The organism is Clostridium sp. 19966 (genome assembly GCF_032335695.1).
Lineage (GTDB): Bacteria > Bacillota > Clostridia > Clostridiales > Clostridiaceae > JACTOJ01.
Genome location: NZ_JACTOJ010000022.1, coordinates 1 through 57,671, shown reverse-complemented (window position 1 = coordinate 57,671; position 57,671 = coordinate 1). Strand labels below are relative to the sequence as shown.

Below are 57,671 nucleotides of genomic sequence, written 5' to 3'. Positions count from 1 at the left end.
TATAACAAACTGCGATTTGCTAATAGCTATTGGGGCTAGGTTTAGCGATAGGGTAGCTAGCCATGTTGATAGTTTTGCTCCTAAAGCTAAAATAATACACATAGATGTGGATCCTAAAGAAATAGGAAAAAATGTTAGAGTAGATGTACCTATAGTTGGTGACGTAAAAGCTGTTTTAAAAGAATTGCTTTTAATTATTGATAAAAAAGAGCATGATAATTGGATTGAACAAATGGAAAAATGGAAAAATCAATATCCTATGGATTTTGATTATAGGGGGCTAAATCCTAAATATATAATGAATAGATTAAGCGAAGTAACTAAAGGAGATGCTATAATAACTACAGAGGTAGGGCAGCATCAGATGTGGGCATGCCAATATTATTCCTATAGGCAGCCAAGAAGTTTTATAACTTCAGGAGGGCTTGGCACTATGGGCTTTGGATTGGGAGCTGCTATAGGGGCATCTTTTGGAAATCCTCATAAGAAAGTAATTAATGTAGCAGGTGACGGAAGCTTTAAAATGAATTGTAATGAGCTTTCGACCTTGGCCAGATATAAGTGTCCTGTGATTCAGCTTATATTTAATAATCATGCTCTAGGCATGGTAAGGCAGTGGCAGGAAATGTTCTGCAATGAAAGATTCTCCTTCACTCTATTGGGAGAAGATGTGGATTTCCTAAAGCTAGGAGAGGCTTATGGAATAAAAGGCATAAGAGTAACAAATGAAGGTGATTTGGATAAGGCATTGGACTATGCACTTTCGTTACAGGAGCCTATTATAATTGACTGCTTAATAGATGAAACCAATAAAGTGCTTCCTATGGTTGCTCCAGGTGCTCCAATAAACGAAATAATTTATAAAGAGTTAGACTGCTAAGATAAAAGGAGGTTTTCTAGTGCTAAGAAAACCCCCTTTTTATATGTAACCTCTTGAAGAACGGATTGACACTTCTCCAGACATTACAGGATATATATCATTGCCTTCCTGCACAATTAGATATCCCTCACTGTTTATGTCAATTGCTTTCACAAGTATGCTTTCGTTTCTCTTTACCAAAAGAATATCTTTACTTAAGACAGCAGAATTATTTTTACAAATATCAATGGAACTCTCTATAGATCCTGATGATATAAAAGACTCATAAAGAAGCTCAAAATTATTTAATATATCTGCCATTATCTTTTTTCTGTTAAATACTATATTTTTTTCAATGTATAGTGAAGAGGCTATAGAAATTAAGTCCTCCGGAAAGTCACAGGGCTTTGAATTTATATTTATGCCTATTCCTATAATCAAATTATTTATGATGTTTAATTCTGCACTCATTTCTGTTAAAATTCCGCAAATCTTCTTGCCGTTTAGCAATATATCATTGGGCCATTTGATAAGACTTTCTATACCGTTAGCTTTTAGTGCATTATACACAGCAGCGGCAGTAATCACTGTCAGCTTATAGGCATTAGAAGGATCTATGTCAGGTTTTAATATTATGGACATCCATACGCCTTTTCCAAAAGGGGATACCCATTTTCTACCCAACCTACCTCTCCCAGAGCTTTGTTCTTCGCTTACAACTACAGTGCCACTTTTTATGTCTTTAATATTGATTTCTTTCGCTTTTAGGTTTGTTGAATCCACAGAAGAATAATGAATAACTTCTCTTCCTATAAATTTAGTGTTTAAAAAATCTTTGATTTCTGTATAGGTTAATATTTCAGGGCGACCTATAATTTTATAGCCTTTTTTGGAAGAGGATTCTACTTCGTAACCCTCTTCCTTAATGCTTTTAATATATTTCCATACCGCAGCTCTTGTTATTCCTAATTTATCACTAATATATTCCCCGGAAATAAAATTTCCTTTATTGTCTAATAACATATTTAGAATTTCAATTTTCATATAGATAATCTCTTTTCATATACTGTTTAATTTTGTATTGATTAATATTGTAAATTTCAAAATATATTTTAGCATTTTAACATTCCATATACAAGAAGATTAGCTATAAGTAAATCTTTTATTTCTGCATTACACTAAAAATACTAAGCATAAAGATGTTTCCGTAATATAGCTTTTATTTGTTATGAGATAATTTTGATCTTTTAGTAAATTTATTGCCATTTTCCGAAGCTCCAATTTTTTTACCATTTTCAATTCCTATATCTGCACCTTCTCTGGGAAACATTTTTCTTAATTCAGCATTGCTTTTTTCACGAGTCTTTTGTAAATTTTTATTATTATCCATAAAATTTCCTCCTTTATTGATGAAAAATATAAATATTTCTTTGACTTACGATTAATTAATGATATTATAGTAAATATTAATGTTAGTATAACCTTAAAAACATATAGTATGAATATAAAATCGGTAAGAATAACGAACTAATTCCATAACTTGTCGTATTTTAAAAATATAACATAATTTAATATGAACTTAACAATTAACAACAATAACATAAATTGCTATATAGTACATGCTTATAATAGATGAGTATTAGTTATATTTTTAAAATTTTTATACTGATTTTAATTCCTACATTATAGATGAGAGTCTTTATTAATCTATGCTATTTTACTATCTAATATTGAAATTACCAAGGAGGCTATAACTAGATATGTTTAAAAAGAAGAATAAAAACTCGAAAAAAATGAGCTTAAAGAAAAAAATAGCTTTAGTGCTGGGATCTATTGTTGCAATAATTGCATTGAGCTTTGGAGGTCTTTTGCTATATGTTAGACAAATGACTCATGTAAACGCTAACGATGTGCCTAAATATGTGGATGAAAAAGGAAAGGAAATAAGCCTAGAGGACGTTCCTACACAAGACCCCATATATACTGAACAGGAAGGTATAACGAATATTTTGCTTATTGGTACTGACGGCAGAGATGAGAAAGAGGCGGCTAGGTCTGACAGTATAATAATTGCTACCATAGATGCAAATAACAAGAAAATAAGATTTACAGCCATACAAAGGGACACTTATGTAGATATACCTAAATATAAGCCTGCTAAAATAAATGAGGCATATCAGTTAGGCGGACCAGATCTTTTATTGAAAACTATAGAAACTAACTTTAGAATAAAATTGGACAACTATATAATAGTAAACTTTTGGGGATTTCAAGATATAATTGATGCTGTAGGCGGAGTAGATATAGATGTAAAAGATTCTGAAGTAAAAGAAATTAATAAGTATATTGGAGAAGTTGATAAGGTTAAGTCCCCACCCCTTACTCATGGAGGAACGCAGCATTTGGATGGTCAGCAGGCGTTGGCTTACTCAAGAATAAGATATGTTGGCAATGGAACCTATGAGAGGATGGAAAGACAGGAGCAGGTTCTTACCGTATTACTTAACAAGTTCAAAACTATGACAAGCCTTCAATATACAAATTTGGCAACAAAATTATTGAAGTGTGTAAAGACTAATATGGAACCTACTACATTGCTTAATGATGCTTATACTGTAAGTAAATTTGGAGGTATAAATGTAGAAAAACTAAGTATACCACTAGATAAGATAAGCTGGGGAGGAATGTACAAAGGTGCTTGGTATTTGCTGGTTGACAAAGATCAAAATGCTAAAGTCTTAAATGACTTTGTATATAAAGATATAACGCCGGATGATAGCAAATTGGATGTTAGTGCTTTTAAATCTGTTTTGAGAAAATATTTTAATGATGCTGGTGAAGAAATGCCTAAGCTTGATAATTAATATAAAACAGAGCCATATAAAAATATAAAAAATTTTAAAACAGCTTTTAAAGTGCGCAATTGCTTTAAAAGTTGTTTTTTTATAGAAAAATAAAAGCATAAAATTATTCTTTAAAGCAAAAATAAAAATACTGAAGAGGTGATATCATGGAAAAAATATACCAAAAGTTGAATAAAAGTTTATTGGAAGATGAAAAGCCTTCGATAGCTATCAATGAGATATCCAATATGGATGAGTTTAAAAAAGCTCCATTTTCTGTACTTAACAAATTAAAGTTTACAGAACAATCGATTAAATATCATCCGGAAGGAAGTGTATGGAATCATACTATGATGGTAGTGGATGAAGCAGCCAAAGTAAAAGACAAGAGTGAGGCTCCAAGAGCCTTCATGTGGTCGGCACTTCTTCATGATATAGGAAAAGGAGAAACTACAAAAATAAGGAAGGGCAGAATAACTTCCTATGATCATGATAAGGTTGGAGCTGAAATGGTGGTAGAATTTTTTAAACCTTTTAATGAAGAGGAAAGCTTTGTAGAAGCTGTGACTAATATGACAAGGTGGCATATGCAGCCACTTTTTGTTACAAAAAGTTTGCCTTTTGCAGATATAAAATCAATGCTGAAAGAGGTTAAGTTACAAGAAATTTCTCTGTTTTCTCTTTGCGATAGACTAGGAAGAGGGGATATGGATAAAGAAAAGGAAAGAGAAGAAAGAGCAAGTATAGATCGTTTTATTGAGACCTCAAAAGCTCATCTTAAAATATAGCTGTTTTAAATCGATGAAAAATCAACACTGCTTTAAATCGAAGTTAAAATTGAAAAACGGGCAACTTAATCTCTAAGGAAAAGTTGCTCTAATTCTTCTTTGGTTAATTTATTTAAAAGAGTGGTGCTTTTTAAATCCCCAGTTATGATGCTGTCAATTAGCTCTTTCTTTTGCTCTTGGAGAGCTACTATTTTTTCTTCGATGCTATCCTTAGCTACAAGTTTTATAACTTCTACCACATTTTTCTGCCCTATTCTGTGAGCTCTGTCAGAAGCTTGTTGTTCTACTGCAGGATTCCACCAAGGGTCAAAAAGTATCACTAAATTAGCTGATGTGAGATTAAGACCTGTTCCTCCGGCTTTCAGTGATATGAGAAACACTCCAGTAGAATCAGTGCTGTTAAATTCATTTACTAAATTAATTCTCGCTTTTGAATCAGTGGCTCCATCCAGATAAAAATAATTTATTGATTCTTTTTTGAGTTCATCTCCGATTTTTTTAAGGGCAGAAGTAAATTGAGAAAACAGTAATATCTTTTTGTTGATTTTTAAATTATTGTTTATTATATCTAATGCTGCTGTAATTTTACCGCTGCCGCCGGAATAATTATGAATTATTAATGAAGGATCCAGGCATATTTGACGAAGTTTTGTTATGTAAGCAAATAGCTCAATTTTCCCTTTGGTTAATTTTAAGGCCTTTTTTATTTCTTTTATATAGGAAGCATATATTTGCTTTTGCATAGGAGTCATTTCTACTATGACTTTACGCTGGAGTTTTTCAGGAAGTTCAGACATAACCTCAGCCTTTGTTCTTCTAAGTATAAAGGGTTTTATGAGAAGTCTTAGATTATCTAAGCTTTCAGCATCTCCGTTTACAAATTTTTCTGTGAAATTTTCTTTAGAATACAGATATTCAGGCATGATAAAATCAAAAATAGACCACAGCTCTAATAAATTGTTTTCTATAGGAGTACCTGTGAGTGCAAAACGTAAACCTGAGTTAATTTCCTTTATAAGCCTTGAGATGCTGGTGGAGGAGTTTTTTATATTTTGAGCTTCATCCACTATACAAAAATCAAAAGCGCACTTTTTGAAGGATTCAATATTATTTCTCAAAGTTCCATAGCTTGTTATAATGGCATCTACATCTTGTAATGTAGTAGTTAGTTTGTGGTAGGAATCTAATTTATGTGCAATTAAGAGCCTAAGGGAAGGAGCAAATTTTTTAAATTCTTCATTCCAATTATATATTAAAGAAGTAGGAACTATTATCAAGGCCTTTTTATTTTTTTCAGAGCTTAAAAATGCTATGGTTTGAAGAGTTTTTCCAAGCCCCATATCATCTGCCAGTATGCCTCCGAAGCCTAATGCACTGAGCCTTTTAAACCAGGTAAAGCCTTCTATTTGATATTCTTTTAGCTTTGTCTCTAGATTCTTAGGCAGAAGAACTTTTGAAGAATATATCTGCTTGATTTTATCATCTATATCTTCTAAAATATCTCTACCTCTTACTATATTGAATTTTGAATGCCCTAAGCCTTTACATAAATAGAGTTCCTTATCCTTACTTATAGTTATTGAATTTTCTTTAGCTGAAACTTCTGAAAGATTTAAGAATAGATTAAAAAAATTAGATATACTCTCATCTTCAAAATCTAAAAAATTTCCATTGCTCAATCTGTAGAAAGCTTTTTTTTCTTTGTAGGCTTGAAAAATTTCATGGAATTCCTGATTGGGAATTCCTTTCATTGCATAGCTTAATATAAAATTATTGTTGTGCTCTTCCAAAGCCATATCTATGAAAGAAGCGTCTAAAAGTTTTATGCTTTCAAGTGATTTATCCAATTTAACCTTTCCTAAATTGCTAAGGCCATTTTTGCCGCCTTTAAGCAGATAAAAAAGATCATAATCATTTCCCCAAAAAAGCATTCTGTCATTTTTTCTGGCAAATTTAAAATATTCAAGCTTCATAAGAAGTTTTTCTTCCTTTTTAAAGTCTCTTACTATATTTGGCGTAGAGCTTTCTAATAAGATATTCACTTTCTTATTGGAGCAGATGGCATAGGGGGTGCAGCATATAATATCTAATTCTTTGTATAGTAAAAACTGAAATTCTATATTTTGTGATCCGAATTTCTTTACTCCTTCAGATATATTTATGTTATTGGAAACCTTATTTAATATTCTTATAAGGTATTCATAATTGTTTGTATTCTTCTCATATTTAATTTCGTTAGCAGAGGAGAACATATTATATATTTGTTTATATACAGTAATCAAGTCTATTGACGGAATATAAAGATTACCTTTAAAGAAATAAACATCACCTAACTCATTAAGGGGTAAGGGCAGTTTGGAATGAGTGGTTAATATAAAATTATCATCCTTTTCCTTAAGAGTGAAGCTCAAAGGAAGCTTATCATAAATTATAGAGGTTTTATAGGATATACCATTATATTTAAAATATAAAGTATTGTTTGAAATACTCATCAAAAAATTTCTAAGTTTATTTTTAGGGATATATAAAGCTTTTCCGTTAATGGATAGCTCCTTGGAATATATTTCATTTTTAATAAAATCAAATAATATAAGAGCTTCCTCAGAAAGAGTGTGATATTTAGGAGAATATTTAAATTGAGAATTTAATAGAACTTCTTCATTTTTGTATGCAGCATTTATGAAAGTCTTCAAATCCCTTATTAAATATTTCTGACGATCCAATAATTTAAATTCAGCCTGATAAGCGCTGGGAGAGCTTCCTTCTCTATATTCAAGAAAAGCTTCCACGTTAAAAGTGATTTTATTAGCGATTTCCTCATTCTGGCTATTGGAGGAACTCTTTTTCCTATACATAATATTGAAAAAAGCATAGGCTAAAGCATTTAGGTGAGAACACATAAAATTGCTATCATAAACATTATTATCTTTAAAATCACTGCAGCTGCAGTTGTTTCCAGCTAAAGTTTTTTTATTTAGATTGATTTTTATATGAGGCTTGTAAGGCAAATTCCCATTAGAACTAGTTACGTCACCATATATATGATAAATACCATTAATATTTTTTCCTTTTATATTTGACACAGACTTATTTTGAAAAAGATTCATTCCTAAATCATTCATTATACTATAGGAGTTTTTGAAAATTATGACTTCTAAATCTTTTAAATTCATTTTTGCTCTCCTTTGCTTTTTTTAAATGCTTCTGTTTTAAATAAAGCAATAAATATTATACCATATGAATATAAGTTGTTGAAAAGTAAGTAAAATTATTTGCGCTGATTGCGTTCCATTATTATCAATCTAACAAAATTATCAATTTAACTTGACAAATCACACTGAATATACAACCATTATTGGGTGAAAAATCCTTGATAATAGTATGCAAAAATAGGATGCACTTCAATTTTGATAAAAATTTAATTATCATTTAGCAAAGGTTGAAATCATTTTTTTATTGTGCTTAAATTTTGTTATGATTGGGGTGAATGGAAATGGGTAGTAGGATAGTAGTGGCAGAAGATGAACCTATCACGAGAATGGATATATGTGAAATGCTTAAAACAGCTGGATATTCTGTAGTAGGAGAGGCAGCTAATGGACTGCAGGCGGTGGAGCTTTGCAGAATTCATAGACCGGAACTTGTGCTTATGGATATAAAAATGCCTAAATTAGATGGAATTCAAGCTTCGGAAATATTGATGAAGGAAGATATAGCACAATCCATCATCGTACTGACTGCTTACAGCGGAAAAGAGTTTATTGACAAGGTTAAGACCATTGGCGCTATCGGATATATTGTAAAACCTATTGATGAAGTGAGACTAATACCCCAAGTTGAAATTGCAATTTCCAAAGGACAAGAGTTAAAGGCTATGAGGAATAAATTGACAAGCATAAAAACCATATGTTCTGCTAAAGAACTGCTTATGGAGAAATTTAGATTATCAGAAAATGAAGCTTATAAAAAACTTAGAAGAATGAGCATGGATAAGCAAACTACCATATTTCAAGTTTCTCAAAATATATTAGAGCATAATGAAAGTTTGGACATATAAAAATGCTTAGGGAATTATGCAAGCTTCATACTGACTTGTCTGAAGAAGATATAGCGAAATTAGAAGAAATAGAGAAATCTATTTCTATGTTTGCAAATTTAGCTAAAGGTGATATATTTATAGATTGCCTTACTAAAGATCCTAATATAGCCGTTGTGGTAGCGGAAGCTAAACCTGCAAACTTCAAATCTTTATACAAAACCTCCGTAGTTGGTGAGCTTGCTCTTAGAAAGAATGAGCCAGCAGCTCTTAGGACTTTAGAGCTTGGTATTGAAACTTTGGATTTGAAAGCTGTTACCCAGGAAAATATGGTGGTTAAGCAGAACACTGTACCAATTAAAAACAAGCATCACAAGGTAATAGGGGTTCTCATTATGGAAAAAGATATAACGGAAGATGTAAGTCAAAGCAGAAGTGTAGAGATATTATCTCAAACCACAGAGCAGCTTTCGGAAACTCTAATGAATATAAAGGACATGGATTGTGAGGAAACCGTAGCTTACAATTTAATTAATGACGCTATTTTGGTAATAAACGAAAAGGGGCTTTGCATTTACGCTAATTATAAGGCAGAAGAGCTCTACAGAAAGATTGGTTATAAGGATTCTATAGTGGGTATAGCTTTTGATAATTTAGTATTAAATGAAATTAAGTTTAACGATATTTTATGTGATCATAAATCTTTCGTCTTTGAAACCGCAATAGGAAACTTAGAATTGCAGGTAAAATATGCTGTTACGAAAAAAGAAAATAATATATACGGCGTTATCATGCTCATAAAGGATATTACAGATATAAGACAAAAGGAAAAAGAATTGATACTAAAATCTGTAGCCATAAGGGAAATTCATCATAGAGTAAAAAATAATCTTCAGACTATAGCAAGTATACTTAGGCTTCAATCTAGAAGAATTGACAATGAAGAGGCTAGGAGAGCTTTTCATGACAGTATAAATAGGATTTTAAGCATAGCCACCACTCATGAAGTTTTATCTCAAAATGGTATAGATGATGCTGATATAAAGGAAATATTGTTAAAGATAAAAAACAACGCTTTAAGAAATTTGGAGCAGCTTAATAAAAAGATCGATGTACAGCTCTATGGAGACAGCTTGAAGGTAAATTCTGACAGAGCTACATCAATAGCTATTGTGGTAAATGAACTTATAGAAAATTGCTTGAAGCATGCTTTCACCATAAAAGAAGAAGGGGTTATTGAGATAATCATAAATAAAGGAGAAACTTATTCAAGCATAGCTATAGCTGACAGCGGAGATGGATTTAATACAGAAATTCTTAAAAACGAAAGCTTAGGCTTAAATATCGTGAAAAGCATTGTAAAAGATAAATTAAATGGAGATATAAATATTGAAACAAATCAAAATGGCACAAAAACTGTATTTTATTTCACAAATTATTAAAAATATTTAGTATAAATAGATAAACAACATGAAATTTAAGTTTACATTGATAAAATAATAATGTATAATTAGATTAAAATTAATGCAAGGGCGCATTAGTTTGGAATTTACATTGAAAAATAGAATTAAAAATTATTTTTAGGCAAAGAAGCTTAAACATTAGAAAATGTTTGGGCTTTTTTTTGATTTACTTGACAGTAAAGGAGGAATTTTAATTGGCAGAGGAGCTTTTAAGCGTGGGTATAGACATAGGAACTACCACTACTCAGCTTATTTTTAGCAGACTTACGGTATCAAATGTAGCAGGTTCATTTTCTATACCAAGAATAGAAATCATAAACAAAGAAATTATTTATAAAAGCTCAATCTATTTTACTCCTTTAACCCCACTGGGAAGGATAAATTTACAAGAAATAAAAAGAATAATTTCCATTGAATATGAAAAGGCCAATGTAAATAAAAAAGATATTTCTACAGGGGCTATCATAATAACAGGAGAAAGTGCCAGAAAAGAAAATTCAGAAGAAGTGCTGCAAAGCCTTTCGGAATTTTCCGGAGATTTTGTGGTAGAAGCAGCAGGAGCTGATTTAGAATCCTTATTGGCAGGCTTTGGAGCAGGAGCCTCTGAATTTTCAAAGAAGGTTTCAGGAACTATTATCAATTTTGATGTAGGAGGGGGGACTACTAACTCCTCAAGCTTCAAGAATGGAAACAACATAGATGCATTTGCTTTGGACATTGGCGGCAGACTTATAAAAATAGATGAGAATTTAGAAATTGAATATATATCGAATAAGATAAAGCCAATGATAAACAGCTTAAAATTAGATTTAAAAGTTGGAATAGTTCCAGAATTATATGAGGTAAAAAAGCTTACGGATGCACTTGCTGAGGTTTTATGGAAAATAGCTGCAAATAGTAAACTGGAAGAATGTGAAAAGAAATTATTTATACAGCATGAAGATAAAAAAATAAAGGCAGAAGCCTTCATGTTTTCAGGGGGAGTAGCTGAATTTGTCTATGGAGGAAACAATGTAACAAGTTTATCTCACTTGACAGAGTATGAAGATATAGGACCGCTTTTAGGTATATCCATAAGAGAAATTTTTAAGGAGAAAGGTTTAAGTCTTATAGAGCCTAAGGAAAAAATAAGAGCTACTGTGATTGGAGCAGGAAGTTATTCAGTATCCATAAGTGGAAGCACCATAGTATATGATGAAGAAATTCTGCCCATGAAAAATGTGCCTATAGTAAAGCTTTCACAAGACGAGCGAGGGATAATTCAAGATGATATAACCAGCAAATTGAATATGTACTCCGAAAAAAATATAGCCATAGCTATTAAGGGCAATAAATCTCCTTCCTATGAGGAGATTAAGCTTATAGCAAGCAAGCTTTCAGAAGCTTTAAGCTTGAGAGAGGAACCTGCAATCATAATATTAGAAAATGATTTTGCTAAAGCCCTTGGTCAGGTTCTGAAAATTTATTTAGGGAGAACAAGAAAGATACTATGCATAGATGGAATAAAGGTGGAAAGTGGTAATTATGTTGATATAGGAAAGCCTATAGCAGGAGTAATACCAGTTATCATAAAAACATTAATTTTTAATTTTTAAGGGGGAATCATATCATGTCAAACAAACTAAAAAAAACCTTGTCACCATTTCAGCTTTGGTCAATAATAGTGGGGATGGTTATATCCGGAATGTACTTTGGATGGAACAATGCTATGGCCTTCACTAGTCCTATGGGTTTTATAGTGGCTACACTTATCGTTACAGTATTTTATACAGCTTTTATGTTTAGCTATGCTGAACTTGCTACAGCTATACCAGATGCTGGTGGTTCTTCAGAATATGCAGTAAGAGCTATGGGCAGATTTGGAGGATTTTTTGCAGGAGTTTCTACAATTATGGAATTTTTATTTGCTACTCCTGCTATTGCAATATCTATAGGAGCCTATGTAAACTTTATTATTCCAGCCATACCTGTTACTGCTGCAGCACTTGTATTTTATGCTATATTTGTAGTTATAAATTGCGGAGGAGTAAAGACAGCGGCTATAATTGAAACTGTAGTTACCATAGTGGCTATAATAGGACTTATAGTATTTGCAGGGGCCACAATTGGACATGTAGATTTTTCTAAGATAGTTGGCGGAGACACTCATAAAGGCGGCATCAAAGGAGTATTTAGTGCCATCCCTTTTGCTATATGGTTTTATCTTGCTGCTGAAGGCGGAGCAATGTCGGCTGAGGAATGTAAAAACCCTAAGAAAGATGTGCCTAAAGGCTTTATATTAGCAATATTAACTTTAGTGGTATTAGCTTTGATCACTTTTGTCTGCACCGCTGGAGTGCTTGACATTAAAACTATGGGAGCTACTGACTCGCCTCTTCCGGATACCCTTGATGTCATATTTGGTAAGGGCAATGTACTTTCAAAACTCATGGGCTTTATAGGAATATTTGGACTTGTAGCTAGTCTTCATGGGATAATAATAGGATATTCAAGACAGGTATTTGCTATGTCTAGAGCAAACTATCTTCCTAAATTTCTGTCAAAGGTTAATTCTAAGGGAGCTCCAGTGGCAGCTACTATAATACCAAGCCTTATAGGAATGATATTTGTACTTACTAACAATACTGCTACAATTATAGTAATATCCAGCTTTGGTGCAATTGCACTTCATGCTGTGAGCATGATATCCTTCTACATTTTGAGAAAGAAAGCTCCTAATATGGAAAGACCTTATAAGGTTAATTCGGTTTTGCCAATGATAGCTATAGTAATTGATGCTATATTCTTAGTTACAGTTACTTACTCAAACATTAACACATTATCTTGGGTAATGCTTGCTTTTGTTCTATCCTTTGTTTATTATTTTATATATTCTTTTATTACCAGAAATTCAGTGAGCGAAGTAAGAGATGAGGAAGCTGTATAAGCTTGCTATATTTTAAGAAAATGTTGATATAGGCTTTAATTTATGCCAATATCTTAAAGTATATCCAAATAAAAAATAAATTTATACAAGTAAGACAGGTGATATTCATGAATTTAAAGACCACATTATTTAATAGAGTTTATGGGTTTAAGGATATAAAGGATTTGCTTGCAAAAGCCAATGAGGAAAAATCTGGTGATGCCTTAGCTCAGATAGCAGCTGAAAGTACTGCAGAGAGGGTTGCAGCAAAGATGGTTTTAGCAGATGTCACCTTGGAGCAGCTTATGAATAATCCTGTAGTGGATTATGATAAAGATGAGGTAACTAGAGTTATTCAAGACGGGATTAACAAGGAACAATACAATAAAATCAAAGCTTTAACCCTGGGAGGATTCAGAGACTTTATACTTTCTGCCAGTGAAGAGGATATAAAATCCATACGAGATGGATTAACTGCAGAAATGATAGCAGCTGTAACTAAGCTTATGACCAATATGGATTTGGTATATGCTTCAAAGAAGCTTTGTAATACTGCTACCTGTAACACCACCATAGGAAAAAGAGGAACCTTATCTTCAAGACTTCAGCCTAATCATCCCACTGACAATGTGGAAGGAATAATAGCTTCAGTAATGGAAGGAGTAAGCTATGGAGTGGGAGATGCGCTTATTGGACTTAACCCAGTAACTGATACTATAGACAGCATTTCAGCTGTATTGAATAAATTTAATGAATTTACATCAAAATGGAAAATACCTACCCAAAATTGTGTGCTTGCACATGTGACTACGCAGATGGAGGCCCTTAAAAATGGAGTGCCTATAGATTTGATGTTTCAAAGCTTGGCAGGTTCAGAAATTTCCAATAGAGCTTTTGGGATAAGCGTAGCCTTACTGGATGAGGCTTACGCTCTAATGAAGGAAAAGAAGAGTTCTAAAGGACCTAACTTCATGTATTTTGAGACAGGACAAGGCTCTGAGTTATCCTCGGAAGGACATAATGGCGCAGATCAATTAGTGATGGAAGCACGCTGCTATGGATTAGCTAAAAGATATAATCCGTTTTTGGTTAATACGGTAGTAGGCTTTATAGGACCGGAGTATTTATATGATGGAAGGCAAGTTATAAGAGCAGGACTTGAGGATCATTTTATGGGGAAGCTTACTGGGTTATCTATGGGTTGCGATACTTGCTATACTAACCATATGAAGGCGGACCAAAACGACTTGGAAAACCTGGCGATGCTTTTAACCATGGCAAATTGCAATTATTTCATGGGCATACCCGGTGGAGATGATGTAATGCTTATGTACCAGTCCTCCAGTTATCATGATGTGGCTTCTTTAAGAGAAATAACAGGAAAAAGAACTATAGCCGAATTTGAAAAAAGAATGGAGGAGCTTGGAATACTGGAGAATGGATTACTTACAGAAAGAGCAGGAGACCCCTCTATATTTGCATAACTATCTAAATATAAGGCTCTGTTTTAAATAAGTGTTGATTTTTACACTTATTTAAAACTTCCTTCGGTGGCTAAGGCTATGTTTTAAAACATAGTGAATTTTTAATTGTATAGGCGGTGAAGAATATGGAGGAAAACAGTACAAATATAGATAATGCAATAGATGAAGAAATGTGCAAAAGACTTAAAGACACCACTCCGGCAAGAATCTGCGTAGGAAGAGCTGGGGCAAGACTTAAGACAAACACTTTGCTAAAGTTTAGAGCAGATCATGCTGTAGCTATGGATGCGGTGTGGTCTGCTGTAGATGAAAATATAATTGATGAACTGGGTTTTATAAAAGTACAAACCTTAGTAAGAGATAAAGAAGAGTATATAACAAGACCTGATCTTGGAAAAAGGTTCTCTGAGGAAACTATTGAATATATAAAAAAGAACTGTGTTCATTCGCCTCAGGTTCAGATAATAGTAGGAGACGGTTTAAGCTCTACAGCTATCGATGCAAATACAAAGGATATATATTCTATAATTTTAGATGGACTTAGCGCAAAGGGCTATACTGTTGGAACACCTATATTTGTAAAATATTCGAGAGTGGCTACCATGGATAAAATAAGTGAAGCTTTGGACGCAGAGGTTACCATAATTCTCATAGGAGAAAGGCCTGGACTTGCTACAGGAGAGAGCATGAGCAGTTATATGGCTTATAGAGCCAGCACTAAAAAACCTGAATCACAGAGAACGGTTATATCTAATATTCACAGGAATGGAACCCCACCAGTAGAAGCAGGAGCACAGATAGTTGATGTGATAGAGATAATGATGAGAGAGAAAAAAAGCGGAGTAGATTTGAAAATATAAATATTGACTCAGAAAAAGTATATTGGAACTTTTTGGACTGAATCCTATATTAAGAAGGAATCAGTCCTTTTAATTTGTTTTTTATATTAATAAATAGTTAATTTCAGTAAAAAAATATATTGACCTCAATTACATACATTTGCATATTAAGTGTTTTTATACAAAATATTGAATTCATGCGTTTTAAATTATAAATAAATTAAAAAACAAGGAAATTATGTTATTTTTGCTTAAGTTATTTCTTTATAACAGCATTAATGTATAATAATGGATGTCGAATATGGGAAAATAGAAAAAATGAAAATTTGTCTAAAAAATATTATAATAAATTAAAACAAATTAAAACATAAGTAAAAAATATGCATGTTGCTTGAAATATTTGGATGATAAATTATAAACTATATCAAATTAGGAATTATTAGGTAAAAATAAAAGAGAAGCATGTGTTATAAAGGAGAGGAGGCAAAATTAAATGTTTGACAATGAGATATTAACTACTGGGCAAAAACTATATGAGATAAGAAAAAAACTAAATTTAACGCAGGAAGACTTAGCTGAAGGTTTTAGTCGCACTAATATATATCTCTATGAAAAAAAGAATAAAAAAATACCTCCTGATATTGGTAAAATAATAGTCAGAAAACTGAACGAGAAGATTGCTTTTAGCAATACAAATTTAAAAAAAATTACTCTTGAATGGCTGCTTGAGGATGAAGATACTCAGGCTAATAATTTAGTTATAAAATATAAAGAAAAACTTATGCAAGCTAAGGAAAACAAAGAACAGATTGATGGGATAATAAAGGATATTAACTATGTAGAGATACTAATTAAAACATATAAAATAAGAAAAGATCTCATCCTAGAGATTTATACTTGTGCTGTTGAAATGTATTATAGTTACAATAGCATCCAGGAATGTAAGATATATGCGCTTAAAACGTATAATATGGCAGCTATTAATAAATCTTGGAGCTATTTTATGAAGGCTATTTTATATATAATCAGATCATTATATAAATTGGGTCAATATATGGATATTGAGGTATATGCAGAAATTGCTATAAAAGCAGGTCAAGACTATAAAATTGAGCGTAATGAAGATTTAATGATTATATACTATAATACGGCATCAGCATTTTCCAAATTAGAAAAACCTCAAAAATGCATTGAATATCTGGAATACTTAAAGGATTTTAACTTACTTCCAGAGAAGCGTTTTGATACAATGCTATTAAAGGCTGTAAGCTACAGAAAACTAAATAGATATAAAGAAGCAGAAGCTATTTTATATAAAGTTATAAATGAAGCAAAAGAAAAAGAAAATCTAAATGCCATAGCTCTGGCATATTCCAATTTAGCAACATTAAAGGCAAAAACTAATTCATTAGAAGAAATTTTTAAATATATTGATTTTGCTATTAATATAAGATGCAGCAATAATTATAGAGTTATAATTCTACATGATTGCATAAACTCAGCTATAAAATGTGATTATAAAAAATTTATAGTTGAAAATTATTTGATGGCAATTGAAAGCGTACTGCAATTAAAAGATAAAAACATGATCAATGAAACTATAAGTCAAATTTTTAATTATTTTAAAAGAAATTCCATGATAGAAGAAATTGAATTGCTGCTAAGTACAGTAAGCAACATGATATTTCAATACCAAATAACTAATATTGAGCTAGGATATATATTTTTAGATGCTATAGAGATATTCAAGGGAACTAGTAATAAGGAAAGAGTTTTGGATCTTTGTTTGAAAGTTCAACATACTCTGCTTATAAGAAGTAAATATTAGGAGATGGCTATAATGAAATTCAAAAAGATTAAAAAGCTTTTATTTTCATTATTGATTATTATCACAATGTTGACGACTTCCGGTATAGCTGTAATCACTTCAATGGTAAGTAACGGATCTTTAGCAGCTACCAATGAAACACAAGGCGATGGAGAACCACCGATATGGTAACAGAAAAGACACTCTTTATGAGTGCCTTTTTTGTGTAAAAATTATATTGTATCTTTCTACATTTTAATTATAACATACAAACTTTGTAAAATATAGTCTTATATTTTACGGCCATTTTTGGTAATATGTGTTTACTATGCAATTAGGAGATGGTAGTTTGTATAAAGATTTATTAAAAAACAAAAACTTCACATTATTAGCTATAGGGGGCTTTATTTCTTCCATTGGGGATTATCTGTACACTATAGCTGTCACTGTATATCTTTATAGCATAACCAATTCGGTTTTATCAGTAGCATTAATGTGGCTGTCTAGAGGAGTTTTGAGGATACCTGATTTATATTTATCTGGCATAATTGCGGATTATTTTAATAAGAAAAAAGTAATTGTTTGGGTTAATTTATTAAGTGGAGTAGTAGCCTTAATTTTTATATTTGGAAACCAGCACAGATTATGGCTTATATATGTTCTGACCTTTCTCCTTCAAGCCTTAAGTGACATGGAAGTAAGCTCTGAAAATGCTATATTGCCAGAAATTGTACCTAAGGATCAATTAGCACCAGCAAATTCTGCTTTCTCTTTTCTGCAGTCTACAAGCATATTTCTATCTCCAGCTATTGGCGGAATTTTATATAAGCTCTATGGAGCAAATCTATTATTTATTATTAATTCTGTTAGCTTTATCATAGCTACCATTATGTTTATAGCTATAAGGTATAAATTTGTAAAGAATAAAGAAGTTAAAGAAAGAGAAGGGATAATTAAGCTTGGAATAGACGGGTACAAAGTTCTGTTAAACTATGCAAATGTGAAGATTATATTTGTTATTGCCAGTGTTTATGCTGTCTTAGGAAGATTTTATGAGGTGTATAAAGTAGTAATAGCGGATAAATTTTTGAATATAAAGCCTGAGGGAATAATTTATTTTGATTACGCTTTAGCTATTGGAGGATTGCTAGTTCCGATTATCATAAAGGCTCTTTCAAAGGAGGATACCGTTAAAATATTTATACTATCCACTTTGGCTATAAGCTTTTTCTATATTATATTTGGGTTCTCAAAAAGTTTTTTAATAACCTTTGCCATAATGGTGCTGTTAGGTTTTACTCAAAATATTCAAGGCATTTATTCCAGCACCATAATACAAAACAATATTCCTCAAAATTATTTGGGAAGGGTATTTTCTTTTTATAAGATAGTTCTTACTTTATTCGCTTTATTAGGTATAGCTATTGCAAGTCCTATGTATAATTGCATAGGTGTAAGTATTTCTATTTTGATAGTTTCTGTGATTTTAATTATGATGTGTATATATCAATTTAAAGGGGTTATTAATGGTTCAGGGGTAAAATAAACAAACTTCCGTTGAAGCAATATCAATATATATATAGTTATCTAGTTATATGTAATAAGTAAGAATTAAAAACTATGGTAAAATTTGCTTTAAGCAAATTTATAAATTGAAATCGTCTCTTAAAAGAGTCGATTTCTACATAAACTCTTCATTTTTGCTTTTTACTTCTTAATTTTTTCACCTTTTGAAGAATTTTATATTATGAATTGAAAATGTTTTAAATTGATATTGTAAAATATATTTTAAGTGAGTTATAATATATTCAATTGCACACGTGTGCAAATTCTTAAAGAGGAGTAATGAATATGAGTAATGAAAATTCTTGTTTTTACTGTGAAAAGGACCAGAGATTAGATGATTTAATGATTAAAATAAGTAAGCTTCAGGCTTCAACTGTTTACTTGTTTAGGGAGCAAACCTATAAGGGCAGGTGTGTAGTTGCTTATGATAAGCATGTAAAAGAGTTATATGAATTAAATGCTGAAGAACTTGCTGCGTTTATGGGAGATGTTACTAAGGTAGCTAGAGCAATCCAAAAAGCCTTTGGAGCTGACAAAATAAACTATGGAGCTTTCTCAGATAAGCTTCCTCATCTTCACTTTCATATAGTTCCAAAGTACGAAGGTGGATATAGCTGGGGAGGAACCTTTGAAATGAATCCTAGCAATAATCTTAAGCTTAGCAATGAAGAATATAATGATATAATAGCTGCAATAAAGGCTAACCTATAAAAATAAATGGTTATGTTTTAAATCAGTGTTGATTTTTATACTGATTTAAAACTTCCTTCAGTTTGGGAGGCTGTGTTTAAAAATGTTGATATTATCGTTAGAGTTCCTTCCATGGGTTCTGAAAGAAACCATGCCACTACGAAAAAAGCCATTATCAACATCCTTTTAAAACATAACCCGATAAATAAGTGCTGTCGCAAAATTAATAGAAATTAATTGGCGGCAGTTTTTAATTTGAAATCAAATATTTCATTAGCTATAATATATTTAGTGATAGTTTTTACAAATATATAGGTTTGAGGAGAAAAAATGAATAACAGTATTCAACTTTATAAACGTAAAGCATTATATTATGAGACAGATCAAATGGGAATCATACATCATTCAAATTACATACGCTGGTTCGAGGAAGCTAGAATAGATTTGATGGAGCAAATAGGTTGTGGCTATAAGGATATGGAAGAAAGCGGAATAATGAGCCCTGTAATGAGCATAAATTGCGAATATAAATCCATGGTACGCTTTGGGGATGAGATATTTATTATTCCTAAGGTAGAAGAATTTAAAAATGGGATTAAACTGGTGCTTTCCTACAAAGTAATGGATGCAGCTACAAAAGAGGTAAGAACTACTGGTAAAAGTGAACATTGCTTTTTAAATAAAAATGGACGACCTATTTCTTTGAAAAGAGAATCTAAGAAAGCCTATGAAGCTATAGAAAGTATTGTAGGTATAGATTTTCAGGATGAATAGCTAACCATATTAATAGGCATATGCGAAAAAGAATTTTTGGCTTAGATAAGCATATAAAAGTGTTTATCTAAGCCCATTAAATTATTTGATATTATATTTGGAGTTCTAGAAACTCTTAGAAATTGCAGCTTCACTGCCTCTTTGGAGAGCGGTAAGTCCCGTTCTTATAAGCTCTATGATGCCAAAAGGGCGAAGCATTTCGATTAATGCAGATATTTTTGAACTGTCACCAGTAGCTTCTACTATCATACTTTTTTCATTTATGTCTATTATGTTAGAGCGAAATATGTTAGCAACTTCTATTATAGAAGAACGGTTTTGCAAAGTTGTGGATACCTTAATCAATGCAATCTCTCTGGAAACAGCTTTGCTAAGATCTATAACCTGTACTTTTATAACATCAATGAGCTTATTAAGCTGTTTTATTATCTGTTCTATGGTAGCATCATCGCCATTGGCAGTTATAGTAATTCTTGAAGTAGTGGGATCTTCCGTAATGCTCACATTAAGGCTTTCTATGTTGTAACCACGCCTGCTGAATAGTCCAGAAACTTTGCTTAAAACACCAGGATGGTTTTCTACAATTATGGATAAAACATGCTTTTTCATATCCTTACCTCCTAAATTAACGTCTTGGTTTCAGTGCTTATTAAGCATTCTATAAGCGTACTTTTATCAGAAGCCAAGGCAGCCTTAAGAGCATCTTGAAAAGCTTCAACCTTAGTTACTTTAACGCCGTTAATGCCGTAAGCCTCTGCAAGTCTTGTGAAATTAGGATTTAAAGCCATATCAACTCCGAAAGAATTATTATACTTGGCATTTTGCAGCTCTCTTACCATACCTAAGCCATGATTATTAAATAAAATTATGATAAGTTTTACCTCACAATTTATCATAGTTGCAAGTTCCTGAAGGCTCATCTGAAAAGCTCCATCACCTACGCTCACAATTACTGTTGTATCAGGTGCTGCCAGTTTAGCACCTATGGCAGCAGGCAGTGAGTATCCCATAGTTCCGAGACCTCCTGAGGTAAAGAAAAGTCTTTCCCCAATTATTTCATAGTTTTTAAGTGCCCACATAAGATTTTGTCCTACATCGGAGACTAATATTGTGGAATTGTCACATTCCTTTGATAAGCAGCAAATTATATCCTTAGGATTGACGTAATCATCAGCAGTAGCTACTGAAGCACCATTTTCAGATAAATAGGTATCTTTTATGGCTTTTATTTCATTTTTCCAGGAGTCTATATTGGGAGCAGAGATATTTTTATTTAATTCGCTTAGAATTTCTTTAGCATCACCTACCACTGGAATAGAAGTTTTGAAAGTTTTTCCGATTTCTGCGGCATCTATATCTATATGAATTATTTCCTTATGATTATAGTTTTTTATGTTAGCTATGCTCCTGTCGCTAAATCTAGCCCCCACAGAGATAATAACATCTGACTTAGAGATTATTTCATTGGCAAAGGCGTCCCCATGCATACCTATAAAACCAATAAATTCTGAATATGTGGAATCTACAGCATCTTTACCCATGAGAGTATGGACCGCAGGAAGCTTTGATTTATTTAAAAATTCCATTATTTCAGCTCTTGCATTTGAGCAAGCTACACCTCCTCCAACTACAACGAGAGGCTTGGAACTGGAATTTATTTTATCTACTATTTTCTTTAGCTGAAGTTTGTGACCAGAGGTTTTAGGTTTATAGCCTCGTATATTAACCTCAAAGGAATAATCAAAATCTATATTTTTATTTTGTAGATCTACAGGAATGTCTACTAAAACTGGACCTGGACGTCCGCTTTTTGCTATATAAAAAGCTTCTTTAAGTATTCTAGGTATGTCTTTTTCATTTTTTACAAGATAGCTATGTTTGGTGAAAGGTTCAGTGGAACCAGTGATGTCAGCTTCCTGAAATACGTCCTTACCTATCACGGAAGTGTTTACTTGACCAGTTATTATTACAATAGGAATTGAATCCATGTAAGCAGTGGCAATTGCGGTTATAATATTAGTAGCCCCAGGACCGGAAGTTGCCATGCATACACCAACTTTGCCAGAAGCTCTGGCATAGCCATTGGCACAGTGGCCAGCAGCTTGTTCATGTCTAACTAAAATATGAGATATGTCAGTCTTTCTTAGTTCTTCATATATGGGTGCTACGGCAGCACCTGGATAGCCGAAAATCACATCCACATTTTCCTCTTGCAAGCATCTAACAATAGCTTCACAAGCTTTCATTTTTTAGCCCCCTTTATTAAATTTTGATTCTGATAAAACAGAATCTGCCCCATTATTTTTATAAATTATAATAGTAAAATATATTAAAGTCAATGAATAAATACAAGTAAAAATTAATTTTTATAACTCTGTCTGAAAAATCAATACTTTCTAAGTATAAAAAAATATTTTTTTAAATTCTTTAATTTTATCCCTTTATTATAATGAAATTTTCATAATATATTGACAATCATCTATAAATATGTTAAATTTAAAAACAATAATTATAAAAACTTTGATAAGGAAGAGTAATCTTTGAGGAGGCTTAAAAGAGAGTGGGGTAGGTGAAAGCCCACAGTTTATGCAAGGATGAAAATCGCCTTGGAGTTGTAGGCCGAAATTTAAGTAAGCTTTGCCGGAGAAAATCCGTTATTATTAAGAGATTTATAATTTGAAAATGATATTTATTTTGGAATTATAAGATTTGGGTGGTACCGCGAGCAGAATTTGCCCCATTGGGATGAGTTCTGTTTTTTTGTACTATTTTTACAAATGCATAATTAAAATTTATTGAAAATTCTCTTTTTTTACTTCTATTAAAGTTATGGGGATTATAAAAAGAAGGGGGCTTTATTATTGGATTTCAATAAACAAGTTTATATTTATGACACCACTTTGCGTGATGGGGCTCAGGCAGAGGGAATTTCTTTTACACTGGAAGATAAAATAAAAATTTGTAAACTCCTAGATGATTTTGGAGTGGATTATATAGAAGCTGGAAATCCAGGTTCAAATCCTAAGGATATAGAATTTTTTAATAGTATATATAAACTTAAGTTAAAAAATGCTAAATTAGTAGCTTTCGGCAGTACTAGGAAACCTTATTCTAAAGTAGAAGATGATAAGGGACTAAAGGCTATTTTAAATGCTAATACAGCTACAGTAGCTATCTTTGGCAAGTCTTGGGATATGCATGTGTTTGAAATATTGAGGACGGACTGTGATGAAAATTTAAAAATGATTAGAGATACTATTAAGTATCTTAAGGATAATGAAAAAGAAGTGGTTTTTGATGCAGAACATTTTTTCGATGGGTTTAAAGCTAACAAAGAGTATGCCATAAGCACGTTAAAAGCAGCCGAAGCAGCAGGTGCAGATTGGCTTGTGCTTTGCGATACTAATGGAGGCACTCAACCTGATGAACTAGTAGAAATTATAAAAGAGACAGAAAAAAAAATAAACCTTCCTTTAGGAGTTCATTGTCACGATGATATGGGAATGGCAGTAGCTAATTCAGTTATGGCAGCAAAGAACGGAGCGAGGATGCTTCAGGGAACCATTAATGGCTATGGTGAAAGATGCGGAAATGCAAATCTTGTATCCATAATACCAACTCTAAAAATCAAGGTTAAAACTGAATTTAACTGCGGAGAAAATATTCAAGGAATAACGGCTGTTTCCAGGCATGTGAGTGAGATAGCCAATATGGCTCATAGTGAAAAAGCACCTTATGTTGGTAATAGCGCTTTTGCTCACAAAGGAGGCATGCACATAGATGCGGTGTTGAAAAATCCAAAGTCTTTTGAACATATAGAACCAGCTTTGGTGGGCAATAATAGAAGAATATTAATGTCAGAGGTAAGTGGGAAAAGCACCGTGGTAAAAAAGATACAGAAAGTAGCACCTTGGATTACAAAGGATTCTGTAGAGGCCCAAGGTATAATAGATAAGCTTAAAAGCTTGGAGTATGAAGGCTATCAATTTGAAGGAGCGGATTCTTCCTTTGAACTTATGGTTAGAAAAATGCTTGGAATATATAAGAGCTTTTTCAAAGTAAAGGACTTTAGAGTAAACTGCGAAGATAAATGGCTTGAAAAAAATAGCGCTTATGCAGTAATTAAAGTTGAAGTAGATGGAAGAGAAGAGCTTACAGCAGGAGAAGGAGATGGACCTGTAAATGCCATGGATGTGGCACTGAGAAAAGCACTTTTGGTGTTCTATCCTCAGCTTAAAAAAATAAGGCTAAACGATTATAAGGTAAGAGTACTCGATACTACAGAAGCTACAGCGGCTAAAGTGCGAGTTCATATAGAGAGCACAGATGGAAATAAGGTTTGGGGAACAGTTGGGGTATCAACAAACATAATACAAGCCAGCTGGGAAGCTTTAGTGGATTCCTTAGAGTATTTCTTATATGAAGAAAGTAATAAAAATGATTAGGGGGAAAGATAAAATGAAATTAGCAGTAATACCAGGAGATGGAATTGGACCAGAGGTAATAAATCAGGCGCTTAAAGTTTTGAAGGTAGTAACAGAAAAATATGGAGTAAATCTAGAGACTGAAGAAGTGCTTATGGGAGGAATAGCCATAGACAAAACAGGAGTACCGCTGCCACAGGAGACTATTGATATATGCAAGAAAAGTGATGCAGTACTTTTAGGAGCTGTGGGAGGCGAGAAGTGGGATACACTTCCAGGGCACCTGAGACCAGAAGCAGGTCTTTTGGGCATAAGAAAAGCCCTTGACGTTTATGCAAATCTCAGACCAGCAATAGTATTTCCTCAATTAAAGTCAGCATCAATGCTGAAGGAAGAAGCTTTAAAAGATGGACTTGATGTTATGATTATAAGAGAACTTATTGGAGGCTCTTACTTTGGAGAAAAGAAAAGAGTAAAATTAGAGGATGGTACCTACAAAGCATGGGATACACAGCTGTATACTACTGCTGAAATCACTAGGATTACTCATATGGCCTTTAATATTGCTAAAAAAAGAGAAAACAAACTTACTCTAGTAGATAAAGCTAATGTATTGGAAAGCTCTAGGCTTTGGAGAGAAGTGGTTACAGATATAGCAAAGAGCTATCCGGAAGTAGAACTTAATTATATGTATGTTGATAATGCTGCAATGCAGCTTATTAGAAAGCCATCTCAGTTCAATGTTATTTTAACGGAGAATATGTTTGGTGACATACTAAGTGATGAGGCTTCCATGATAACAGGTTCCTTAGGAATGCTGCCATCTGCTTCCTTAGGGGATGGAAATGTAGGTTTATATGAACCTATACATGGTTCAGCACCGGATATAGCAGGTCAAGACAAGGCAAATCCTTTAGCCACTATTATGAGTACGGCCTTAATGCTCAAGTATTCTTTTAATATGGATGCTGCAGCAAAGGATATTGAAGAAGCTATAAATAAAGTGCTTGATATGGGATATAGAACTCTTGATATAATGTCGGAAGGAAAGCAGGCAGTAGGCTGCGAAAAAATGGGGGATTTAATAATAGAACAATTAATGTAATTTTTAAGAAAGCTGTTTTTGCAGCTTTCTTGTAATTTTAAAGGGGGATAATATGCAGCAAAATTTAAGCATAAAAAATTCTAAAATAGGTTATTATGGTGAACCTGGATCTAACACTCATGAGGCGATGTTATCCATATTTGATGACAGCAATCAAGGAATTCACAGAGATAGTTTTGAAGAGGTATTTAAGCTAGTAGTAGACAAAGAAGTAAGCTATGCGGTGCTTCCAATAGAGAATACTTCTACTGGCGGTGTAAATGATGTTTTGGATCTTTTAAATAAATATGAAGCCTACATAGTAGGAGAATCCTGTTTAAAAATAGAGCATAGACTGTTAGTTCTTCCAGAGGCTGATATAGAGGATATTAAGGAAGTGTATTCGCACCCACAAGGTCTTATGCAATGCAGGCAGTTTCTGTCGGAGCATAAAGCTTGGAAGCTCTTCAATTACTATAATACCGCCAAAAGCGCCCAATATGTTAAGGAATGCGGCTCTAAAGAAAAGGCAGCTATAGGAAATGTGAGTGCAGCTAAACTTTATGGGCTTAAGATTATTGAAGAAAATATAAGCTTAAGCAATAACAATTTTACCAGGTTCATAATAATATCTAACAAGTTAGAATATTCACAGGACTGCGATAAAATGAGTATAATACTAAAGCTTCCTCATACCTGTGGAACTCTTTATAATGTAATAAAAATAATATATGAGAGTAAATTAAATATGATGAAAATCGAATCAAGACCAATAATAGATCATCCTTGGCAGTACAGCTTTCATATAGATTTTGAGGGAAATATACAGGATAAGAATGTTATACAGGCTATAGATAAAATAAAAGAAGTCAGCAGCGATTTTAGGCTCATAGGAAATTATAGAAAATCAGTATAAAAAAATATGGCACTTAAGCCATATTTTTTAATAGAACAATCTATAGATAATAAATATTTGAGCCAATGCTATAAGAGGAATGAATATTGTAAACCTCAAATGCTTGGTTTTATGCCTGAATCTTTTCATGCCAATAAGTATGCCAAGACTTCCGAAGATAAGGGCTATTATGAATAAAGTGGATTCACGTATTCTCCAATGATGATTTTTTGCATATTGTTTATCTTTATACATCACCACAATAGCTATTATATTTATTACTAAAAGATAAAGTGAAAAATACTTCATTTCAAATCCTCTATTATTTCTTTATAAATTTTGTCCTTATATAATTTATAATTAAAGTAAGTGCATAGTCGTAAATAATAAAAGCTATCTCAGCGCCTATAATTATGAGGTATATAGGAAGCTTTGTGCTTAGGCTGTCTGTAAATAAGGAACTATAAGCAAAATACAAAATTCCCATGCTTAAATTAAAAAATACAAACTTAATTATAAATTCTATCACCATTTTATCCAATGCTTCCACGTAATATTTCACAAATCCATACAATCCGAAGAAAATCACGTAGGCAAAAGCGATGCCCTTTATTCCTAAAATTAACGAGAGCAGGGAGGCGGCAAAGTACACAACAAAGCTATTCTTTACACCAGTAGTAAGTATGGAGTAAGGGATGATAGCTGACACTATAGTCAGTAACGAGAGTTTGCTCGTTGGAATTATACCAGAGATATATATTAGAATTACGGTAAGTGCTGCATATAATCCGCCTCTAGCAATATTCTTTGTATTATTCATTTACTTTCCACCTCTCTTTATATTGAGTTAGCAGCAAGGAACTATATCTCCGCCCATGCATTCGCAAAGGCTGTCTGCGCACCAAAGCTTCACGCAGAAATCACACATTTCGTCGTTGTTTCCTCTTCTTCCATAGAAATTATCTCTATAATTTCCATTTCGTCTGCTTATATTGTCTAAAGCATTTCTATATTCAGGATTAGCCGGATTCATGTTAGTGGCAGTAGAAATATAATTTCTTGCGCTGTCATACCAGCCTTTTTTCATATGTAAAAGCCCCATTAAATAATACCATTCTGCGTCCTTATTAGTCATGGAATTCAGAGCAGTTTCGGCGTTTCTATAGTTGCCTCTCTGTATATCGTTACGAATATTTCCATAACCATATCCATTAGAATTGTTGTAACTGGAATTATCGCTATAACTTTCTTGACGCTGATAATATGAGCTGCCTTCGGAAGCATTTTTCATAAGGTACTCATAGGCTTCATTAAGTTCTCTCATTTTTTCTTCCGCTAAGTCTTTTAAAGGATTGCTATCATATTGATCAGGATGGTATTTCTTGGCTAATTCTCTATAAGCCTTTTTGATTTCTTCTTTGCTGGCGCCTTCTTTTACGCCCAATATTTCATATGGGTTTTGCATTTAACAATTCACTCCTTTTAAAAACAATATCCATTTTTTCCATAAGACCAAATTTTAATATGTTATCAAGTAGCTCTTTATTTTTCTCAATTGGCAGGGAGCTTAAAATTTCATAGGTTGCGGAAGCACAAGTGGTAAGTATAAAATCTATGTTATCTTCTATTTGTATTTTTAACTTATCACAATCTAAACCTTCCTTATTATATAGTGCAGTTAAAAGATTAAATTTACCTTTCTTCATATCTTTTTCTAAGTCATCCCAAGCATCAATTATGTATATCCATTTTCCAAGATTATACCCAAGCCAATATAAAGTTTCCTTGTATTCATAATCATCCTTAAAATAATCACTTATTATATAGCCTGTAAGGTGGGCAAAATGATGAGAAATTTCATCGATGCTATATTTATATGCTTCTTTTTCCATAGTATAAAGGGTATTTAATATATTACCAATATTATTGCTTAAATCGCTACCTGAAATATATCTTTTCAAGAATGAAGAAGATAATTTACTAGTTATAGTATTATCATCATTAATATTATCAATAAGCTTGTAATAGGTCAACATTATATTACATTCAGCAGCATATATTAAAGCAGGATTGTCATAAATTCTAATTCTTTCTTTTGTAGGGTGCACTGCACATCTAAATTTTCTATAATTTAGTTTATGATTATCTAAAGAATCTATGAGAATGGCTAAGAAGGTCATATCATAGTTTAAAGCCATTCTTGGAAGATTTCCGAAATTATCTTTTATAGCATGACATAATCCGCAATAATAAGCTTTGAATTTTTCAAAATCTTTAATTTTTAGTTCCATTCTACATGGAACCACATATCCAAACACGTAAAAAACAACTCCTTATAAAGCATTATTATTTTATTTCTGTTTTATCAATCAAAGCCTATATATTAACATTTTCTTAAAGCATAGCTTTATCTCTTAGTATATCACAGAACATTATAAATAGATAAATTATTTTATTTAAAATGTTGATATAATATGTAGAAAGTTAAATGAAAATTAAAATATTTTATATGATAATGAAATGTGGTATAATGTGTTAGTATTTGTAATAGAGTATACGGTATCTTTGAAATGGGGGATATGGAAAATGTATGAAAAAAAAGTAGTTCTTATAACTGGAGCATCTTCTGGAATTGGCAGAGCTACGGCACTTTACTTGGCTGATAAGGGAATAAAAGTTTACGGAACCAGTAGAAGTGGAAGAGGGGATGATGAATTAAAATCAAAGGATATTTCCATGGTAGCTATGGATGTAACGGATGATAATTCGGTCAAGAAGGCTGTACGAGAAATTTCAGAAAAGGCAGGGACTATAGATGTACTTATTAACAATGCAGGTTCAGGTATATCAGGTCCATTGGAAGAAACTTCAATGGATGAATTTAAAAATCTCTTTGAAATAAATTTCTTTGGAACAGTTCGAGTTATAGATAACATACTTCCGATTATGAGAGAGAGAAGAAGCGGAATCATAATAAATACATCTTCCATAGGAGGCATTATAGGCCTTCCATATCAAGGAGTTTACAGCAGTACTAAATTTGCAATAGAAGGATATACTGAAGCATTAAGTAAAGAGTTAAATGAATTTGGCATAAAGGTATGTATGATACAGCCTGGTGATTTCTGCACTGGTTTTACAAAAAACAGAATATTTACTAAAGCTACGGATAAGAATTCTCCTTACTATAAAAGTTTTGCAAAGACTTTAGTAACATTTGAGCATGATGAAAATAATGGGTGTAATCCAGAAAAAATAGGGAAACTTATATTTAATATCATAAAAAGCAAACATATCAAAGAAAGATACATTGTAGGTTATTTTTTTCAAAAGCTTTCAGTGATGCTTAAGAGAATATTGCCTGGAAGGATCTTTGAAAAAATAATAATAAGCTATTATATTAAAAAGGGTGACTTATCCGAAGCAGAGTCAAAGGATATAGAAAACAGGATAAATAAGATATATTAAACTCGGAGGGTTGAATATGAGAGAATCGAGAATAACAGTAAATGAACTTAAAAATTCATCTATGGATTTTAAGAGCATTTATAATGCCATGATGAAAAATGGTGAAAAAATAGTATGTGAATTTATAGAAGATAGCAAAATAGTTAAATGGACTTATTCAGATTATAATGAAAAAATTCTTAAGACAGCAGCAAAATTATCTCAAATGGCAGCTGAAATTCAGAGGGGATCTTACATAGGTATAAAGATGAGCAATTCACCTTATTGGCCTATAACCTTTTGGAGCATACTTATGGCTGGCTATAAACCTCTTCTTTTAGATGCTGCTATGGCAGATGAAATGACCAGCTATTTAATGAAGCAGGCTGGAGCTAAAATGTTAATAAATTCTGTAATAAAAATAGGTGAAGAAAAGGTAAACTTTGAACCTAAGTGGGAAAATGAATTTGCACTATGTACTTCTGGTACCACCAGCACTAGCAAAGTGTATTACTATGATGGTGAATCTGTAAGCCATCAAATATTAAACGCTGAATATCTATATTATGACACAGAGAGAATAAGCCCAAGAGAAAACGATAAAGTGCTTGCATTCCTGCCTATGCATCATATATTTGGCCTTGTAGCAAGTTATTTATGGTTTTCTTTTTACGGCACCACTGTGGTTTACATAAAAGATAGATCTCCAGAAACCATAATGAAAGCTTGCAGGGAGCATAAGGTTACACACATCACTACAGTTCCGCTGCTTCCTAATAATCTAGCTAAAGGTATATCAAGAAAATTATCTCAAGAGACTAAGGGAAAACAGCTGCTATTTAACAGCATGTTAAATGTAAGCTTGTTCCTACAAAAGATTAATGCTGAGATGGGAACTAAATTTGCCCAAAGCATATTTAAAAATATTTTAAATGGTCTTTTGGGGCCTCAGATAAGAGTGATGATTAGCGGAGGGAGCCATATACCTTATGAAAGCATGAGACTTTTAAATGGCATAGGATATTTCACTACCAGCGGTTTTGGAATGACGGAGGTTGGAGTATCTTCCTGTGAAACCAGTGACAGCTTTAGAAAGAGAATGATGGGCTCTACAGGTAAGCCGCTTAAGTACATAGAATACAAGGTAGTTAAGGATAGCGGAAATGAATCTGGCGATGTGCTTGTAAGAGGAAAAGCCATCCACAGCGGACGTCTTATCGATGGGGAAAAGGTTCCTGCAGAGGTGGATAAGGAAGGATGGTTTGATACTGGAGACATTGGAAGATTGGAAAGTGGAAGATTATTTATAGATGGAAGAATAAAAGACCTCATCATAAATGAATCAGGGGAAAATGTTTATCCTGACGAATTAGAGGATTATTATTCAAAGCTTTCTGTATACAATCAGCTTTCAGTGCTAGGTACTAAAAAGGATGCTAACTATGAGTATATTACTCTAGTGGTTAGCCTTGCTCCAAAGGACATGAACGAATTGATATATGATACTATAAGAAATGAAGTAAATAGGATTAACGGAACTCTTCCGGTGATGAAAAGAGTGAATAAAGTTTATATCACTTCTGAGCCTCTTCCAGTAGTAAATGGAATAAAGGTTAAGAGAGCTCAGCTTAAGAAAGATATAGAAAATAACGGTATTAGTGTAATAGACTTAGATCTTAGAAGCAAAAATTTCGATGTAAAAGAGAAGGCGGAGGAAAAAGCAGCTCCAACAGAGATAGAAGCTTCAAGAGAACTAAAAGAAATCAAAGAGAAGGTAAGAGGATTCTTTGCAGAAGTGCTGCATCTTCCTGAAGAAAGTGTTGCCTATGATGCTCACTTTATAGATGATTTAGGCGGTGACAGCCTATCAAGCATAAGCTTGCTTGTAAAGGTTGAGGAGAAATATAATGTAGTTATACCTGACTCTGAATATTATAATTGCACTAATGTTAACAATCTTTCAGCTTTAATCGTCAGAAAGCTTTACGGAATCAGTGAAGATAATGATGGAAAAGTAACCCCTGATCAGCAAAAGGAAGTGACTCCTATAACTTCCTTTGAAAGTTCAAGAGAATACAAGGCTCTAGTGGATAGATTAAAAAGTGCTGAAGAAGCGGGAAATCCGTACTTTGTATGTCATGATTCTGCTATAAGAGATGTATCTATGCTTGACGGCGAAAGAGAAGTATTGAATTTTGGATCTTATAATTACGTAGGTATGTCCGGTCATCCAGAGACTATAAAAGCAGCCCAGGATGCCGCAGAAAAATATGGAACTTCTGCCAGCGGAAGCAGAATACTGGCTGGTGAGAAACACATTTATATGGAACTGGAAAAGAAGATAGCAGAGTGGAAACATACAGAGGATTCTATAGTATTGGTGGGAGGACATTCTACAAATGTAACTTTTGTAGGAAACTTCTGTAATGAAAGAGATATAATATTGTATGATGCTTTATCTCACAATTCCATAGTGCAGGGATGTCAGCTTTCAAAGAGTGATGCTAAAGCCTTTCCTCATAATGATTTTGCAGCTCTTGAAAGTATTTTGAAGAATGTTAGACCTAGATACGAAAAGATTCTGGTAGTTGTGGAAGGCGTATATTCCATGGATGGCGATATTGCGCCTATGCCTGAATTTATAAAGCTAAAGAAAAAGTACGGATTCTTCCTTATGGTGGATGAAGCACATTCAGCTTGTGTAATAGGTGAACACGGAAGAGGAGTAGACGAATATTTCAATTTGGATCCTTATGACATAGATGTGAAGATGGGAACTCTTTCAAAGGGACTTGGAACCTGTGGAGGATACCTAGCCGGCAAGAAATGTCTGGTGGACTTTTTAAGATACACAGTGCCTGGATTCGTATTTTCTGTAGGAATCAATCCGCCCTCTGCAGCAGCTACTATGAAGGCCTTAGAGATATTGACTAGAGATAATTCTGTAGTTAAGAGGCTTCATGAAAATATAGATACTTTTGTGTCAGAAGCTCATAAGAGAGGACTTAACACCTGCCTTGCAGGTGAGACAGCTATAATACCTATAATGGTAGGTGACGATATAGATGCCTTTAAAATCAGCAATGTAATGCTTGAAAGAGGAGTATTCGTTCCCCCAGCTGTATACCCAGCAGTGCCTAAGGGGCAGGCAAGATTAAGATTCTGCGTTATAAGTGAACACAAAGAAGAACAGATAATTAAGGCTCTGGATATACTTATGGAAGTATCAAAAGAATTAAATATAGATTTAAGCGTTAAAGAGAAAATAGAAGCTTAAAACAAAACCAAATGAAAAATGCCTAGAGATGTTTAATACATTTCTAGGCATTTTTATTAATGATTAGTTTGCGCGTATAGCAGCCATATTTATGCCAGGATACATTCTTATTCTAGGTATGGTTTCAAGCCCATAACTTTTATTAGCAAAACCAGGCTTAGTGGTAAAACTCATTTTATAGCCAGCTTCAGCATCTGCTTTTATGGTGTCGTTATTGTATTTTCCTGATGGATAGCATAGATATTCCGTGCCTTTCCCAAGCAATGCGCTAAGCTTATCCCTTGAGGTAACAAGCTCTTTGAGCTGGGCAGCATAATTAAGAGTGCTGAGTTCGCTGTGGGTATCCGTATGGCTCTCAAAATCTATATTATTATTGAACATTTCTTTTATGTTTTCAGTAGTTAAACAATCTGGCTGGTCTATATATTTAGTTATTACAAATATGGTTGCTTTAAAACCATATTTTTTTAATATTGGATAGGCATTATCATAATTGTCCCTATATCCATCATCAAAGGTTATCACTACAGGTTTATCGGGACAATTTTTACCTGTGGTTAGTATGCCGTAAAGCTCATCAAGAGACAAAGGGGTATACCCCTGATCATTTAACCATTTCATTTCAGCTGCAAATTCTTCTGGCTTAATTATAAGGCTATTAGTACTATTCTCGTTTATAGAGTGATACATAAGCACGGGAATTTTTGCTTTCGCTGGGTCTATATCTGTATACTTAACTGCTTTATTTGCAGCGTTGCTGCTTCTGTGAGTATCTTTGTATTTAAATCTTATATCTGCATCTTCATCCTTAGAGGAAGATGATATTCCTTCAATAGGCTTGTCTATTTTAGGAGAATTAGAAGTAATAGTTTTATTTTCTTCCACAGGCTTGGCATAATTACAAGCTGTAAAAGAAAAGGAAAGCAATAATATAAATATAAATGTATAGAGCTTTAAAGATTTGTTCATCCAATTATCATCCCTAACTTTTGCATTATATATATCTATTACGATAAACAGTATTGATTTGTTTAATATTTTTTAAGAACTTCTCTAAATTTTTTTATATTTTCCTTCAGCTCATGATTTTTAAATATGCCTGATCCAGATACTAATATATTAGCACCAGCAGCAGCAGCTTCTTTGCAATTATCTGCTGATATTCCGCCATCTACATTTATTTCATATCTATAATTATTTTCCTGCTTTAATCTAGTAAGTTCCTTAATTTTATCTAGGCTGTAGGGAATAAAAGATTGACCTCCAAAGCCTGGGTTTACGCTCATAATTAATACCAAATCTATCTTGTGAAGAAGATGTTTAATAAAAGACACTGGAGTGGAAGGATTTAACGCTATTCCTGCTTTTACATTGAAGCCTTTTATGTAGTCTACAAGTCTATCCATATGGCGGTCGCTCTCATAATGAACAGTTATTATATCAGAGCCAGCCTCTACAAAATCCTTAATATAGTTACTAGGGTTTTCAATCATAAGATGGACATCAAATGGAAGCTTTGTATAAGGTCTTAAAGCCTTTATAATAGGCGGTCCTAAAGTTATATTAGGAACAAAATTTCCATCCATCACATCAATGTGGATTAAATCTGCCCCAGCCTCATCTAAAAGTTTGACTTCTTCTCCTAATTTTGAAAAATCAGAAGATAGTATTGATGGAGATAGTTTTATCATGTAAGTTGCCTCCTTGCAATGTTTTAAAATACACATCTATGATATAATTATGTGATTTTAACCTAAATTTAATTCTCTAGTCAAATAAAATTATATTATAGGTGAAAGGATTTTAAAAGCCATAGATAAATTAAAATCGAAGATTGTAGTAAAAACTTAGTTTTAAAATAAGTTAGAATAAGGTATAATATTACCTATGACTACTTTTTGTGGATCTAGGACGTATAAAATAATAAGGTGGGTGTTAAGATGACTCTTTATAAAAAAATATTCAAGGACTACATAATTCCTGTGTTAGTAGCACTTGTACTAACATTATTAATAAATAAGTTTTTATTGTTTAAAATATATATCCCCTCAGAATCTATGGTACCAACCTTAAAGGTAGGCGATCAGGCTTTTGCTACTAAAATATATAATTACAGTAAAATTAAAAGAGGAGATATTTTAGTGTTTAATTTTGCTCCGGAAAATCAACTTTTTATAAAGAGGGTTATAGGGCTTCCTGGTGAAACGGTTAAGGTGGATGACAATGGGGATGTTTATATAAACGGCACTAAATTAAATGAACCTTATGTGAAAAATCCTGATAAAAAGGCAGGAAACTTTGTGGTTCCTAAGGATTGCTATCTTTTCATGGGGGATAACAGAGCAAATTCAAATGATGCCAGATATTGGAGTAATCCTTACATAAATGAAAAAGATATAAGAGGTAAAGCCCAGCTTATAGTATATCCTTTTAGCAGATTTGGATTTTTGAAGTAAAACTACATATTAGATGATTTTATGAGGAGGGGTAGATGTGGACATTAATAACTATTCAAAAGAAAATGATGAGGAATTCACCTCCAGCATTAAAAAAGAGCTGGAGCTGGCTGTAGAAAAAGAAAAGCTTAAAGAGAGCATAGATATAATTAAAAATGAAATATTGCTTTATATAGGTAAAAGGAAAGAATTAACCTCCTACATACTTGAATACAGAAAAAATGCGCTGGATGAATTTAGAAATGATGAAGATAAGATAATCGATTATTTTGACCATGAGCGTTTTGTTAAGGAAGAATCTTTTAAAAGCATTGATAGAAGATTAAAAGAGCTTATCATACTTAAAAATACCCCTTATTTTGGGAAAGTAAACTTTAAAGAAGCAGATATGGAAGAGGAATATATCTATATAGGAAGATTTGGAGTTACTCCAGAAGGTTCCTATGAGCCCTTGGTGGTGGATTGGAGAGCACCGGTGGCTTCCCTATTTTACAGCGGTAAACTTGGAGAGGCTGTATATAAAGCTCCTATGGGAGATGTTACAGCAGATATAAAGTCCAAGAGGCAGTTTATAATAAAGAAAAGCGAGCTTGTTGGAATGTTTGATACCTCTGTAGATGTAAAGGATGATATACTTCAGATGGTTTTAAGCAGCAACAGCTCTGAAAAGCTTAAAGACATAGTAATGACAATCCAATCAGAGCAGGATGAGATAATAAGGCAGCCTTATGATATAACCATGGTAGTTAACGGTGTGGCAGGAAGCGGTAAAACTACTATAGCACTTCACAGGGTAGCATACCTTCTCTATAACTACAGAGAAAGATTACAGGATAAGGTGCTGATACTTGGACCTAACAGTATATTTATGGAGTATATATCCATGGTTTTGCCAAGTCTTGGTGAGGTGGGTGTAAAACAAAGCACTTTTAGCGATTATGCAATGAGCAAATTAAATATTCATGAAGTTATGCCTTTCAAAGACTATATGGATAGAATATTAAGTGATGATAAAGAATTCATAAATAAAGCTCTCTATAAGGCTTCTGAAGATTTTGAAAAAGTTATTGAAAGTAAAATTGATGAAGTAAATAAGCATTACTTTGATATAAAGGAGGTTACTCTTCTAGGTAAGCCTGTAGTAGATAAAGCTGAAATCAAAGAAATGTTTGAAAACTATTTTAAAGATATGCCTTTGTTTAGAAGAAGCAAGAAGATAAGAAGAATAATATTCAGCAAAATAAAAGATGTGAGAGATGATTTAGTTAGAGAAGTACAAAGGGAGTACAAAGAAACAATAGCAAAGATGACACCTAGAGAACTTCAGCTGGAAGGCAATCAGGTAGAATTCATGCGAAGAAATAAGATAAGAGAAATAATACGAGGAGTTCTTGACTGCAAACAAGCTCTAGCCTGGATAGAAAATCCTAATGTTTTAGAAATATATGAAACTATTAATGGCAAAGATATGCTTACTTATGATGACTTAGCACCTCTTTTATATATAGATATTAAGCTTAGAGGAAATGTGGTAAAAGAGGATATAAAGCATGTAGTCATAGATGAGGCACAGGATTACAGCTCACTTCAGTTTAAGGTGATAAAAGAAATCACGGGCTGCCTATCCATGACAATAGTAGGGGATTCCAATCAAAGAATTCTTCCTTGTGAGGGTGAAGTGCCTATGGTAAAACTTGATAAAATTCTTAATGGAGAAGATATTAAGTTTTTTGGGCTTGAAAAGAGCTATAGATCTACTAAAGAAATCATGGAATATGCTAATAATTTTATCGGAGGTAAGATTGTTCCTTTAGTCAGAAGCGGAAATAAAGTTAAAGAAATTTCAGCGGAAAAGGAACATTTTTCAGACACCATAAAAGAAATGGTAGAGGATTTAAACAAAAAAGGCTACGAAAGTATAGCATTAGTATGCAGAGATATGGAAGCTACTAAGGAAATACAATCACTGCTGAGTCCGAAGCTTAATATAAAAGTTATGGATACTGATGATATAATTTACAGCGGAGGCACTGTACTTATTCCATCCTACTATGCTAAGGGACTTGAATTTGACAGCGTAATAATTGTGAAGCATGGAGACATACAGGATTTACAGAAGGACGCAAAAATAAACTATGTTATGTGTACTAGAGCACTGCATGAGCTTAATGTCATAAATATAAAATAACGGGGCTGTGGCAAAAATATTATTTATTTTAAGATATTAAGATAAGATTAGTAAGTGATAAAGTTGAATTAAGAAGTAAGAGGTAAAAATTAATAGTTATTGAGGAAATCGTCTCTTTGTGAGACGATTTCTTACCTTCACTTTTAATTCTTAATTTTTACTTGTTAACTAAATTAGTATAAATCTATAAATCTATATAACTATATAACTAGTTATAGAAGTATCAAGGGTTCAGCTGACATTAGTTGGATTTACAAATCAGAAAAGTCTCTGTCTATTGTAATAACGCAATTATAATTTGGATGAAATTTTTTTACTTCAGTACATATATCCTTTTTTAAAGCTATCTCTCCAGTATGATTGGTTATATCCGATGAATTAACTACCGAATCAAAGATAATATTCTTAGTTTCACCTTCACCAACAATTCTGAAGTCATGTATAGATTTTATTGATTCAAATTTTTTTAAAATGGTGGATACTTGTTTTCTTGTATTCGTAACTTCCTTGTCGTCTACATTTACTGGATCCATATGTATTACAAGTATGAGATTTAGCTTTTCTGAAATTTCTCTTTCTGCTCTGTCAATGACGTTATGTATGGATACTATATTTATGTTGGAAGGAACTTCTGCATGTATGGATGCCATAGCCTTTCCTGGACCATAATTATGTATTATAAGATCGTGGACACCTATTATATTTTCATAGGAAAGCACCCGCTTCTTTATATCCTTTACCAGCTCTGCATCTGGAGCTTCTCCCAGCAAAGGATTTACAGTTTCTTTTATCAGCGTGAAACCAGAATAAAGAATTAATGCGGCTACTAAAATTCCTAAATATCCGTCTAGAGGAAAGGAAGAGAATAAAGAAAAAATAAGGGATATAGCAACAACAGCTGAAATTATTACGTCTCCTAAGGAGTCTAAGGCAGAAGCTTTTAAAGCAGCAGAATCTATAATAAATCCTATTTTCTTATTAAAAAAAGAAAGCCATACCTTCGCAGCCATAGATAGTAATATAAGCAAAAATGGAATCAATTGAAATACTACTCTGCTAGGATGAAATATCCTTTCAAAAGAAGATTTAACAAATTGAAAGCCTACAAACATAACCATGAAGGAAACTACTAATGCGGATAGATATTCAATTCTTCCATGACCAAAAGGGTGCTCTTCATCAGCAGGTAAATTTGAAAGCTTAAATCCAATTATAGTGATAAGAGAAGAAGCACTATCAGAAAGGTTATTAAAAGCATCCGCAGTGACAGCAATACTATTAGTCAAAATTCCAACTGAAATCTTTATGAAAAATAATATTAAATTAATAACTATACCTATAATTCCAGCAAAAAATCCATATTTGGTTCTTACAGTTTCATTTTTTGTATCTTCGAAGTTCTTAATGAACTTTTTAATTAAAGTATTAATAAACAAATATTATCACCCCAAAATAGTTTATTCTATTGATTAACTTCTGTACATATTATATCATAAAATATGTCGACTAATAATTAATCGAAATTTTAATTTGTTATAATTTATGATACGGAGTGATATAGATGGAAAAGGAAATTAAAAGCCTTGCTGAAAATTTATTAGATTTTATAGATGAAAGTCCCACAGCCTTTCATGCTGTTGCTGCTGCTAAAAAGGAATTATTGTCAGCAGGCTTTAGTGAGCTTAAGGAAGAAGAAGCTTGGAAGATAGAAAAGGGAGGAAAATATTTTACTACTAGAAACGACTCTTCACTTTTTGGATTTGTGGTGGGTACAGGAGAGATGGAAGCAGAAGGCTTCAGAATAGCTGGATCACACACAGATTCCCCAACTTTCAGAATAAAACCCCATGCTGAGATGTGCAATGAGGGTTTCTTAAAGCTTAATACAGAAGTATATGGGGTACCGATTTTAAATACTTGGTTTGATAGACCTCTATCTATAGCTGGAAGGGTGGCAGTAAAAAGTACTGGAATGTTTCCAGAAAGCAGATTAGTAAATATATCAAGACCAATAACTATAATACCTAATTTAGCCATACATTTAAATAGAAAAGTGAATCATGGTGTTGAATTAAATCCTCAGAAGGATACAATACCTATGGTAGGCTGTATAAATGATGAGCTTGAAAAGGATGAGTTTTTAGTTAAGCTTATAGCAGGGGAGCTAGGGGTTAAAGCCGAGGATATACTGGATTTTGATTTATTTCTATATGAATATGGAAGAGGTTGCCTACTAGGAGTAAATGAAGAATTCATATCTTCTTCAAGAATAGATAATCTTAGCATGGTGCACAGTGCTATTCATGCAATATTGGATGCAAAACCTGGGAAAGCTACCAACCTTATAGCATGCTTTGACAATGAGGAAGTGGGAAGCTCTACTAAGCAGGGAGCTAATTCCGAAATATTAGTGCATACTTTAGAGAGGATAGCTCTAAGCCTTGGCAAAGGAAGAGAGGAACTTTTAAGAGCCTATGCTAAATCCTTTATGATATCTACAGACGCGGCTCAAGGTCTTCATCCCAATAATACAGAAAAATTTGATCCAACCTGCAGGGTTATTCTAAACCAAGGACCTGCTATAAAAATCAGCGCAGCTCAAAGCTATACCTCTGACAGCATATCTATAGGTACATATGAAATGATATGCGAAAAAGCAAAGGTACCTGTGCAGAAATTTGTTAATCGTTCTGATGAACCAGGTGGAAGAACAATAGGACCGCTTTCAGCTACCCATCTTCCAATTAAATCAGTGGATATAGGAGCACCTCTTTTAGCTATGCATTCTGTAAGAGAGCTTGGAGGAGTATATGACCATTTTTATATTACTAAATCTTTGATTGAGTTTTTTTCAATGTAAATAGCTGTTGCATAAATATAATAATTGTGTTACCATAATGTAAATTAAATAATGAACTTTACCTAGGGTAGAGGTGCCTAAATTAATAGTACTTTTGCGGAGCTGGCGGGCGTAGAGGCAAGAGGAAAGGGATTTAGGCCGAAGAGAAGAAACTGCAAAAATCTTCCCTGGCTGTGCATAAAATATATGTATGGCTGTCATGGTTTTCCATGGAGAGCTACAAGGTACACGTAGTTGTATTAAAATTGTTTTTAAGCAGCAAAGGTGTTCCTTTGCTGCATTTGTTTTATGTAGTGACTATTCAAGGTGGAGGGCAGCAATCTAGAGGTGATAAATTGAATATTGTAGTACAAAAATATGGGGGGAGTTCCGTAGCTACTTCCGAAAAGATAAAGAAGGTAGCAGAAACTGTTATAGCGAGAAAAGAAAAGGGAAACAGCATGGTAGTTGTAGTATCTGCTATGGGAGATACCACGGACGAGCTCATATCCTTAGCAAAAGAAATAACAGAAAATCCCGATAAAAGGGAGATGGATGCTTTGCTATCCACAGGAGAGATGGTATCAAGTGCAATGCTAGCTATGGCTGTCAATGCCATGGGACATAAGGCTGTAAGCTATAGTGCCTATCAGCTTAATATACAGACCAGAGGACAATATGGCAAAGCACTTATAAAAGATATGGATATTACTAAAATTGTGGAAAGCTTAGAAGAGGACAACATAGTAATAGTAGCTGGATTTCAGGGAGTTAATGATTTGGGAGACATAACTACTTTAGGAAGAGGAGGCTCAGACACCTCTGCAGTAGCTTTAGCATATAAACTTAAAGGAAGCTGTGAAATATATACTGATGTAGATGGCATATATGCCTGTGATCCTAGGAAGCTGAAAAGTGCAAAAAAATTATCCGATATTCATTACGAAGAAATGCTGGAACTAGCAAGTTTAGGTGCTCAGGTTATGCATTCCAGGTCTGTAGAACTTGCAGAAAAATATAATATACCCATCTATGTAGGGTTAAGCTGCAGCGATATTAAAGGAACTATAATAGGAGGGACTAACAATATGGAAACCAAAGCTGTCACAGGAATAGCCACTAGCAATGATGATATTTCGATAACAGTAAAAAATATATCCTCAGATATAAATATTATCTCTGAATTATTTGGTAAAATAGGAGAGAGAAAGATAAACATAGATATGATAAGCCAGACGGCTCCGATAGATGATAAGGTAAATATATCTTTTACTATACCTAAAGAAGATGTTTCAGATTGTATGGAAATACTATATCAATTAGCCTGTAAGGAAAATATTATAATAGATGAAGATATAACCAAATTTTCAATTGTGGGTATAGGTATGAAAACCACATCTGGAGTAGCAGGAAAAATGTTTAGGCTTTTTAGCGAGAATAATATATTGGTTAAAATGATAACTACTTCTGAGATAAGAGTTACTTGTACCATAAAGCGAGAAGATGAGCTTAAAGCAATCGATATAACGGGAGAGGCATTTAATCTTAAAGCATCCATTTAAAACATAGCTATTTTAAGAATATTTAGTTTTAATTTTTGTGATTGGAGGAAGGAAAATGAAGTTATTTGGTACAATGGCCGTAGTAGACAATAAACTTACGGTAGGAGGAGTAAGCTGCAGCAGCATGGCGGAAAGTTTTGGAACTCCACTATATGTATTTGATGAAAATTTATTAAGAGAGAAATGCAGGAGATACAATCAAAGCTTTAAAGCTTCTGAAAAAGGTAATAGAGTGGCTTATGCAGGTAAGGCTTTTCTTATAATGGCTATGTGTAAGCTGTTAAATGAAGAAAATATGTGGCTTGATGTGGTATCTGGAGGAGAACTCTATACCGCTTATAAAAGTGATTTTCCAATGGAAAGAATATATTTTCATGGAAATAATAAAACAATTGAAGAAATTGACATGGGAATAAGATTGGGAGTAGGGAGATTCGTGGCGGATAATTTCTATGAGATAGACAATATAAATGAAATAGCGGCAAAATACGGCGTGAAACAGAAAATTTTATTAAGAATAACTCCAGGCATTGAAGCGCACACTCATGATTATATAAGAACTGGTCAAATAGATTCTAAATTTGGTTTCACAGTGCTTAATAATAAAACTATGGAAGCAGTAAAAAAAGCTTTAGAGCTACCTAATATAGAGCTGGTAGGCCTTCATTCCCATATCGGATCTCAAATATTTGAAATAGAACCCTATAAAGATGAAGTTAAGGTTATGCTCACATTGATTCAAAGTATATATAAAGAGACAGGTCATCTGCTTAAGGAATTAGATTTAGGCGGTGGTTTTGGCATATATTACAGCGAGGGTGACAAGCCAAAGAGCATAGAAGAGTTTTCTAATGTTATTCTAGAAGAATTTGATGAAACCTGTAAGCAGCTTGATATAAATCCTCCGATTTTAACTATTGAACCAGGAAGATCTATAGTTGGAAATGCGGGAATTACTCTTTATACAGTAGGTTCAATAAAAAAAATACCAGAAGTGAGAACTTACGTGGCAGTAGATGGAGGAATGACAGACAATATAAGACCAGCCTTATATAGAGCTGAATATGAATGCGGAATTGCGAACAACATAGAAGGAAGCATAAATGAGAAGGTCACTATATCAGGAAAGTGCTGTGAATCTGGAGATATCTTACTTTCAGATATAACAATTCCTCATGTGAAGAGCGGCGATATATTGTCAGTAATGTCTACAGGAGCCTATGGATATTCCATGGCCAGCAACTACAATAAAATACCTAAAGCTGCAGTGGTTATGGTAAAGGATGGAGAAACCAGATTAGTATGCAAAAGAGAAACTTATGATGATATCATAAAAAATGAAATACTGTAATTTATTCCACTGAGGTAAGAAATAAAAATTAAGACATAAAAGGTAAGAAGTAAGAGCTATGGTTAAAATTCGCTTGAAGCGAATTTATAAATTGAAATCGGCTCTCCAAAGAGACGATTTCTACCTAAACTCTTACCTTTTTAATTTTACCTCTTAACTAATAAACAAATTTCAATTAAAAATAGAAATAATTAGTGCAATAAATTGTTATTGCTTCGATAAAATAAGACTAATTTTTTATGAAACTGTCAATATAATCCGTTTATAATAAAATTTATATAGACGGTTTATGTAAAATAATATATACTCAAATTGAAAAATTAGAGCGGGGTGGATAAATATGTTTGAAATGAAGGAAGAATACAAAACTGGGATAGCACAAATTGATGCAGAGCACACTAAGTTATTCGAAATCGGAGAAAGGGCATTTCAACTGATTAAAAACTCATACAGCCCTGATAAATACGATGATATTGTCAGCATAGTGTATGAATTAAGAGAATACGCCCAGATACATTTTAAAAATGAAGAAGAGTACATGAAAAGTATAAACTATAAAAAACTTTTTACTCAGGTCATAGACCATCAAGAGTTTATGAATAAAGTAAACTCCATTGATTTTAATAAACTAGATCATAATCAGGATGAGTACTTAATGAATTTGTTAGAATTTGTCGCAAAATGGCTTACGGACCATATAATCGAAAAGGACTTACTTATAGCTGAAAATTAATAAAACATATAAAAATAGCTGTTTGGACTAACCTAAGTTAGCTGCCAGGCAGCTTTTTTTATATATTCACTCCATATTTTAGATGAGGGTTGATTTTTACACTGATTTAAAATATATCCTTTCATATAAATAATTAAAATACTGTTGGGTATACTAAATAAAAAGCAATAAAGCGGTTATTCATAATAATTTGACGTTATATTATTGGGGAGTGTGATTAAATAATGTACCTATATATTTTACTGCTGGTATCTATTGCATTTGTGTCCATATATATAATATGGATTCGCCGTGAAGAAGAAAATCAGAATATCATGGAAGATATACCTAGCATTTATGTTAATAAGGATGACATGGAGAAGCATGCATTAAAAATATCTACATACTATTCCGAAACAAAAAAAACAGCTTACAGAAGAAAGCTTATAAAGAGCCTAGATGAAAGTTATAAGAAGATAATAGAAGGTCACGATTACATAGATAAAGAAATAGATGAAAAATATGATATGGTTCCAGCAGCGGAATGGCTTTTAGACAATCTGTACTTAATACAAAAGGAATACAAGGATATAAAGAGCAGCATGCCATCCAGCTACTATAGAAATTTGCCAACTATAAGCAAAGGAATGATGAAGGGATATCCTAGAGTTTATCATATAGCTATAGAACTAGTGTGCCATACGGATGGGCTTATAGATGAAAACGTGATTGAAGCCTTTATTGGAGCATATCAGAAAAATACCATATTGAGCAGCGGTGAACTTTGGGCTCTCCCTATAATGATAAGAATAGCCTTGATACAGAATATAAGCCAAATAGTAAATAAGATAGTATATGCTATAGAAGAGAAAAAAAGGGGAGAGCAGTTTGGGGAAAATATAATAAATGCATATACGGAAAAAAAATTGGATTTTAATTTAGAAAGTTTGAAGAAGAAAAGTATATCTTTCTCATCTCATTTTGTAGAAAGCCTTATAAAAGTCCTTAGAGACAATGGGGTGGACAATGAAAATATATATGCTTGGATAAATGAAAATCTGGAAAGCAATCAGAAAAATCTAGATATGGTTATAAGCGGAGAGCATCAAAAGCAAGCAGGTTTTCAGCTGTCCTTGGGTAATAGTATAACATCAATCAGAAATGTGACTTCTTTAAATTGGAAGGATACTTTTGAAAGGTTAAATTATGCAGAAGCTATATTGAGAGCTGACCCATCAGGGGTTTATGCCAATATGGACTTTGAATCTAGAGACTATTACAGACATAAACTGGAGATGCTGGCTAGAAAATTTGGAGTGGGTGAAGCCTATGTCGCAAAAAAGGTATTAGAATGTGCAAAGGAAGGTATAAAGGATTATGAAAAGCATATAGGATATTACATAATAGATAATGGAGTATATAAGCTGCAAAATAAAATAAAGAGCAAAGTAGGGTTGTTCAAAGTTTTTAATAATCTTGAAGGAAAAATTTCTGTAAGATTATATGCTACTATAATTTGTCTTGGAATAGTGTTCTTTGAAGTCCTGATATTAGCCTTAGGCGTAAATGAAGATTCCAATCCGATAGCCTGGAAATATATTTTGGGGGCTGTTTTGCTATTAGTGCCAGCAAGTGAAATAGTGATTTCAATTTTTAATTGGAGTATAAGCCAATTGTTTTCTCCAAGATTTGTTCCAAAATTGTCAATGGAAGAAGGAATACCAGAGGAAAGCAGAAGTATAGTTGTAGTACCAGCTTTAACTGGTGATGAAAAGAAAATAAGAGATATAATAAATGATTTAGAGATATATTATCTAGCGAACCATGAAAAAAATTTATATTTTACTTTATTGATGGATTTTCCAGACAGCGACAAGGAAAAAGAGGAAAAGGATGAGCTTTTGATAAAATCTGGTTTGCAAGGCATAAAAGAATTAAATGACAAATTTGCATTAGAGGGAACTGATATTTTTTATTTCCTATCTAGAAGGAGAATATATAACGATAAAGAAAAAAAATGGATGGGCTGGGAAAGAAAACGAGGAAAGCTCATGGAATTTAATTCCTTTCTGCGAGGAAATAAAAACACTAGCTATGATGTAATAAGCGGTAATATAGAGGAACTTGGAAATATAAAATATGTCATAACTCTGGATGCTGATACTCAGCTTCCACGAGATTCAGCTAAAAAACTTATAGGAGCTATGAGCCATATACTAAATGTACCTTACATACATGAGAATTCTAGGGCAGTAACTAGAGGGTATGGAATAATGCAGCCTAGAGTAAACGTTGGAAGCATAAGCGCAAATAAAACCATGTTTTCTAGAATATTTTCAGGAGAAACAGGGATAGACATATATACTACTGCCGTATCTGATACATATCAAGATATTTTTGCGGAAGGAATTTTTACTGGGAAAGGTATATATGATGTGGATACCTTTGAAACAGTTTTAAAGAATTCTATTCCTGAAAATTTGGTTTTAAGCCATGATTTATTAGAGGGAAGCTTTGGAAGGACAGCTTTAGTTAGTGATATAGAACTTGTGGATGGATATCCAGCCTATTATCATTCCTATTGCAGAAGACTACATAGATGGGTCAGAGGAGATTGGCAGTTAATCCCTTGGCTTATAAAAAAGTCTGCTTTGAATAAATTATCAAGATGGAAGATATTTGATAATTTGCGTCGAAGTCTGCTTATGCCAGCTATAATGCTGCTTTTGATATATGCAATAACTATTATTGACGTGAGAGGGCCATGGGTTGTAGCTACCTTCCTATCGGTGATATGCCCTATTTTATTTGATGTATCAGAGGCTGTGGTAACACCAACTAAAGGAATAAGTCTCACGGGAAAAATTAAAAATGTGGGAATGGTTATTGATCAAGTTTTCTTATTGTTCTGCTTTATACCTTATGAAGCTTACTTGATGATAGATGCCATTGTAAGAACTTTATATAGAATGATTTTTAGTAAAATGAAACTTTTAGAGTGGCAGACCTCTGCTGAAGCTGAAGCAAGAAGCTTAAAAAGTTTTGGAAGCTATATAAAAAGTATGTGGAGCGGATCTTTAATTGCACTAGTATTAGAAATATTGGCTTTTAATAAAGGTTACGCTATAGGTATTTCTATTTTACCTGCATGTATAATTTGGTTTCTAAGCCCAAGTATAGCCTACTACATAAGTCAAGACATAATAGAAGAAAAGCAGGAAACAGATGAGCAAGGAACAAAATTGCTTAGAAGAATCAGCAGAAAAACCTGGGCCTATTTTGAGGATTTCGTTAATAGTGAAAATAATTGGTTAGGACCAGATAATTTTCAGCAGGAACCGCCAAATGGATTAGCAAAAAGGACTTCGCCTACAAATATAGGAATGGCTATAACTTCAAATTTAAATGCCTATAATTTGGGATACATATCCTTTAACGAAATGTCGGATAGAATTGACAAAACTTTAGCTAGCAGTGAAAGTCTTACTAAGTTCAAAGGGCATCTTTACAATTGGTACGATACTGTGTCAAAACAACCTCTGTATCCTAGATATGTTTCCACAGTAGACAGCGGAAACTTAGTGGCTTATATGTGGCTTGCCTATTCCAGCATAGATAAACATAGCAAGATGCCTCTTATGCGAAGGGAATTCATCAGAGGAATAGAAGATACGGCTCTGCTTGCAGAGGAGGAATTTGAAGATAATGTTACTTATGAAAATTTAATTGAAGAAGTAAAAAGATCAGATTTAGACATAATTAGCTGGAAAGAATTCTTAATGAAATTATGGAGTACCCTGCTTAATTATGAAAAAAGTAATAAAGGTAAGAGCTTATACTGGAATGGGAAACTAAAAACTTGCTGCAGCAAGTTTTTGGGAGATATTCAAAGATTTTTTCCATGGGCAGATAAGGCTTCAAGTTTAAATAAGCAATATGATTATTTGAAAAATCAATTGAAGGATATACCATTTTCCAGTCCTTTAAATGAGGTCGCTTATTCATTAAGAAAAGTAGCAGCAAATCTAAAAGAAGGCATTGCAGAAAAATCCGAGGATATAAAGGAAATAATACTTCTCATAGAGAATGGATGTATAGAAATTGAAAAAGAAATTATAAAAAACCGTAATTTATCCTTAAGGTTAAATAAATTTGTCAGCAATACAGACTTTAAAGTTGTGTATGACAGAAAAAAACATTTGTTTTCCATAGGATATGATATAGAAAAGGATGCACTGAATAACAGCTATTATGATCTTCTTGCCTCAGAAGCTAGATGTGCTAGTTTCATGGCTATAGCAAAGGGTGATGTGGATCAGAAGCACTGGTTTAAGTTAAATCGTTCTATGATGAAAGTCGGGAAAAGGAAAGGTCTGATATCTTGGAGCGGCACGATGTTTGAATATTTTATGCCTGCTCTTATTATGAAAAATTATCCTAACACTTTGCTTGATGAAACCTACACCACTGTTGTAGAAGCACAGAAGAGATATTGCAGTAATCAAAATGTGCCTTGGGGAATATCAGAAAGTGCTTTTTATCATTTTGATAATGCCATGAATTATCAATATAAAGCCTTTGGAGTTCCCGGTGTTGGACTTAAAAGGGGATTATCAGGAGAGCTTGTAGTGGCACCTTATGCTACAGTATTAGCTTTAAGTACAGACTTAAAGGGATCTATTAAAAACCTAAGAAAGCTCATAGAAATCGGCATGGAAGGAAGATATGGACTATATGAAGCTGTAGATTTTACAAAAGAAAGATTAACAAAAGGGAAAAATAAGCTGATAGTTAAATCCTTTATGATTCATCATGAAGGCATGAGCCTCATGGCTATGGATAATGTGCTGAATGATAATATTTTAATTGAAAGCTTTCACAGCATACCAATGGTAAAGGCTACAGAATTGTTACTGCAAGAAAAAGTATCTAAGAATATAACCTATGATAAAGAAAAGAAACATGAAGTACATGATGCACGCGAAAATAAACACAGCATGGTGGTAAGATCTTACGATACTGCACTCACTACCACACCTGAAACACATCTATTAGCTAATGGGTCCTATAGCATGATGATATCAAACAGCGGCAGTGGATATGCTAAGAGAAATGACATTACATTATATAGGTGGAGAGAAGATGTAACTAGAGATTGCAGTGGTATGTTTTTTTATGTAAAGAATCAAATGAATAATGATTACTATAGCGTAACCTATGAACCTTGCAATAAAGCTCCAGAAGATTATAATGCAGTTTTTTCTATGGATAAAGCTGAATTTAAACGAAAAGATGGAAACATATCTACTCATATGGAAGTTACAGTGTCAAATGAAGAAGATGCTGAAATAAGGAGAATTACCCTAACTAATCATGGAGAGGAATGCATTTTAGAGGTAACAAGCTATTTGGAAGTAATTTTGGCTACCTACAACTCAGATATAGTTCACCCTGCTTTCAGCAATTTATTTGTGGAAACAGAGTATGTGGAGGATATTGGCTGTATAGTTGCCAGCAGACGGCCCAGAGCTAAAAAACAGCAAAGGCCGTGGATGATGCAGGTTATGTCCTATGAGGGAGAAGCTGTAGGGGGGATACAATATGAAACTAATAGGCTTAATTTCATAGGAAGAGGAAGGAGCATATCCAATCCTTTAGCTTTGGAAAAGGTAAATCTTAAAAATACTGTTGGAGCCGTTCTTGATCCAATCATAAGCATAAGAAGAAGCTTCAGATTGAAGCCTGGTGGAAGTGTAAAAATAGCTTATACCACGGCAACAGCTAATTCCCGAGCCGAGGTAATAGAAATGGCTAAAAAATATAAAGAATTTCAAAATACCACCAGAGTATTTGAATTGGCATGGACCAAAAGTATTTTGGAAATGAAATATATGGGGATAAGATCTACGCAGGTAAATTTATATCAGCTTATGGCATCAAAAATTATATATATCAATACCCAGCTTCACAGCCGCCAGGAAAGCATTAAAAATATCAATAAGCATCAAAGTGATTTGTGGGCCTATGGTATTTCCGGTGATTTACCGATAGTTTCTTTGATTATAAGATATGAGAGAGATATCGATGTTGTAAGGCAGATGTTAAAGGCTCATGAATATTGGGCAATAAAAGGGCTTACGGTGGATTTTGTAATAATAAATTTGGAAGAACCAGGTTATTCTCAGCCTCTGCATAGTACAGTAAGAGATATGATAAATATGAGAAGGAATCAGGCCAGTGCCGCAAGAATCTTTCTTTATAACAGAAGTACTATAGATAAGGATATTGCAGATTTTATAATGGCTATTTCAAGGCTGGTTATAGATGCAGACAAAGGAAGTATAATGAGTCAGATAAGAACTAAAAATGAAGAAGCATTAAATTTTATTAAAGTAGAAGAGGAAGAGAAAAGCGCAGCAGGCAAAGATGCCGTAAACTTTATACGAAGCAGAAGCGGAGAACAAAGTACTATTCAAATTATGGGCTCTAAAATAAAAAATGCGGCAGAAAAAATAGGCAAAATGACATGGAAAAACAGCGGAAGATTTTCTACTGAATTCAGTGAGGAAATTACAGAGATAAGCAGGAGAATATTAAAAGAAAAATTTAAACCTGAAGATTTATACTATTATAATGGCTACGGAGGATTCAGCAAAGAGGATAATAGCTACATCATATTGCTGGATGGAGAAAAAAATACTCCTGCACCTTGGATAAATGTAATATCCAATGAAGAATTCGGCTTTAATGTTTCTGAAAGTGGAAGTGCTTATACTTGGAACAAAAACAGCAGAGAGAATAAACTTACCACCTGGTCCAATGATCCCGTTACTGATTTAGGAGGAGAATTTTTATTTATTAGAGATGAGGAGGATGGGAAGTACTGGAGCATAACTCGCAATCCTGTAAGAGATAATGGAATGTATGTTATAAATCATGGGTTTGGATATTCAAGCTTTATGCATGAGGTAAATGGAATTGAGGGAAGCGAGATAATGTTTGCACCTAGACATGACAGCTGTAAAATATGCATTGTTACATTAAAAAATAAAGGTGAAAAGAGCAGAAAGCTTTCGTTAACATATTATTGCGATATAGTGCTTGGTGTTGTGCCTCAACAAACTGCCCAATATATATACACGGAAATAGAAAAAGATAAAAATTATATATATGCTCAAAATTCCTATAGCCAAAACTTTGGAAAACTAAAAGCTTTCTTGAGTATAAACGGAGGATATGAGGAAAGCTTCACAGGCTCTAGAACTGATTTTATAGGAAGAGGCAATGATTACGATACCCCTGCAGCTATGATGCAGGAAAAACTATCTTCCTTCAGCGGAGCTGGAATGGAACCCTGTCTTGCGGAAAATGTTAAAATTAGTCTGGAGCCAGGTGAGGAAAAGAATCTAATTATAATTTTAGGGCAATATGAAAGCCAAAAAGAAATTGAAAATTCCATTAAAAAATATGGTTCCTATATTTATTCCTTTAATGAACTTAACAATGTTAAAAAATATTGGCAAGACATCTTAGGGAAGATTAAAGTTTCAACTCCCGATAAATCTATGGATATACTGCTTAATGGATGGCTTATGTACCAGACCATATCCTGCAGATATTGGAGCAGAACAGCCTTTTATCAGTCTGGAGGTGCTTATGGATATAGAGATCAGCTTCAGGACTCCATGTCCATAGGAATTTTGGATAGCAATTTTACAAGAGAACAAATTTTAAGAAGTGCATCAAGACAGTATTTGGAGGGTGATGTTCAGCATTGGTGGCATCCTATAGTAGACAGCGGTATAAGAACCAGATTTTCTGATGATTTGCTATGGCTTCCTTATGTTACAGCCGATTATATATTGAGAACAGGGGATTATGGTATTTTAGATGAGTCAGTAAACTATTTAGAAGATGAACCGCTTAAGGAAGATGAAGATGAAAGATATAATATTTCAAGAAAGAGCTCTGTAGAAGGAAGCATATATGAGCACTGCTTAAAGGCAATTGAAAAAGCTCTGAAATTTGGAACTCACAATATACCTCTTATGGGAAGCGGAGATTGGAATGATGGAATGAGCACTGTAGGAAATAAAGGATCTGGGGAGAGTGTATGGCTAGGATGGTTCCTGTATGATATATTAAATAAATTCAAAGAAATCTGCAAATATAAAAAGGATGATATGAATTATCACCACTTTTGTGAAATGGCGGATTTCATAAGAGAAAATCTAGAATCAAATGCCTGGGATGGAGCTTGGTATAGAAGAGCTTACTTTGATGATGGAACTCCATTGGGTTCTATTCAGAATGATGAATGTCAGATAGATTCTTTAGCTCAATCTTGGGCAGTTATAAGCGGTGCAGGCAATAGAGAGAGATGCAAAAAAGCTATTGAATCTGTTGAAAAGCATTTGGTGAAAGAGGATGCAGGAACCATATTGCTTCTTACACCAGCTTTTGATAACTCTTCTTTAGAACCTGGCTATATAAAAGGATATGTGCCAGGAGTTAGAGAAAATGGTGCCCAATATACTCATGCAGCAATTTGGTTCATATTAGCAGAAGCCATGATAAAAAATGGAGATAAAGCGTATAAATTCTTTAATATGATAAATCCAATAAATCACTCAGAAACTCAGCTTGAATGTGAAACTTACAAGGTAGAGCCCTATGTTATGAGTGCTGACGTGTACATGAGGGAACCTTATACAGGAAGAGGAGGATGGTCGTGGTACACAGGAGCCGCTGGCTGGATGTACAGGGTTGGAATTGAGGCAATACTTGGACTTAAGGTTATGGGTGATAAGGGATTCGTGGTAGAACCTCAGATACCTTTTTACTGGGATGAATACAGCATAAAATATGAGAATGGAAACTGTATATATAATATAAAGGTTAAAAGGAATGAGGAGAAATCTGTTGCTTTAGATGGAAAGTTTATTCCAAATGGTGTGATACCGATTTTGGAAAGTGGATATCATAACGTGGATATAAAAATTTAAAAAAATGCAGGAAAATATATTTGTATGAAGAATATAAAATATATTTATATCATATATTTAAAAGTATGCGTTAAATAAAATTAAAGGAGGAATATTTATGGCAAGTAGAGGAGAAATATATAAGTGTCCTGTTTGCGGCAATATAGTTGAGCTGGTTAATGTAGGCGGCGGAACATTGGTATGCTGCGGTAAACCAATGGTTCATGTTGAGGAAAATACTGTTGATGCTGCAGTTGAAAAGCATATTCCTGTAGTAGAAAAGGCAGAAGATGGAACTGTAAAAGTAAAGGTGGGTTCAGTAGAACATCCAATGCAGCCTGAGCACTATATAATGTGGATTGAAGTTATTACTAAAAATAAAGTTTATAAAAAATATCTAAATCCAGGTGAAAAGCCAGAAGCTGACTTTAAAATCGACGGAGAAATAGTAGCGGTTAGGGAATATTGTAACATACATGGATTGTGGAAGGCTTAAGGCATAGCTAAATAAAAAGGAATTGCATGCAAGCAATTCCTTTTTTATCTGGCTCTGTTTTAAAACAGAGCTTTTTATTAAGATGAAACTGGTTCGCTTAGTACAAATTTATCTATAACATGAGCTACACCGTCTTCATCATTGGTAAAAGTTATATAATTAGATGCTTTTTTTACCTTTGTAAAAGCATTTCCCATTGCCACACCAAGACCAGCATATTCAATCATGGCTATGTCATTCTCTGCATCTCCTATGCAGATTATCTCTTCTCTTTTAATATTTAATTTATTTGCAAGGAAATCAATTCCTCTGCTTTTGTTAATTCCTTTTGAAAGAAACTCTAAGAATATATCTGAGCTTCTCATGACAGAATATTTTTCATAGGCTTCTTCTGGGAGCTTAGAGTATGCAGCATCTAAGTTTTCTTTTGAGGCTACCATTAGAACTTTTATTACTTCTTCTTCTGGCTTTATATCATAGAAATCTTTTTCCACCAAATCTATTTTGTTTATTCTTGCTTCGATTAAAGAATATTCATTTATTTTAGGAGTTATACAAAATTCTGGTGAAGTGAAAGCATGTATATCTATATTAAGATTTTTACTTATTTCGTATAAATAATGAAGATCTTCTCCTTTAACGGATATTTCAAATAATATTTCACCGGATTTAGCTGTTTGCACAGTGCAGCCATTAAAGGTTACTACAAATTCATCGTCATTATTTAAGCCTAATTGTTCTATATAACTTAATATTCCATGAACTGGTCTCCCTGTAGCTAAAACAATTTTTACTCCTTTTTCTCTAGCCTTTTTTATAGCATCAAGAGTTTTTTCAGAAATAGTTTTATCGCTTCTAAGTAAGGTTCCATCCATGTCAAGGGCTAATAGTTTATACATTCATATTCCTCCATAAAAGTATTGTATATTTATTTTTAAACTGATATAATTTACTAGTTGTATAGTTAAATATATTAAGAATTGGAGTGGTGTTTACCCATGTAAACCCTCATGGTATTATACCAAAAAATTATTAAATGTAAAAGCAAAATATAAATATTTTAATTTATATATATTGATTATTTGGATTTTGAATTTTAGAACTTAAGCATATAAAAATAGGAGGAAATGTCGTGACAGACTTTATAAGAGAAATAGAGAAAAGAAGAACTTTTGCAATAATATCTCATCCTGATGCGGGAAAAACTACATTAACAGAAAAATTGTTGCTTTACGGAGGAGCTATTAGATTAGCAGGATCTGTTAAAGCAAGAAAAGCTTCTAAGCATGCAGTTTCTGACTGGATGGAGATAGAAAAGCAGAGAGGAATTTCTGTTACATCATCTGTTATGCAGTTTAACTATGATGGATTTTGTATAAATATATTGGATACACCTGGACACCAAGACTTTAGTGAGGATACTTATAGAACTCTTATGGCAGCAGATAGTGCCGTTATGGTAATTGACGCAGCTAAAGGAGTGGAGGAGCAAACCAAAAAGCTGTTTCATGTCTGCAGTTTAAGAGGAATTCCTGTATTTACTTTTATAAATAAAATGGATAGAGAAAGTAAAGATCCTTTTGAATTATTAGAGGATATAGAAAATGTGTTGGGAATAAAATCTTATCCAATGAACTGGCCAATAGGATCTGGAGCAGATTTTAAGGGCGTTTACGAAAGAGAAACCAACAAGGTTCAGGTCTTTGGGGGAGGAAACCATGGTCAGTCAGAGGTTGAATCCGTAGAAGGAAATGTAAATGATGATATATTCAAAGATTTAGTAGGTGAAGCTCTTCACAATAAGCTTATTGATGATATTGAGCTGTTAGATATAGCTGGTGATGATTTTGATTTGAATAAGGTCAGGGTAGGAGAACTTACTCCAGTATTCTTTGGAAGTGCGCTTACTAATTTCGGTGTAGAACCATTTCTTAAGGAATTTTTGAAACTAACCCTGCCTCCTCTTCCAAGAAATTCTGATGCAGGAAAAATAGATGTTTTTGAAGATAAATTTTCAGCTTTTGTATTTAAAATACAGGCTAATATGAATCCTGCTCATAGGGACAGAATAGCCTTTATGAGAATATGCTCTGGTAAGTTTACTAAGGGTATGGAAGTAAATCATGTGCAGGCAGGAAGCAAGATAAGATTAACTCAGCCTCAACAATTTATGGCTCAAGATAGAGAAATCATCGAAGAAGCTTACGCTGGTGATATTATAGGCGTTTTTGATCCAGGTATTTTCAGCATAGGTGATACCTTGTGTGAATCTAATAAGAAGTTTAAATTTGATGGTATTCCTACCTTTGCTCCAGAGCATTTTGCAAGAGTAAGAGCTGTGGATACTATGAAGAGAAAACAGTTTATCAAAGGTATAACTCAGATATCTCAAGAAGGTGCCATACAGGTCTTTAAGGAAATATATGTTGGAATGGAAGAATTAATTGTAGGCGTGGTTGGCGTGCTCCAATTTGAAGTCTTAGAATATAGGCTTAAGAATGAATACGGCGTAGATATAAAGCTGGATAGACTTCCGTTTAGAAACATAAGATGGATAGAAAATGAAAATGTAGATATGGATTCAATAAACATAACCAGCGATACAAAGAAAGTTAAAGATTTAAAAGAAAGAAATCTTTTATTATTCCAAAATGACTGGGGAATTAACTGGGCCTTGGAACATAATAAAGGTATGATACTTTCAGATATAGGTAAAGATAGTTAAACATAAAGCGGCTTAAGCCGCTTTTGTCATTTAACTTTATTTCTTCCGAATATAACATCTACTATAAATATTATAGCAGCAACCACTAGAAGAATATTAATCATTGAACCACCTATCCTAAATAACAATCCGATGATCCAAAAAAATACCACAAATCCGCCAAGCCACCTTAAAAAAACCATGTAAATCCCTCCTTGCACACTAGTCAAGTGAATAATCCAGCTTGTAAATATAGTATTTGCATAATTAAAAAAAATATGAATTATATTTTTTTGCTATCTTGAAACTAATTTAAAGCTTTATTAGTGAATAAAATCATGATTTAAAAGAACTGTACCGATACATTTGCAATATAAATAATTTTTAATATAATAATTTAAATAAGGGTTATATATAAAGTTTGGAGTGATATTAATGGGACAAATTAAGAAAAATTCTATGGCAACAAAAGATATGGTGGAGACAGCGCTAATGGCAGCTATAATTTTTGTAGCTACCTTTGCAATGCAAATAAAGACAGGAAATGGATATATACATCCAGGAGATGCCATGGTTTTTGTTGCCACAATTATTTTAAGCAGAAAAAAGAGTGTTTTGGCAGCAGCCATAGGAATGGGACTTGCAGATTTACTTTCAGGTTATGCTGTTTGGGCTCCTTTCACTTTAGTGATAAAAGCTGTAATGGCTTATATAGCAGCAAGGATTGCCCATAGAAAATATAACAATGGCACGAATATTGCTAATAATGTTTTTGCTTTTATAGTGGCTGGTGTATGGATGGTGGCAGCATACTTCGGAGCAGGAATAATTGTAGATATTATTTTATCTAGTGGACAAATGAGCATATATGCCGCTTTATTAGATTGTGCTAAAGGTGTAATTGGAAATGTTATACAAGCAGGTTTTGGAGTTATAGTAGGAACTATTTTGAGTCAAATACTTATAAATGCTCTTAAAATAAAAACCAGTAAGAATAATTAGAGCCTAGTTTAAATAAGAGTTGGTTTTTATACTAAATCAAAATAGAAACAAATAATAAAGAGAGGATTTTTCCTCTCTTTAACTCTTTGTGCAACAAAGTAAACCACTTGCTAAGCAAGTGGAAGAAAAAAGGCTTATGCCGTTGAGTAGAAAAAAACTCCTATGTTAAAATAAATGCAGGTCTAGCCAACCGCAA

Annotated in this window: 43 protein-coding genes, 1 riboswitch and 1 other annotated feature (1 of these 45 running past the window's edge); of the genes, 29 read left to right on the top strand and 14 right to left on the bottom strand. The window is 33.2% G+C overall.

The window, feature by feature from the left end:
* On the top strand, positions 1–880 hold the 3' portion of the coding sequence (gene ilvB / locus IAI10_RS19000) for a biosynthetic-type acetolactate synthase large subunit (RefSeq protein WP_315674883.1). It extends 797 nt beyond the left edge of the window; the window shows 880 of its 1,677 coding nt (coding positions 798–1,677); its start codon lies off the left edge, out of view; its stop codon occupies positions 878–880.
* A 39-nt stretch (positions 881–919) separates the two neighbouring features.
* Here ilvB (IAI10_RS19000) and IAI10_RS18995 read toward each other — a convergent pair whose 3' ends face one another.
* Both IAI10_RS18995 and IAI10_RS18990 read right to left on the bottom strand, forming a co-directional pair.
* A complete protein-coding gene (locus IAI10_RS18995; protein WP_315674882.1) occupies positions 920–1,903 on the bottom strand; it encodes a biotin--[acetyl-CoA-carboxylase] ligase in 984 nt (327 codons plus the stop codon).
* A 175-nt stretch (positions 1,904–2,078) separates the two neighbouring features.
* Positions 2,079–2,249 (bottom strand): hypothetical protein, encoded by a 171-nt coding sequence (locus IAI10_RS18990; RefSeq protein WP_315674881.1) that lies wholly within the window; start codon positions 2,247–2,249, stop codon positions 2,079–2,081.
* Positions 2,250–2,619: 370 nt separating this feature from the next.
* On the opposite strand from IAI10_RS18990, the gene IAI10_RS18985 reads away from it, so the two are divergent.
* Positions 2,620–3,723: an LCP family protein gene (locus IAI10_RS18985; RefSeq protein WP_315674880.1), complete on the top strand. Its 1,104-nt coding sequence runs from the start codon at positions 2,620–2,622 to the stop codon at positions 3,721–3,723.
* A 146-nt stretch (positions 3,724–3,869) separates the two neighbouring features.
* Positions 3,870–4,490 (top strand): HDIG domain-containing metalloprotein, encoded by a 621-nt coding sequence (locus IAI10_RS18980; RefSeq protein WP_315674879.1) that lies wholly within the window; start codon positions 3,870–3,872, stop codon positions 4,488–4,490.
* Between the two features lie 65 nt (positions 4,491–4,555).
* Here IAI10_RS18980 and IAI10_RS18975 read toward each other — a convergent pair whose 3' ends face one another.
* Complete coding sequence (locus IAI10_RS18975) at positions 4,556–7,663, bottom strand: DEAD/DEAH box helicase (RefSeq protein WP_315674878.1); 3,108 nt, start codon at positions 7,661–7,663, stop codon at positions 4,556–4,558.
* 320 nt (positions 7,664–7,983) lie between these two features.
* On the opposite strand from IAI10_RS18975, the gene IAI10_RS18970 reads away from it, so the two are divergent.
* The 11 genes from IAI10_RS18970 to IAI10_RS18920 all read left to right on the top strand — a co-directional run bounded on the left by IAI10_RS18970 (position 7,984) and on the right by IAI10_RS18920 (position 20,054).
* Positions 7,984–8,547, top strand: a complete 564-nt coding sequence (locus IAI10_RS18970; RefSeq protein WP_315674877.1) for a response regulator — start codon at positions 7,984–7,986, stop codon at positions 8,545–8,547.
* Between the two features lie 2 nt (positions 8,548–8,549).
* Positions 8,550–9,968, top strand: a complete 1,419-nt coding sequence (locus IAI10_RS18965) for a sensor histidine kinase (RefSeq protein WP_315674876.1) — start codon at positions 8,550–8,552, stop codon at positions 9,966–9,968.
* A gap of 215 nt (positions 9,969–10,183) precedes the next feature.
* A complete protein-coding gene (locus IAI10_RS18960; RefSeq protein ID WP_315674875.1) occupies positions 10,184–11,584 on the top strand; it encodes an ethanolamine ammonia-lyase reactivating factor EutA in 1,401 nt (466 codons plus the stop codon).
* Positions 11,585–11,598: 14 nt separating this feature from the next.
* Positions 11,599–12,915, top strand: a complete 1,317-nt coding sequence (gene eat / locus IAI10_RS18955) for an ethanolamine permease (protein ID WP_315674874.1) — start codon at positions 11,599–11,601, stop codon at positions 12,913–12,915.
* Positions 12,916–13,022: 107 nt separating this feature from the next.
* A complete protein-coding gene (locus IAI10_RS18950; protein ID WP_315674873.1) occupies positions 13,023–14,378 on the top strand; it encodes an ethanolamine ammonia-lyase subunit EutB in 1,356 nt (451 codons plus the stop codon).
* Positions 14,379–14,503: 125 nt separating this feature from the next.
* Positions 14,504–15,238, top strand: a complete 735-nt coding sequence (gene eutC / locus IAI10_RS18945; protein WP_315674872.1) for an ethanolamine ammonia-lyase subunit EutC — start codon at positions 14,504–14,506, stop codon at positions 15,236–15,238.
* Positions 15,239–15,710: 472 nt separating this feature from the next.
* Positions 15,711–17,045 carry a helix-turn-helix transcriptional regulator gene (locus tag IAI10_RS18940; RefSeq protein ID WP_315674871.1) on the top strand — a complete coding sequence of 445 codons (1,335 nt, stop codon included), beginning with the start codon at positions 15,711–15,713 and terminating at the stop codon, positions 17,043–17,045.
* A 12-nt stretch (positions 17,046–17,057) separates the two neighbouring features.
* Positions 17,058–17,216 (top strand): hypothetical protein, encoded by a 159-nt coding sequence (locus IAI10_RS18935; RefSeq protein WP_315674870.1) that lies wholly within the window; start codon positions 17,058–17,060, stop codon positions 17,214–17,216.
* A 157-nt stretch (positions 17,217–17,373) separates the two neighbouring features.
* A complete protein-coding gene (locus tag IAI10_RS18930; protein ID WP_315674869.1) occupies positions 17,374–18,570 on the top strand; it encodes an MFS transporter in 1,197 nt (398 codons plus the stop codon).
* 305 nt (positions 18,571–18,875) lie between these two features.
* Positions 18,876–19,301, top strand: coding sequence for an HIT family protein (locus tag IAI10_RS18925; protein ID WP_315674868.1), 426 nt, complete (start codon positions 18,876–18,878; stop codon positions 19,299–19,301).
* Between the two features lie 309 nt (positions 19,302–19,610).
* A complete protein-coding gene (locus IAI10_RS18920) occupies positions 19,611–20,054 on the top strand; it encodes a thioesterase family protein (RefSeq protein WP_315674867.1) in 444 nt (147 codons plus the stop codon).
* A 105-nt stretch (positions 20,055–20,159) separates the two neighbouring features.
* On the opposite strand, the gene ilvN is transcribed toward IAI10_RS18920, so the two are convergent.
* Positions 20,160–20,663 carry an acetolactate synthase small subunit gene (gene ilvN / locus IAI10_RS18915; RefSeq protein WP_315674866.1) on the bottom strand — a complete coding sequence of 168 codons (504 nt, stop codon included), beginning with the start codon at positions 20,661–20,663 and terminating at the stop codon, positions 20,160–20,162.
* Positions 20,664–20,674: 11 nt separating this feature from the next.
* Positions 20,675–22,300: a biosynthetic-type acetolactate synthase large subunit gene (ilvB, locus tag IAI10_RS18910; RefSeq protein ID WP_315674865.1), complete on the bottom strand. Its 1,626-nt coding sequence runs from the start codon at positions 22,298–22,300 to the stop codon at positions 20,675–20,677.
* Positions 22,301–22,565: 265 nt separating this feature from the next.
* Positions 22,566–22,797, top strand: a binding site (T-box leader).
* A 118-nt stretch (positions 22,798–22,915) separates the two neighbouring features.
* On the opposite strand from ilvB (IAI10_RS18910), the gene cimA reads away from it, so the two are divergent.
* From cimA to pheA, 3 genes are read left to right on the top strand one after another with little or no spacing between them, the layout of a single operon-like run.
* Positions 22,916–24,499, top strand: coding sequence for a citramalate synthase (cimA, locus tag IAI10_RS18905; RefSeq protein ID WP_315674864.1), 1,584 nt, complete (start codon positions 22,916–22,918; stop codon positions 24,497–24,499).
* 13 nt (positions 24,500–24,512) lie between these two features.
* Entirely contained in the window at positions 24,513–25,583 is a 1,071-nt protein-coding gene (gene leuB / locus IAI10_RS18900; protein ID WP_315674863.1) for a 3-isopropylmalate dehydrogenase, read from the top strand.
* Positions 25,584–25,635: 52 nt separating this feature from the next.
* On the top strand, positions 25,636–26,478 hold the full coding sequence (gene pheA / locus IAI10_RS18895; protein ID WP_315674862.1) for a prephenate dehydratase: 843 nt from the start codon (positions 25,636–25,638) through the stop codon (positions 26,476–26,478).
* 27 nt (positions 26,479–26,505) lie between these two features.
* Here pheA and IAI10_RS18890 read toward each other — a convergent pair whose 3' ends face one another.
* The 4 genes from IAI10_RS18890 to IAI10_RS18875 are packed head-to-tail and all read right to left on the bottom strand — an operon-like array spanning position 26,506 to position 28,775.
* Entirely contained in the window at positions 26,506–26,766 is a 261-nt protein-coding gene (locus tag IAI10_RS18890) for a DUF1294 domain-containing protein (RefSeq protein WP_315674861.1), read from the bottom strand.
* Positions 26,767–26,779: 13 nt separating this feature from the next.
* A complete protein-coding gene (locus IAI10_RS18885; RefSeq protein ID WP_315674860.1) occupies positions 26,780–27,277 on the bottom strand; it encodes a hypothetical protein in 498 nt (165 codons plus the stop codon).
* 27 nt (positions 27,278–27,304) lie between these two features.
* Positions 27,305–27,922: a DnaJ domain-containing protein gene (locus tag IAI10_RS18880; protein ID WP_315674859.1), complete on the bottom strand. Its 618-nt coding sequence runs from the start codon at positions 27,920–27,922 to the stop codon at positions 27,305–27,307.
* Complete coding sequence (locus tag IAI10_RS18875; RefSeq protein WP_315674858.1) at positions 27,906–28,775, bottom strand: DUF5685 family protein; 870 nt, start codon at positions 28,773–28,775, stop codon at positions 27,906–27,908. Before IAI10_RS18875 ends, IAI10_RS18880 begins: the two co-directional genes overlap by 17 nt.
* A gap of 268 nt (positions 28,776–29,043) precedes the next feature.
* Between IAI10_RS18875 and IAI10_RS18870 the strand changes: the two genes are divergently transcribed.
* Entirely contained in the window at positions 29,044–29,925 is an 882-nt protein-coding gene (locus IAI10_RS18870; RefSeq protein WP_315674857.1) for an SDR family oxidoreductase, read from the top strand.
* A 16-nt stretch (positions 29,926–29,941) separates the two neighbouring features.
* Positions 29,942–33,181 carry an aminotransferase class I/II-fold pyridoxal phosphate-dependent enzyme gene (locus IAI10_RS18865; RefSeq protein ID WP_315674856.1) on the top strand — a complete coding sequence of 1,080 codons (3,240 nt, stop codon included), beginning with the start codon at positions 29,942–29,944 and terminating at the stop codon, positions 33,179–33,181.
* Between the two features lie 63 nt (positions 33,182–33,244).
* Here IAI10_RS18865 and IAI10_RS18860 read toward each other — a convergent pair whose 3' ends face one another.
* Both IAI10_RS18860 and rpe read right to left on the bottom strand, forming a co-directional pair.
* On the bottom strand, positions 33,245–34,150 hold the full coding sequence (locus IAI10_RS18860; RefSeq protein ID WP_315674855.1) for a polysaccharide deacetylase family protein: 906 nt from the start codon (positions 34,148–34,150) through the stop codon (positions 33,245–33,247).
* A 62-nt stretch (positions 34,151–34,212) separates the two neighbouring features.
* Positions 34,213–34,872, bottom strand: coding sequence for a ribulose-phosphate 3-epimerase (gene rpe, locus IAI10_RS18855; protein ID WP_315674854.1), 660 nt, complete (start codon positions 34,870–34,872; stop codon positions 34,213–34,215).
* Between the two features lie 249 nt (positions 34,873–35,121).
* Here rpe and lepB point away from each other — a divergent pair, with 249 nt between their 5' ends.
* Positions 35,122–35,637, top strand: a complete 516-nt coding sequence (lepB, locus tag IAI10_RS18850) for a signal peptidase I (RefSeq protein WP_315674853.1) — start codon at positions 35,122–35,124, stop codon at positions 35,635–35,637.
* A 37-nt stretch (positions 35,638–35,674) separates the two neighbouring features.
* Positions 35,675–37,825 (top strand): UvrD-helicase domain-containing protein, encoded by a 2,151-nt coding sequence (locus IAI10_RS18845; RefSeq protein ID WP_315674852.1) that lies wholly within the window; start codon positions 35,675–35,677, stop codon positions 37,823–37,825.
* A 251-nt stretch (positions 37,826–38,076) separates the two neighbouring features.
* Here the strand turns inward: IAI10_RS18845 and IAI10_RS18840 are convergent, their stop codons facing one another.
* Positions 38,077–39,261 carry a cation diffusion facilitator family transporter gene (locus IAI10_RS18840; RefSeq protein WP_315674851.1) on the bottom strand — a complete coding sequence of 395 codons (1,185 nt, stop codon included), beginning with the start codon at positions 39,259–39,261 and terminating at the stop codon, positions 38,077–38,079.
* A gap of 125 nt (positions 39,262–39,386) precedes the next feature.
* Here IAI10_RS18840 and IAI10_RS18835 point away from each other — a divergent pair, with 125 nt between their 5' ends.
* The 6 genes from IAI10_RS18835 to IAI10_RS18810 all read left to right on the top strand — a co-directional run bounded on the left by IAI10_RS18835 (position 39,387) and on the right by IAI10_RS18810 (position 53,769).
* Positions 39,387–40,685 carry a M18 family aminopeptidase gene (locus IAI10_RS18835; protein ID WP_315674850.1) on the top strand — a complete coding sequence of 433 codons (1,299 nt, stop codon included), beginning with the start codon at positions 39,387–39,389 and terminating at the stop codon, positions 40,683–40,685.
* A 60-nt stretch (positions 40,686–40,745) separates the two neighbouring features.
* A riboswitch (Lysine riboswitch) is annotated at positions 40,746–40,913 on the top strand.
* 107 nt (positions 40,914–41,020) lie between these two features.
* Positions 41,021–42,226 carry an aspartate kinase gene (locus IAI10_RS18830; RefSeq protein ID WP_315674901.1) on the top strand — a complete coding sequence of 402 codons (1,206 nt, stop codon included), beginning with the start codon at positions 41,021–41,023 and terminating at the stop codon, positions 42,224–42,226.
* 55 nt (positions 42,227–42,281) lie between these two features.
* The gene (lysA, locus tag IAI10_RS18825) at positions 42,282–43,577 is read left to right on the top strand and encodes a diaminopimelate decarboxylase (RefSeq protein ID WP_315674849.1); all 1,296 of its coding nucleotides are present in this window, start codon (positions 42,282–42,284) and stop codon (positions 43,575–43,577) included.
* A gap of 340 nt (positions 43,578–43,917) precedes the next feature.
* Complete coding sequence (locus tag IAI10_RS18820; protein ID WP_315674848.1) at positions 43,918–44,310, top strand: hemerythrin family protein; 393 nt, start codon at positions 43,918–43,920, stop codon at positions 44,308–44,310.
* Between the two features lie 224 nt (positions 44,311–44,534).
* The gene (locus tag IAI10_RS18815) at positions 44,535–53,294 is read left to right on the top strand and encodes a GH36-type glycosyl hydrolase domain-containing protein (protein ID WP_315674847.1); all 8,760 of its coding nucleotides are present in this window, start codon (positions 44,535–44,537) and stop codon (positions 53,292–53,294) included.
* Between the two features lie 97 nt (positions 53,295–53,391).
* Positions 53,392–53,769 (top strand): desulfoferrodoxin, encoded by a 378-nt coding sequence (locus tag IAI10_RS18810; RefSeq protein ID WP_315674846.1) that lies wholly within the window; start codon positions 53,392–53,394, stop codon positions 53,767–53,769.
* A gap of 77 nt (positions 53,770–53,846) precedes the next feature.
* Here the strand turns inward: IAI10_RS18810 and yidA are convergent, their stop codons facing one another.
* Positions 53,847–54,668: a sugar-phosphatase gene (yidA, locus tag IAI10_RS18805; RefSeq protein ID WP_315674845.1), complete on the bottom strand. Its 822-nt coding sequence runs from the start codon at positions 54,666–54,668 to the stop codon at positions 53,847–53,849.
* Positions 54,669–54,901: 233 nt separating this feature from the next.
* Here yidA and IAI10_RS18800 point away from each other — a divergent pair, with 233 nt between their 5' ends.
* On the top strand, positions 54,902–56,494 hold the full coding sequence (locus IAI10_RS18800) for a peptide chain release factor 3 (protein ID WP_315674844.1): 1,593 nt from the start codon (positions 54,902–54,904) through the stop codon (positions 56,492–56,494).
* A gap of 26 nt (positions 56,495–56,520) precedes the next feature.
* Here IAI10_RS18800 and IAI10_RS18795 read toward each other — a convergent pair whose 3' ends face one another.
* Entirely contained in the window at positions 56,521–56,676 is a 156-nt protein-coding gene (locus tag IAI10_RS18795) for a DUF5670 family protein (RefSeq protein WP_315674843.1), read from the bottom strand.
* Positions 56,677–56,908: 232 nt separating this feature from the next.
* Here IAI10_RS18795 and IAI10_RS18790 point away from each other — a divergent pair, with 232 nt between their 5' ends.
* Positions 56,909–57,475 (top strand): ECF transporter S component, encoded by a 567-nt coding sequence (locus IAI10_RS18790; protein WP_315674842.1) that lies wholly within the window; start codon positions 56,909–56,911, stop codon positions 57,473–57,475.
* Positions 57,476–57,671 lie beyond the last annotated feature (196 nt).

Coding starts and splice junctions, on each gene's coding strand:
- IAI10_RS18885 (WP_315674860.1), bottom strand. CDS start 27,277: ATGAATAATACAAAGAATATTGCTAGAGGCGGATTATATGCAGCACTT.
- IAI10_RS18835 (WP_315674850.1), top strand. CDS start 39,387: ATGGAAAAGGAAATTAAAAGCCTTGCTGAAAATTTATTAGATTTTATA.
- IAI10_RS18920 (WP_315674867.1), top strand. CDS start 19,611: ATGAATAACAGTATTCAACTTTATAAACGTAAAGCATTATATTATGAG.
- IAI10_RS18810 (WP_315674846.1), top strand. CDS start 53,392: ATGGCAAGTAGAGGAGAAATATATAAGTGTCCTGTTTGCGGCAATATA.
- IAI10_RS18790 (WP_315674842.1), top strand. CDS start 56,909: ATGGGACAAATTAAGAAAAATTCTATGGCAACAAAAGATATGGTGGAG.
- IAI10_RS18815 (WP_315674847.1), top strand. CDS start 44,535: ATGTACCTATATATTTTACTGCTGGTATCTATTGCATTTGTGTCCATA.
- IAI10_RS18795 (WP_315674843.1), bottom strand. CDS start 56,676: ATGGTTTTTTTAAGGTGGCTTGGCGGATTTGTGGTATTTTTTTGGATC.
- IAI10_RS18975 (WP_315674878.1), bottom strand. CDS start 7,663: ATGAATTTAAAAGATTTAGAAGTCATAATTTTCAAAAACTCCTATAGT.
- rpe (WP_315674854.1), bottom strand. CDS start 34,872: ATGATAAAACTATCTCCATCAATACTATCTTCTGATTTTTCAAAATTA.
- IAI10_RS18940 (WP_315674871.1), top strand. CDS start 15,711: ATGTTTGACAATGAGATATTAACTACTGGGCAAAAACTATATGAGATA.
- eutC (WP_315674872.1), top strand. CDS start 14,504: ATGGAGGAAAACAGTACAAATATAGATAATGCAATAGATGAAGAAATG.
- IAI10_RS18925 (WP_315674868.1), top strand. CDS start 18,876: ATGAGTAATGAAAATTCTTGTTTTTACTGTGAAAAGGACCAGAGATTA.
- leuB (WP_315674863.1), top strand. CDS start 24,513: ATGAAATTAGCAGTAATACCAGGAGATGGAATTGGACCAGAGGTAATA.
- IAI10_RS18950 (WP_315674873.1), top strand. CDS start 13,023: ATGAATTTAAAGACCACATTATTTAATAGAGTTTATGGGTTTAAGGAT.
- IAI10_RS18820 (WP_315674848.1), top strand. CDS start 43,918: ATGTTTGAAATGAAGGAAGAATACAAAACTGGGATAGCACAAATTGAT.
- pheA (WP_315674862.1), top strand. CDS start 25,636: ATGCAGCAAAATTTAAGCATAAAAAATTCTAAAATAGGTTATTATGGT.
- IAI10_RS18865 (WP_315674856.1), top strand. CDS start 29,942: ATGAGAGAATCGAGAATAACAGTAAATGAACTTAAAAATTCATCTATG.
- ilvN (WP_315674866.1), bottom strand. CDS start 20,663: ATGAAAAAGCATGTTTTATCCATAATTGTAGAAAACCATCCTGGTGTT.
- ilvB (WP_315674865.1), bottom strand. CDS start 22,300: ATGAAAGCTTGTGAAGCTATTGTTAGATGCTTGCAAGAGGAAAATGTG.
- IAI10_RS18870 (WP_315674857.1), top strand. CDS start 29,044: ATGTATGAAAAAAAAGTAGTTCTTATAACTGGAGCATCTTCTGGAATT.
- IAI10_RS18880 (WP_315674859.1), bottom strand. CDS start 27,922: ATGCAAAACCCATATGAAATATTGGGCGTAAAAGAAGGCGCCAGCAAA.
- IAI10_RS18965 (WP_315674876.1), top strand. CDS start 8,550: ATGCTTAGGGAATTATGCAAGCTTCATACTGACTTGTCTGAAGAAGAT.
- yidA (WP_315674845.1), bottom strand. CDS start 54,668: ATGTATAAACTATTAGCCCTTGACATGGATGGAACCTTACTTAGAAGC.
- IAI10_RS18985 (WP_315674880.1), top strand. CDS start 2,620: ATGTTTAAAAAGAAGAATAAAAACTCGAAAAAAATGAGCTTAAAGAAA.
- lysA (WP_315674849.1), top strand. CDS start 42,282: ATGAAGTTATTTGGTACAATGGCCGTAGTAGACAATAAACTTACGGTA.
- IAI10_RS18980 (WP_315674879.1), top strand. CDS start 3,870: ATGGAAAAAATATACCAAAAGTTGAATAAAAGTTTATTGGAAGATGAA.
- IAI10_RS18995 (WP_315674882.1), bottom strand. CDS start 1,903: ATGAAAATTGAAATTCTAAATATGTTATTAGACAATAAAGGAAATTTT.
- IAI10_RS18990 (WP_315674881.1), bottom strand. CDS start 2,249: ATGGATAATAATAAAAATTTACAAAAGACTCGTGAAAAAAGCAATGCT.
- IAI10_RS18860 (WP_315674855.1), bottom strand. CDS start 34,150: ATGAACAAATCTTTAAAGCTCTATACATTTATATTTATATTATTGCTT.
- IAI10_RS18970 (WP_315674877.1), top strand. CDS start 7,984: ATGGGTAGTAGGATAGTAGTGGCAGAAGATGAACCTATCACGAGAATG.
- IAI10_RS18890 (WP_315674861.1), bottom strand. CDS start 26,766: ATGAAGTATTTTTCACTTTATCTTTTAGTAATAAATATAATAGCTATT.
- IAI10_RS18935 (WP_315674870.1), top strand. CDS start 17,058: ATGAAATTCAAAAAGATTAAAAAGCTTTTATTTTCATTATTGATTATT.
- lepB (WP_315674853.1), top strand. CDS start 35,122: ATGACTCTTTATAAAAAAATATTCAAGGACTACATAATTCCTGTGTTA.
- eat (WP_315674874.1), top strand. CDS start 11,599: ATGTCAAACAAACTAAAAAAAACCTTGTCACCATTTCAGCTTTGGTCA.